Raw genomic sequence first — 57,671 nt, forward strand, 5'->3', positions numbered from 1 at the left:
ATGCATTTGGCTGGCTGTTCACGTTACTCATAAATGGGAAGGGCCTTTCAGGACAGGAATGCGCACGAAGGCTCCAGGTTATCAGAGTCGATTTCATCCAGGACCAATCAAGGAAAATGGTGCCCACTGGCCGCATTCCACTAAAGCCAGGACCACTCAAACGATGACCTGGAGATCGTCATCAGCGCCGGTGCAACACACGGCTGTCACCGGCCGGGTTCCAAAATGAACCAGTGCGGTTCCAGTCAAGTGACAGGTCCACTCTCATGCGTAAAGCCAGGAATTTCGGGCAGATCGCCTTGACTTTTGGCTTGGAATCGGTTGACATCAAAGGCCGTGCAGCGGGCCGTAGCGTTGAATTCCAGGGCTGGATGCCGTTCTGTCAGAAAGGCAACAAAGTGAAAGTCTGCTTTTTCATTTGGGCCTTGGTCGCTCATGGCGCGGAACGCGTCTCCTCCATCCTGGCCAATGAGTGGGCGGCGAAGGAAGGCTGGGAGACGACCTTCCTGACCATGGACAAACCCGATTCAAAACCCTTCTACCCTTTGGCGGAATCCATTGAAGTCCGGCCTTTGAACTTGTTGAAACCGAGTCAGTCCCCATTGTCTGCCCTTGCCAACAACCTCGAGCGCATCCGAACCCTTCGCCGAGAGATCCAAAGGATTCGGCCAGACGTCCTGATCTCCTTCATCGACAAGGAGAACGCACTGATGGTCATGGCCTCACGAGGCCTTGGCATTCCCGTGATCATCTCAGAGCGCACCGATCCATCTCGAAGATCCCTGGGCCGGTTCTGGGAAGGCATCCGCAACCTGACCTATCCCCGCGCGGACGTGATCGTGTTCCAGTCACAGGCCGTCCTGGATTGGTTCCCTCCCAAGGTTCGCGCTCGGGGCGTGGTCATCCCGAACCCTGTGCCCCTGCCACCCCTTCCACCGGTGGCACCTCCCACGGCAGGCCAGAACCTGCGCATGGTTGCCTTGGGCCGACTGTCTCCCGTCAAGGGTTTCGATGTCCTGGTGGCTGCCTTCGCCGCGGCATCCGCCAGGGCCCCGCAGTGGGAATTGGAGGTCTGGGGCGAAGGTTCAGAGCGGAAGGCCTTGGAGCAGATGGTCCGAGATCTGGACATGGAGCAGCGCATTCATTTCAAGGGCCTGACGGATCGCCCTTTCGATGTCTTGTGCGCCGCCGACCTCTTTGTCATGTCCTCGCATGCCGAGGGCTTTCCCAATGCCTTGGTTGAGGCCATGGCCTGTGGCTGCCCTGTCATCAGCACTCGGTTCGGTGGGGCTGTGAACGAAATCATCCAGGACGGAGTGAACGGGCGGCTGGTCCCCCCCGCCAACCCAGAGGCACTGGCCGAGGCCATGGTGCAGTTGATGAACGATCCGGAGGATCGGGCCCGCCTCGGCAAACGGGCCCTGGAAGTGGTGGAGAGGTTTTCCACGGAACGGGTGGTTGGCATGTGGGAAGATGCCATCAACCGCGCCATCGCCTCCCAACGCCCCCGATAAGTCCGGAGGGATCCCTTGTCCAATCTCATCTATGCCCTGTGGCGTGCGCCTGAAGATGCCCTGGACGGGGCGATGCTGGGCCTGGTGGCAGATCGGATCGCCCCCTCGAGCTCGTCGCTGCGCCCGCACCATTTGGTGATCACTCCTGAAGAAGCCCTTTGTCTGACGGGACCCCTCGGTGCATCAGCGGTTGAGGGCATGTCGGCCCACCTGGGGGCGTTCCAAGGGGCTTGGCCCGATTGGCATGTGCCAGGATCAGCCGTCCCCGAGGGCACCTTCGCACTCATCCGTTCAAACAAGGCTACGACTGAGCTTTGTTCGGATTTCGCCGGTTCGCGCACGCTCTGGTACGTCCAGACCCAAAAGGGGTTTTTCGCAGCCACGTCCCAGCGGGCTCTCATTTGCCTGTTGGAAGGCTTTGACGTCAACCGGGCTGCCGCTGCCTGGTTCCTCTCCTCAGGCTCTCTGGGCCCCACCGACGGCTGGGATGAACGCATCCAGCGATTGCCTCAAGGTTCGCGCCTGGTGCTGGACAAGCGACATTGGAGCCTGCAACTCCAGACATCACCCATCGCGTTCCATCCGAAGCCCAGAAAGGCGAATGAGTGTCGGCGTGACTTAGAGGAAATCCTGCTGGAAGCCATTCAGGGATTCGATTTCACCTCCGGCCATTGGGCTTTCCCGTTGTCCGGCGGCTACGATTGCAGATTCATCCTCTCGGCCCTCTACGCGAAGGGGCTGAGGCCCCGGACCATGACCTGGGGACTGGCCGCGTCACTCACCCAGCCTGGCAACGATGCCTTCATCGCGAAACAGCTGGCCAGCCACTTTGGCCTGCCGCATGAATACCTGCTGACCGAGCTTTCCGAAGAGCCGCCGACACACGTGGTAGATGCGTTCTTGGCGGCGAGCGGGGGAACGACGGACCAACTCTTCCCGTATTTGGATGGCCTCAGACTCTGGTCCTCATTCGCCGAGCAGGGCATCGGTGGTGTCATCCGAGGCGATGAAGGGTTCGGTTGGATTCCAGTCTCTTCCGCGCCTCAGGCCAGGTCCTCGGTCGGATTGCTGGTGCTGACGGATTTCATGGACGAGGCCACGGCCGAGCGCCTTTCCGGAGGAAGGCAGCACATCCCCGAACCGCTGAAACAGCGAGAGGACGAGACCCTCGCCACCTACCGGGATCGCCTCTACCATGCCTTCCGCATTCCCATCGGCTTGGCGGCTTTGAATGACGTCAAGGCCCCCTTTGTCGAGATCGCCAGTCCCCTGCTCTCCAGACAGGTGCTGGCCTTTGTCCGCGAGATGCCCGATCCGATGCGGACCGACAAAGGGCTGTTCAAGGACATCGCCAAATCAGCCAGTCCGCCGATTCCCTACGCCACCATGGGGGCCGACGACGATCGAAACGGCTTTCTGGATTCTCCAGTGTACTCCCGCTGGCTGGAAGAGGAGCTCGGGTCGGAAACAGCCCAAAGCATCCTTCCCGATGCATTTCGGGAAACCCTTCTGGCCGGGGTGCGCAAAGCACCTTCACCCATGGCACCGAACCGCTCCCTGCGAGCAGCTCTCAAGCGCATCATCCCAACCTCATGGGTTCGGATGGTTCGCGCGCAGATGGGCCCGGTCCTGCCGGGAACCCGACTTCTGGCACTCCGAGCATCACTCATCTGCCGAATGGTCCGGCTGCTCGAAGAGGATTCGATGGCGTTGGGAAAGGCCAGAAAAGGGCTGTAATCAGTCCTCTGCACACCAGCGGGCGTACCACGCCTTGAACATCAGCAGCTTCCAGAGCAGGACACCGTGGGAGCGCAACGACTGCTGGTGCTCTGTCCAGACGCGCGTGATGGCCTCGCTCGACAAAAGCTCCTGCAGTTCGGGATGGCGCGCATCGAGCAGGGCTTTCCCCCATGCCTTCAGGGGGCCCCTCAACCAATCCGCGATGGGGACGCTGAAGCCATGCTTCGGCCGATCAATGATCTCTTTCGGAACATGGCGTTCGAGCACCTGCCTCAACACCCACTTGCCCCGCCCGTCCCGGATCTTCATCCGCGCAGGCAACCGCCAGGCCAGGGCCACCACATCCGAATCCAGGAAGGGAACCCGTCCTTCCAGGCTCACCGACATGGTCGCCCGGTCGACCTTGGTCAAATATTCATCGGGCAGCACCATCATGGAATCGAGATACATGAAGGCATCCACCACATCATGCGGTTCCCTCAAAGCCAGCGGCTCCGTCAGCAGGTAGGGTGGAATGCGGGAAGAGTTCAAGAGTGATTCTGCCGCCCGGGACTGCCCAGCCACACGTTCGCGGTAGTACGTCACCGCATCCTTGAATCGGTAGAGGTGGGAACGGTACTTCAGGGCGTCACTCATGAACGCCGCCGACTTCCCGGGGAGAAGTCCGGCGGCGGAAGACAGGGTTGAGGTTCCCACCCCCATGGCCCATCGCACCCCCGCAGAATGGGAAAGGGCCCTGGACAGGCGCCCGCCGCAAGCGGAAAGGTGGTGGCTGTAGCCGCCAAACACCTCATCGCCACCATCCCCCGAGAGGCTGACGGTCACCTTCCGGCGAGCCAGCTGGGACACCAGACAGGTTGGGATCATGGCAGGGTCTGCGAACGGCTCGTCATAGAGATCCGGCAGGTCTGGGATGAGCCCCAGGAAATCTTTTGCGCTGACCATCCATTCCGAGTGATCGGTCCCGAGATGCTTGGCCACCGCCTGTGCGTGATGGGCCTCATTGAATGAATCCTCACGGAATCCAATGCAGAAGGTCTGCACCGGCCGGGAGCTCTGGGCCTGCATGAGGGCGACGATCAGCGAGGAGTCAACCCCTCCGGAGAGGAAGGCGCCCAGGGGCACATCTGCCACCATCTGCCGCCCCACGCTCTGAAACAGCGAGGCCTCGACCGCCTGGATCGCCTCCTGGTCCGTCCCTCCGAAGGGATTGGCGAGTCCCTCCTCAGCCACCTCGCGCAGGGTCCAGAAGGGGCGAGGCTGCATCTCCCCGCCAGGGCTCGTGAGGGTGAGGAGGTGCCCAGGGGCCAGCTTCCGTACACCGGCGTAGATGCTGTAGGGGCTGGGCACAAAGCCATGGCGGAAATACAGGGACAGAGCATCGGGATCGATCCGGGACGTGAAGGCCGGATGGGCGCGCAAGGCTTTCAGTTCTGAACCCCAAAGGAGGGTTCCGTTCAGCACGCCCACATAGAGGGGTTTGATGCCAAGGGGGTCCCGAGCCAGATGCAGGGTGCGTTCCTGCGTGTCCCACAGGGCGATCGCGAACATCCCATTCAATTGCCGGACCGCCGCCTCCACACCCCATTGCTCGATGGCGGCGAGGATCACTTCCGTATCCGAGTGCCCCCGGAAGGTCGCTCCGAGCCCTTCCAGAGTCTGGCGCAGTTCCTTGAAATTATAGATTTCGCCGTTGAAGGTGATGATGAACCGCCCGCTGGCGGAAGCCTTTGGCTGGTGCCCCTCCTCCGTCAGATCGAGGATGGAGAGGCGGCGGAACCCAAGGCCCAAACCGACCGGCGGATCGGTCCAGATGCCACCGTCGTCCGGACCGCGGAGAAGCAGACGATCCGTCATTCCCTGAACCTGTCCGTGCAGTGCATCGGCCTCCAGCGGGGCCCCGTGCCAGCATCCGGCGAATCCACACATGGTTATCTCCGGCCAATCAGTCGCGCAACCCAGACAGACACCTTCGCCCTCAGCGTAAGCAGGGCTTCGCCGTGATAGGTATGGATGGGCTCGCCACCGAACGATTCCTTGAATTGGTTGATGCCCAGCAGATCGGCGTTCTCTTTCCCTTCGTACCAACCGCCCCAATCGTACCAGGCCTTCCCTTCGGCCTTGAACCGCAGGATGTCCCGCCAATGCAACCATCGATTGGCCCGGCCAACCAAGGAGCGGAATCCATTGTCACTGCTGCCTCTGAAATTGGAGGCCGAAAAGAGCAGCCGCACGCGGTCACCGTGCGTGTAATAGGCGTGGTAAACCAGAGGTTCACCCTCGGGGGTCGTGGCCCTGGAAAGATCCAGCCTCCCCGCCCGGTGCATGAGGCGCAAATGGCCGACATCAAGCCCGGCCAACCCTTTCTGGGCCGCGAAGTCCTGATAGAACGTCACGAAAGCATCGAAAAAGGCTGCCTCTCCTTTCCAGATCTCCAGAAGGCAGCCATCCTTCTCCTCGGCGCGGCGAATTTTATAACGGTTATCCTTCTGAAGGCGCGCCGCCAGTGCATCTTCGTCGAGGGCAAGGTCGGTCACCAGGGAGAAGAAATCGGAAACCCCCTCCCCTTTCGGTGTGAGCGATTGACGGAACCGGATGATGTCCGGCTTGGATCCAGCCGGAAGTTGTTCGTCGAACCAGAGCTCGGCAATTTTCAGGCCGTGGGATTTCCAGAGAAGCATTCGATCCTTTCATCAGAAGCCCACGGGTAGGAATGGGATCAATCCGGCATTGCCATCCATGGCTCTCTGATTCCAATGGACCACATTCAGGGCACAGGCCTCAAGGGGAAAAGCATGAAAATTACCAAAGCAATACATCTATCTGAATCGTTTTAATACCCATAACAATCCCGCACCCCAGGGTGTGCCTACCGATCATCTCGAAAGACGGCCTGCCAGCAAAAGGATATGGATGAACGGGACCCCCACCAAGGCGATGCGCACCAAAGCAGGCATTCAGGTCCCCGCAAGGGTCTCTGAATGCCTGCTTCCCATCATCCCCAGGTCTTCCTTCCTGACCTGGGGCCCCTCCCTTTGTTTGCCCGGCGGAAGACGATTCCGTTCTGAATCACTGCCCGTTGCTGTTCACGGTGTTGGGGGCATAGGTCCCCGACGAGGCATCGTGGTAGATGCCCGTTCCCGCGTTACCGGTCACCGTGTTGTCCGTGACCACCGCCCCACTGCACCCCGTCAACAGCATCCCATCGCCCTTGTTGTTCATCACCCGGTTCCCGGTGATGGTCAGCTTCGTGGCCTGGCCATAGGTCTTGATCCCATTGTCCAGGTTGTCGTGGATGTAGTTGTTCCGGATGATGTTTGAATCGCAGCAGGAGAAGGCGATGCCGCCATCCTTGTAACTGGAGCCTCCGTTGCCGAAGACCTCGTTGTTCTCGATGATCGTGTTCGTCGCGAAGGTGTAGCTCATGTCGGCCTCTGAGGCGCCCTGCTGAATGCCGCCGCCCGCGTTGCCCGAGAAGATGCACTCGCTGATGTGGATGTTGTTGCAGGTCTGCCCGCCGTTCGGCTCCACGTCGATGCCGCACTCAGGGGCCGTGCCCTGGGTGTTCTTGAAGACCGAATTCTTCACCACCAGCCCATTGACGCTGGTGACGGACAATCCCTGGCGGCGGTTGTGGTCCGCGGTCACGTTGCAGAGGGTCACATTCGAGCAGAGGTCGGTGATGTAGAAGCCATCTCCCCAGCACTCTTTCGCGGTCACGCCCTGGATCACCACCTGATCCGAATTGTTGATGGAGAGGCCCATGCCCCATTCGCCACTGGTGCCCGAGTGGGCGCTGCGATCCCCCAGGAGGGTTCCGCCCACGACGTTGACCTTGCTGGCAAAACTGATGGCCACGATGGCGTAGGTTCCCGCCGAGTTCGGAATGGCTTTGAGGACAGCGCCTGCGGAAAGGCTCAGGGTCATGTTGCTCCCCAGGCGGATGCCCGAACTGTTCTGCTTCACCGCATTGATCATGTAGGTGCCATCGGGAATCAGCACCGTGCCGCCTGTTCCGCTCACCGCATTCACCGCCTTCTGGATGGCGGCCGTGTCATCGGTCGTGCCATCACCCTTGGCGCCATAGGCCGAATCCCGGACATTCACCACCGTGGAAGCGGTGGGCGCAGGAGCGCAGCCACTTTGGATCAGGATGGCGGACGTTGCCGATTTGCTGGTGTCGCCCACACTCATGGCCGTCACTGTGTCGCTGCCGCTGGCGGGTGCCGTGTAGAGGCCGCTGCTGTCGATGCTGCCGTGCTGGGCGGACCAGACCACGCTGCTGCTGAAGGCGCCGGTCCCCGTCACCGTGGCGGTGAACTGCTTCTGGGTTCCGCCGCTCATCGACCAGGAAGCGGGGCTGATGGCCACGGCCGTGACCGTGGGCACCACAGGATCGGAACCGATCACCGTGACAGTGGCCGTGGCGGACTTGGTGGGATCCTGCACACTCTTGACCGTCACCACATCGGTGCCGCTGGTGGCAGGAGCGCTGTAGAGGCCCGTTGCCGTGATCGTTCCCCGCTGGGCCGACCAGGTCACCGCCGAGTCATAGGATCCTGTGCCGGACACCGTGGTGGCGAACTGCTTTTGACTTCCTGCATTCAAAGACCAGGTGCTGGGGCTCACCACCACTGAAGTGATCGGGGTGGTCGGGGTCACGATGACTTGAGCACTGTCGGATTTGGTCGGATCCGACACGCTGGTGGCGGCCAACACGAAGTTTCCAACGTTCTTGGGGGCCGTGTAGGTGACCGAGTTCCCGCTGCCAGTGATGGTGCCCACCGTGGCGTTGCCGTTGGGGATGCTGTTCACCGTCCAGTTGACATCAGTATTGGTTGCTCCCGAAACCTGAGCCTTCAGAGGGACACTGCTGCCTGGGCTGACGCTGCTCGGAGCTGCCACCAGGGTCACGCTGACGGGACTGGACTGAGCAGATTGAGCATTTGCGGCACCACTCCCCCCGCACCCAAACTGGATCAATAGGCCGGCCAGAACAGTTGCCTGGATTGCGACAAGGCACCTTTCCATGTGCATAAGACCCCCGGTTCAGCCTGTTAAAGCAATGGGGGTGCCATGGAAAGTAGATTATTTTACATCCAGTTACTCCATATATTTCTTCTGTTAATAATCAAGCTTCGGAGGTCGCTCCCCCGGGAGGAGGCCGAAAGTCTGAATCCTGGATCCAGATTCTAGAATTTGGACGCGTCGGAACCGTAAGCCTTGAGCTTCTGGTAGAGGGTGCTTCGGGGGATGTCCAGCCGCTGTGCCGCCCGCCCAACATGCCCATCCTCCTCGCCAAGAACCTTGAGGACGTACTGCCGTTCGAGCTCCCGCAGGGTCAGATGGGTGGACGTCTCTGGCTGCCGACCGCCGGGGCTGACGGCGAAATCCAGATCCTCGGCCTCGATCACTGAGGACTTCACGCCCATCAGGGCCCGCTCCAGGACGTTCCGCAGTTCGCGGATGTTCCCCGGCCAGACATGCCTTTGCAGCTTCGCCAGCGCGCCTTCGGAGAGGCGCATGGCCGCCCGCCCGCAGTCGCTGGTCAGGCGGTTGAGGAGGATCTGTGCGAAAACGGGGATGTCCTCCGCCCGTTCGCGCAGGGGCGGCACCGCAATCTGGATGGCGCTGATGCGATAGAAGAGGTCGGACCGGAACTGCTGCTCCTGCACCAGCTGATCCAGCTTCTGGTGGGTGGCGGCGATCAGGCGGAAATCCACCTTCCGATCCTGGACTTCACCCAGGCGCCTGAAGCGTTTCTCCTCCAGGGCCTTGAGGATTTTCGGCTGGATCTGCAAATCCATGTCGCCAATCTCATCCAGGAACACCGTGCCGCGGTGGGCGGCCTCCAGCAGACCCACCTTGACCGCCGTCGCCCCGGTAAAGGCGCCCTTCTCGTGACCGAACAGTTCGGTATCCAGCAACTCCTTGCTGAAGCCGCCACAGTTGAGCTCCAGGAGGGGCTCAGCAGAGCGGGAGCTGTTCCGGTGGATCCAGCGCGCCAACTCGCTCTTCCCGGTTCCCGTCTCTCCCTGAATGAGGATGGGGCTTTCGGTGGCAGCGGCGAGTTGCGATTGTTCCTGCAGCCGCCTGATGGCGGGGCTCTGGCCGATGAAGGGGTCCACCGCCCGCTGCGGCTGGTCCACCGACTTGCGGGCCAACTGCTTTCGCCGGTTCTGCTGGTTCTCGAGCACCCGGTCCAGCACCACCAGGAGGGCTGGCAGATCCAGTGGCTTTACCAGAAACTGCTCAGCCCCAAGCTGAATGGCCTGCACGGCCAAGTCGATGCGCGCGTGGGCCGTGAGCAGGATGATGGGCACGCCATCGTCAATGGCCTTCAGCTTGGGAAGCAGTTCCAAGGCGTTCCCGTCTGGAAGCGAATAGTCCAGGGTGACGGCGTCGTAGACATCCGCGCGGTAGCGGATCTCCGCCTCGGCGCAGGTCTCGGCCTCATCCACGCTATAGCCATGGAGCTCGAGGTAATCCTTCAGGGCGAAGAGAATGATCTCGTCGTCATCCACCACCAGAATCTTCGCTTTCGCCATGGGTGCCTCAGGCCTGGGCGGTTGGTTGTGCGGGAGGGACTTGGGCTGAGGGCAGCATGAAGCTGATCCTCATGGTGCCGCCCTGGGGCCCGGGCCCGGCGGTGAGCGTGCCGCCGTGGGATTCAAACACCCTGCGGGCGCCCGGAAGGGTGAGGCGGCCCAGTCCCGAGGTGCGGAAGTAGAAGGGCTCGAAGAGGCGGGCCGGATCGACATTCTTGAACTTCAGGCTGGAGCAATCCACATGGCCGCACACCACTGTCCGTTCCCCGAACAGCCCTTTCCCCACGTGCAAGACCACGTGCCCACCCACCTCCTCCTGGTGCAGCACCAGATCCACCAACCGCGTGAACGAGGACTGCAAGCAGTGCTCGTCCATGTTGATGGCCGGAAGGGGCCCATCCACCTTGAGCTGGAGTTGCACCCGGGCTTTCTCCGCCTCGGCCTTGTGGCAGTCGATGGCCTCGCGCAGGATGGGCCCCAGTTCGCGGACCGACCAGGAGAACCGTCCAGGGTCGCCATAGTCACGCAGCTCCTCGTTGAAGGCGTTCATGCGGTCGAGGCTTCGCCGGATGTTGGCTCCGTATTTCCGGACATCCTCCAAATCCGCGAAGCGTGCCTCAAAGGCATCCAGGTTCGCCGAAATCCCGAAAATGAAACTGCCCAACTCGTGGACCAAGCCAGGCACAAAGGAGGTGGCCGAGGGGGCGCGGGGCGTGGCCCTGGTTTCCATCCGGTGATGGTCCGTGGTCAGGAAAGCTTCGATCTGGTCAGCGGCCACCCTCAGGCCTTCCTTCTGCGGATCGCTCAACACCACAGGGGTGTGTGATAGGGCGCAGAGTGTTCCGATGTTCCGCTGGTAGAGGTCCATCATGGGCAGAGCCTCGAGGATCAGCAGCTCCTGCTCCTTCAGCAGGCGGTCCCGCGAGGCCTCCGTAGAACCCTGGGCCAAGGCCCATTCCAGCGCAGCCATCTGCTCTTCGGTCAGGCCACTGCCATCCCGATACCAGACGCCCGAATCGTCCTGGAGAATCAGCGCCATGGCAGTCCCTGTGAAGGCGGCGCACAGCAGGATCCAATCCCGGAGGCGGATCTCAGGGTGCGACTCGGTGAATCCGTGCCGAGGCGAGATCTCGGATTTGGATGCATCTGGCAGTGGACCGTTGGAATTCATGGAGACGCCCCGTCGAGACTGCTTCAATCGTCAGATTGGCAGCCCTTGATGAGGTTGGGAATAATCTGCATAGATTCACCCCAAGAAAAGTTTCAGTCAGGGGCGCTTCCCATTCCCCGAAACCGTATTGGCCTTGTTCACGGCCTCGGCGGCCGCCACCGCATGCCGGATGCCTGGGCCGCCATTCCCCACCACGGTGTTGCCGCTGATATCCACGCTGGGATCCTTGTCCACCAGCCAGATGCCGACCGCGTCATTCGACTCCACCCTGTTGCCGGTGACCGTCGAGCGGGGGCACTGAGACACATAAATACCGCCCCCCGTCCAGGTGGCATGTCCTTCGACCATCTTCGTATGGGTGACCGCATTGCCCGTCACCACTGTTCCGGCCGAAAACGCCATCAGCATGATGCCCTGGCCCAGGTTCCGCGAGATCACGTTGTTCGTGATGCTGGTGTTGCCAATGCTGTGGCTCACCTTGACCGCAGCACGGTATCCCCCGCCGATAGGTTTCAAGCCGTTGCCTGAAACCACATTCCGGTCGAACACGGTATCCAGGATGCGAGGCGCGGTGAATTGCACACCAGACCCACACTGGAAGCCACCGCCGGCATTGTTCGTCAAGGTGCAGCCGGTGATCAGCACGCGTCTGACGGTCTGCCCATCGTTGGGCTCGATATCGATTCCACATTCCGGTTCGGTTCCAGTGGTGTTCTTGAAGGTGGAGTTCTTCACCACCAGACCATCCACACTGGTGACGGACAGGCCCTGGCGGCGGTTGTGATCGGCTGTCACGTTGCAGAGGGTCACGTTCGAACTGAGATCCGTGATGTAGAAGCCGTCCCCCCAGCACTCTTTGGCCGTGACCCCCTGAACCACGACCTGATCGGAATGGTCGATGGATATGCCCATGCCCCATTCACCACTGGTTCCGATATGCGAGCCCCGTTCACCCACCAGCGTGCCCCCCACAACATTCACATGATTCACATGACTGATGGCCAGGATGGCGTAGTTTTCAGAGGCGTTGGGCATCGCCTTCAGAACCGCACCATTGGCCAATCGGAGTGTCATGGAGCTCTTGAGCCGGATGCCCGCGCTTCCCTGCGCCACCGCGTTCACCAGGTAGGTGCCCTCGGGAATCAGCACGGTTCCTCCCGTTCCGCCCACCGCGTCCACGGCCCGCTGGATGGCGTGGGTGTCATCGATGACGCCATTCCCTTTGGCACCATAGGGCACATCCCGAACGTTCACCACCAGCTTCGATCTGGGATTCGGCGCACATTCTAGGGGTGCAGGGGTCGGGATTTCCTGCGGCTGGTCAGCTTCTGGATTGCGGTCGCCGAGAGGGTTACCAGCGGGCCCGGAGGCCAGCGCCAGCCTCCGGGAAGCGAGGAAGCCATGGGCGGTCCCGGTCGAGAAGACGCAACCTCGATCAAGAGCCAAAGCCAGACAGGCGGTGCCCAGGGCCAAGCCTCCAAGCAGCCAACTCCGTATGCCCCCCACGCGCATGCGCCACCCCCCAGTGTGATTCGAGGGAATCCTCCCATGAAGATCCCGAATCGCGGATCGACGCGACCAGCACACCCGCATGCGCCAGAAGAATCCCGGCCTTGGAACCGGCGCCCTGGACACGATTTCGTGCGGCATCAGCTTTCACATGAAGCCATTGGAATTCCACCTGAAATGATCACACGAACCAAGCGTCACCATTGTAAAAATAATTTCTCTGGCAGCAGGTAACTGAAAATTTATAAGATGATCCATTGATCCCCGTGAACCCCTCGTGCGGGAATTCATCTCAAGCCGATTTCAATCGAACGGCCTTAGTTTCAGTTACCAGTGGAGGAATGTCATGCGGATTGCAGTCGTCGGCCTGGGATATGTCGGGTTGCCACTTGCCCTGGAGCTCGCGAAGAAGTTTCCCGGGACCGTGGGATTCGACATCCATGAAGCCAAGATCGCGGAACTGAAAAAGGGCGTCGACCGCACCCGGGAAGTTTCGCCCGACGCCCTGCGCACCACCACCCTGACCATGACCAGCGATCCTGAGGGCATGCGTGGAGCGGACTTCTTCATCGTCGCAGTGCCGACGCCCATCGACGGCTGGAAGCGCCCGGACCTGACACCCGTGGTCAAGGCCAGCGAAACCGTGGGCAAGGTCATCGGCAAGGGCAGCATCATCGTCTACGAAAGCACGGTCTTCCCCGGCGTCACCGAGGACATCTGCGGGCCCATCCTGGAAAAGCAGTCCGGCCTGAAATGTGGCGTGGACTTCAAGCTCGGCTACTCGCCTGAGCGCATCAACCCCGGCGACAAGGTCCACACCGTGGATCGCATCGTGAAGGTGGTCTCGGGGCAGGACGAGGAAAGCCTCCGCACCATCGCTGGCGTCTACAGCGCCGTCATTTCGGCGGGCGTGCATGAGGCCTCCTCCATCAAGGTGGCCGAGACCGCCAAGGTGATCGAGAACACCCAGCGCGACATCAACATCGCCCTCATGAACGAGCTCGCCATCATCTGCGAGAAGGTGGGCATCCGCACCTCCGAGGTGCTGGCTGCGGCCCGCACCAAGTGGAACTTCCTGCCCTTCAGCCCGGGTCTGGTGGGTGGCCACTGCATCGGCGTCGATCCCTACTACCTCACCACCAAGGCCGAGGAGTTGGGCTACCACCCCCGCGTGATCCTGGCGGGCCGCCAGATCAATGACGACATGGGTGCCTACGTGGCCCGGAAGCTGGTGAAGCTGATGATCCAGCAGCAGATTCCTGTGAAGAAGGCCCGGGTGGGCATCCTGGGCCTCACCTTCAAGGAGAACGTCCACGACATCCGCAACAGCAAGGTGCCTGACATCGTCGCCGAGCTTCAGCAGTTTGACATCAGGCCCATGGTCTGCGATCCCATGGCGGATCCGGCGGAGACCCTGCATGAATACGGCCTGCAGCTCTGCAAGCTGGAGGAGATCCGCGATCTCGACGCCCTGGTGCTGGCCGTTAACCACAAGGTCCTCCTGGACATGGGCCTGGACGGCATCCGGGCCTGCATGAAGGAGTCGGCGGTGTTCATCGATGTGAAATCGGTCTTCGCCCCGGGAGACTTCCCGCAGGGCATCGCCTACTGGAGCCTGTGATTCATGCGATTCGACGAAGTCCTCGCTGAACTGAAGGCCGCTCCCAAAACCTGGCTGGTGACCGGCGTGGCCGGCTTCATCGGCTCGAACCTGCTGGAAGCCCTGCTGAAGGCAGGCCAGACGGTGGTGGGCCTCGACAACTTCGCCACGGGCTCGCAGGCCAACCTTGATGACGTGAAGGGTGTCGTCGGGCCGGAGGCCTGGGCCCGGTTCAGCTTCATCCACGGCGACATCCGCAACCTGGCGGATTGCCAGCGCGCCTGCGAGAACGTCGACTATGTCCTCCACGAGGCGGCTCTGGGTTCGGTGCCCCGCTCCATTGAGGATCCCATCGCCACGAACCAGGCCAACATCGATGGGTTCCTGAACATGCTGGTGGCGAGCCGGGATCAGAAGGTGAAGCGCTTCGTCTACGCCGCCTCCAGCTCCACCTACGGCGACCACCCCGACCTGCCCAAGCGCGAGGACAAGATCGGACAGCCGCTGTCGCCCTATGCCGTGACCAAGCTGGTGAACGAGCTGTACGCCAAGGTCTTCGGCAACACCTATGGCCTGCAGACCATCGGCCTGCGGTACTTCAATGTCTTCGGTCGGCGCCAAAGTCCCAACGGACCCTATGCCGCCGTCATCCCCCTCTGGATCGCGGGTCTGATGCGCAAGAAGGCCGTGGCCATCAATGGCGACGGGGAGACCAGCCGAGATTTCTGCTACGTCGAGAATGTGGTTCAGGCAAACCTGCTGGCGGCCACGGCCACCAATCCTGACGCCAGCAGCCAGGTCTACAACGTCGCCTTCGGGGGCCGCACCACCCTGAACCAGCTGCACGAGAAGTTGCGTACACGTCTCGCCCGCCACGATGCGGCCATCGCCGCTCTGGAACCCGACTACCGCCCCTTCCGCGGCGGCGACGTCCGCCACTCCCAGGCCGACATCTCCAAGGCGGCTGGCCTGCTGGGCTACGCGCCGCAATTCGATGTGGATCGCGGTCTGGACGAGGCCCTTGCCTGGTACCGGGCGAACCTCGGATGAGGGTGGCGGTCTTCGGGAGCTATGCCCCGTCCCTGTGGCTGTTCCGCGCTCCCATGATGCGGGCCATGGTGGCTGCGGGCCACGAGGTCATCGGCCTTGCCCCCGATGGCGACCAGGTGCTGATCGATCACCTGGCCTCCATCGGCGTGGCCTATCGGCACGTCCCCCTGGGGCGCACCGGGCTCAATCCCCTGGAGGACCTCCGCTCCATCCTGGCCATTCGCGCCGCGCTCAAGGAGCTGAAGCCCGATGTCCTGCTGAGCTACACCATCAAGCCCGTGATCTACGGCTCCTACGCCGCGTCCCTGGTTGGCGTTCCCCATTGCCACGCCATGGTGACAGGGCTGGGCTCCAGCCTCATGGGAGAGGGTTTCAAGCGGAAGTGCATGGCCTTCCTTTCCAAATGGCTCTACCGCAAAGGACTGGCCCGAGTCGAAGGGGTCTTCTTCCAGAACCCTGACAACCAGGCCTTCTTTGAAGCGAACCGCCTGCTCCCGGCCACCTGCCGGATTACCCAGATCAATGGCTCCGGCGTGGATCTGGCGCAGTTTCCCCTGACGCCCCAACCCGCGGTACCGCTCACCTTTCTGCTGGTCGGCCGCATGACCCGCGAAAAGGGCATCGTGGAATTCGTCGAGGCGGCGCGGCGCATCAAGGCCAAGCACCCGGCGACCCGGTTCCACCTGCTGGGTGGCTACGACACCAATCCCAGCGCCATTTCAGAGGCTCAGATCCAGGCCTGGGTGAACGAAGGGGTGGTCCAGTATTTGGGCACGGTGAAGGATGTGCGCCCCATGCTAGCCGAAGCGCAAGTCATGGTGCTGCCCAGCTATGGCGAAGGGACGCCACGTTCCGTGCTTGAGGCCATGGCCATGGGCCGGGCGGCGGTGACCACCCTGGCCCCCGGCTGCAAGGAGACCGTCATCGATGGCCAAACGGGATTTCTGGTGCCCCCGAAAAACATCGAAGCCTTGACGGAGGCCATGGAGCGCTTCATCGCTGATCCTGGGCTCGCCACCCGCATGGGGATTGCCGCCCGGGCCTACGCCGAAGACAAGTACGACGTGGACAAGGTCAACGCCGTGATCATGAAGGCCATGGGCCTTTGATGGGCGGCCTGGGAAGCGCGGGCCCCCTCGCCCTCCGCCTTCCAAGGCTTTCCCGGCCCGGCCGGCATCGTTCCGAATGCGATGGATGCCGGTTCCTGGGTATCTTGAATCCCTGCCTGGAGTGCTCATGCGCATCGGCTTCATAGGACTCGGCACCATGGGCCAGCCCATGGCCCGCAACCTCCTGGGCCTTGGGCATGCATTGACTGTCTACAACCGCACACCAGGCCGTGCCAAGGCCCTGCTCACATTGGGGGCCAAGGAGGCAACCAGCATTTCGGATGCGGTCAAGGAAGCCGAGGTGGCCATTACCATGGTGTCTGACGATCAGGCTGTGTCGGAACTGGTGTATGGCCCCGGCGGCCTGCTCCAGTGCCTCGCCCCCAAGGCCATCCACCTTTGCATGAGCACCATCAGTGTCGAAACCTCTGCGGCACTTGCCTCAGCCCACGCCAAGGCGAACCAGGGCTATGTGGCCGCACCGGTATTCGGCCGGGCCGACAGCGTCGAATCCCGCCGCATCTGGATCGTGGCCGGCGGGCCCGAGCCCCAAGTCAACCGCTGCCTCCCCATCTTCGTGGCCCTGGGCCGCGACCATACCCGTGTGGGTTCCAAGGCCTCCCTGGCCCACGCCCTCAAGCAGGGCGGCATGACCCTCAGCCGGGCCATGGAAGAGGCCGTGGCCCAGATCCTCGGCTTCGCGGAGAAGGCCGGCATGGATCACTCGAACTACCTGCGCCTGCTGAACACGGCGATCTTCAAATCCCATCTGGTGGACGCCAATGGCGCCGTCAGCATCCGCCCCTCCTTCGACCCGAGGGACCAGTCCCTGGATCTGGCCGCCAACGAGATGCTGTTCCACGCGGCACGACGGGTGGGCGTGCCGGTTCCCGCCTCGGATTTGCTCAACGTGCGCCTCCAGGCCGCCGGCGCCCGGGGCTGGGGCGAGCAGGACCTCGCTGCCCTGTCAGAAGATCCGGATCCCACCGAGGCCCCGGCATCGACCGCGCCGGAATCGCCCACTTCGGCCCCTCCGGTTCCGGAACCTTCGCATGCGGAAGAAGCCGACGTCGAAACACCTCCACCGTCCCCTGACCCCCCTCCACCACCGCCAGTGGAAACCCCCATCGCCGTTGAAAAGCCAGCCACACCGGAACCGCCAGCCCCTGTTGTAGTCCCGGTTGTGCCCCCGGTGAAGGCCCAGCCAGTCCCCGCGGTGAAAGCTCCTTCTTCATCAGCAACTGCCAAGAAAACCCCGAACGTGCCTGCACCCACCCGCGGCGTGCCTCCCGTGCGAATCCCCACGCCGGTCTTCAAGCCGATTCCCCCGCCCGGGCCGCCATCGGTGCCTGTGCAGATTCTCAGCAACCTTTCACCCTCCGCCCAATCGGCGCCCACCTTGGTGCTGAAGGTGATTCCCGCACCCCTTCCTCCCCTCGCAGGCGCCGCACCTTCCCGGTCAACCAGCGCCAAACCCCCACGCCGGAACCCGGAACGGCGGAAGGGCAACGATCCGAAGCGCTCCCAATCCCGGCGCCAGGAAGAGCGCAGGGCCATTCCCCCTTCGGCGGAAACGCCAAGCCAGGCTCCCGCCCCGGAACCAGCCCAGACTCCCAAACCAGCTCCATCACCCACTCCGGCAACGCCTGTCAGCGCACCCAGACGGCTCTCCTCCGACACGTTCACCGCCGTGGAAGGTGGCTCCGAAGTGCTGATGGACCTGGAACAGACCAGTCATTTTGAAGTGATCATGGGCCAGGTCTGGGCCTGGTCCCAGGGCAAGCGCTACCACACACCCTGGCGAACCTTGGCCGAAGTGGAAGGGGCCTTCAAGCACGTCCTCTTCCTGCCCATCAAGCGCCACCTTCTCCTGCGCCCTGAGGCCGTCCAGAACCTGAAGCCGACCTTCGGCGGTGGGGCCAAGGCGGACATGGGTGGCAACCAGGAGATCGATGTGGGCCGTGCCGCCGCCCAGCGGCTCAAAGAGCTGCTCGGGCTCTGAGGATCTCCGGCTGGACTTGGAACTGAACCTTGTGAACTTGCACGAGCCCCCTGCCAGGGGCTGGCTTGGAAAATCAATTGCCTCTAAGATCGACATGCAGATGTTTCATGGTGGGGCGGATGCAGAGCGCCCGGTTCCTCACCCCCCCCTCTGAACCCTTTCCCCGGTAGCGCTTCCATGGCCCTGACTCCCGTCCCCACGCTCAACCGCTGCGCGCCCTTCTCGCCTTGGCCCCACTACGCTGCCGACGAGGTGGAAGCCGTGGCCCGCGTCATGGCAAGCGGCAAGGTGAACTACTGGACCGGAACCGAGGCCCGGGAGTTCGAGACCGAATACGCCGCCGCCTCTGCCTGCGACAAGGCCATTGCCCTCTGCAACGGCACCGCGGCCCTGGAGCTGGCCATCCAGGCCCTGGACATCCCGCCCGGTTCGGAAATCATCACCACGCCCCGCACCTTCATTGCCAGCGCCAGCTGCGCGGTGATGCGCGGCTGCACCCCCGTGCTGGCCGACGTGGATCCGGTCAGCCAGAACATCACGGCGGAAACCATCCAGAAGGTGATCACCAGCAAGACGAAGGCCATCATTCCCGTCCATCTCGGTGGTTGGCCCTGCGACATGGACCCCATCATGGACCTGGCCTCGCAGCACGGCCTGAAGGTCATCGAGGACTGCGCCCAGGCGAATGGCGCCACCTACAAGGGGCGCCCCGTGGGCAGCCTGGGCCACGTGGCCGCCTTCTCCTTCTGCCAGGACAAGATCATCACCACCGGCGGTGAAGGTGGTCTGGTCACCACCAACGATCCCGAGGTCTGGCGCCGCGCCTGGAGCTTCAAGGATCACGGCAAGAGCTGGGCGGCGGTCTACGAAACCCAGCACGCGCCCGGCTTCCGGTGGCTGCATGAATCCTTCGGCACCAACTGGCGCATGACCGAGATCCAGGCCGTCATCGGGCGCCTGCAATTGAAGAAACTGCCGGAGTGGACGCGGATCCGCCAGGCGAACATGGCCCGGCTCAACGCCGCCTTCCAGGCCTTCAGCTGCATCCGCACCACGCCGACGCCCGCCCACATCGGTCACGCCGCCTACAAGGCCTACGTGTTCGTGCGTCCGGAGCACCTGCGCGATGGCTGGAACCGCGACCGCATCATGGAGGAGATCAACGCCCGTGGCATCCCCTGCTTCAGCGGCAGCTGCAGCGAGATCTACCTGGAGAAGGCCTTCACCCAGAGCGGCCTCGGCCCCAAGGAACGCTTCCCCGTGGCCCGGGAACTGGGAGAGACCAGCCTGATGTTCCTCGTTCATCCAACTCTCACGCGGCAGAACCTGGACGACACCATCGCCGTCGCCTCCGATGTCTTCAGCCAAGCCTCCCGCTGAGCCCATGACGGCCCGCCGCCCCCTTTACCAGTTCACGAAACGAGCCCTGGATCTGCTCTACGCCCTCCTGCTGCTCCCGCTGCTCGGGCCCGTGATGCTGATCGTCTGGGTGCTCGTCCGCTGGAAAATGGGCAGTCCGGCGGTTTTCAAACAGGTGCGTCCCGGCCTGGATGCCCGCCCCTTCGTCATCCACAAGTTCCGCAGCATGATCGACGCCTATGACGCTGAAGGGAACCCCCTGCCCGACAAGGAACGCCTCACCACCTTCGGGCGCCTGCTGCGCCGCTCCAGCCTGGATGAGCTTCCCCAATTGCTGAACGTGTTGAAAGGCGACATGAGCTTTGTGGGCCCCCGCCCGCTGCTCATGGAATATGTGCCCCGCTACTCGCCCGAGCAGCGCCGTCGCCTCGATGTCCGGCCAGGCATCACCGGCCTGGCCCAGATCGCCGGGCGGAACACCGTGGCCTGGGATGAGCGGTTGGCCCTCGACGTGAAATACGTGGACGAGGCTTCCGTCTGGCTCGACCATCTGATCCTCCTCCGCACAGTCAAAAAGGTGCTCCGCTCCGAAGGGGTTCCCACCTCAGGGCTGGATCCGAACGAAAAATTCCAGGGCACTGCCAAGCCTGACAGCGGTTCCATGGAACCTTCAGCGCAGCCGAACAAGGATTCCGCAAACCTCTGAAGCTCGACCGAGCTCCCTCTGAATCATTCCTGCAGGGCCAGCATGGCCCTGGGTTGAAAAATCAAAGGCGAGATGGCTATTTTTAAGAAATCCAACAGTAGACTATGGCTTCGATGCGCCCTCCCGAAAAAGGCCCCCTCCCCCCACTCAAGACAGCCATGCCACAGGCCTCGGGCCTGCCGATGCGCAGGCCTGTCCTGAACTCGGCGCAGGCTCAGTCAGGTGTGGGCGAATCCCAGGTCGAAGCCACCGAATGGTGTGCATTGGTGGTGGAAGACGAGCCCCTGACCCGAACCACCATCCGCGCCACGCTGTTGAAGGAGGGCTTCAAGGTTCTCGAAGCGGAAAGCGGCGAGGAGGCCCTGGGCCTCTTCGACTCGGCCACGCCCCATGTGGTGATCCTGGATATCGGCCTGCCTGGACTCAATGGTTTCGAGGTATGCCAGAAGATCCGCGCGAAGCGGGAAGATACGGGCATCCTCATGCTCACGGCGCGGACTGATCCCGAAGACAAGATCACAGGCCTCACCCTCGGCGCCGATGACTACCTGGTCAAACCCTTCAACCCCGGTGAGCTGATCGCCCGCATCCGAGCTGTGCTCCGGCGCTCTGCCCTGATGAATCATGCGGAAGAGCCCCTGGTCTTCGGCAACCTCTGTCTGGATTTCCAGGCCCAGCAGGCCCTGAAGAACGGCGTCGACGTGAACCTGTCTCCGCGGGAATTCATGCTCCTGGCCATCCTCCCGCGCCACCCAGGCCAGGTCATGACCCGGGATCAGCTTGGCAAGGAAGTCTGGGGCGCGAACCACCGCGGCAACGCACGCGCCCTGGATGTCTTCGTGTGCAAGCTCCGCGAAAAGATCGAAGACGATCCCACCACCCCGCAGATCATCCGCACCGTCCGCGGCGCGGGCTACATCTGCGGCTGATGAATAGCCCTGCACCGGCCTTGGCCGTGGTTCTGCATCTCGGCCCGGAGTAGCTTCCGCCGCCGGATTGCGGTTCCATGAAAGGCATGCCCCGCAAACTTGCTCGTCATCTCACCTGGCTCGAGGCCTTCGTGGCCGCCGTGGAAACGGGCTCGCTGGAGGCCGCTGCCCAGCATCTGGGGGTGGCGCGCTCCGTGGTGAGTGAGCACCTGCGCGCTCTGGAGGAAACCCTGGCCGAAGGGGAAGCGCTGGTGGAGCGTGGCCCTGGACGCCGCCTGCGCCTCACGCCCCGGGGGGAACGCTTGTTCGCCGGAGCCCAGGCCTCCTTCCACCAGCTGGATCTCAAGCGCCTGCGTGATCTGGCCGCGCCGGAGCCCGGCCTGCGTCTGGGGCTGAGCCCGACCCTCTCCGACGCCTTGATGGAACCCTTGGCCAAAGCTGCCGCCACTGAGGACCTCAAGCTGGAGGCGGCCTTCGGCGGGGCCCATGAACTGGTGCGCCAGATCCAGACCCGTGAGCTGGACCTGGCCCTCGGCTTCACGCCTCTGCCGCCTCATCGCGGTGTGGAATACCGGGTGCTGGCCCGGCTTCCCTTTGTGGTGCTGGCGGCACCGGCCTGTGGGCTGCCGAAGGCCGCGCCCTTCCTGCGGGTGAAGGATCTCGCAGATCGGCCCTTCGTGGACTGGCTCCGGGATGATCCCTACGGCGGCGCCAACTCCGCCCGGTTCCTGGCGGCGGGCATTCAGGTGCGGGAATCCGCGCGGGTGGAGAGCTTCCTCCAGCTCTATCCGGCCCTGCGGGCCTTCGGCGCCTGCGCCATCGCCCCGGATCTGCGGGCCCTGGCTCCCTTCCCTGCGGATGTGGTGACATGGCCCTTGAAGGAGCGAAAAGCTCAGGTCGTAGAAGTGGTCGCCCTCTGGCCCTCGGGTGGCGCCTCCCCCGCAGCGGAGACCTGCCTGAAGGCCCTGGCGGCCCATTTGCGCAAACGACGATAATTCGACGATTCATTCATAATTTTTTGGATTTCCGCCTATCTGTTCGGACACTAGGCTGGGGACATCCCGGAGTTCCCTTTGTCCCTCACAGCTGTCGCCACCCCTACCCCGACCCAGCGCGCCATCCAGCGCCTGCCCGCGCACCTGCGCCGCTTTGTGGTGGATCAGATCCACGAGGCCTACACCCCGCGCGATCACGCCGTGTGGCGCCACATCCTCCGGCAGCTCACCGAGCGGTTGAAGGACACGGCCCATGCGAGCTACTTGTCCGGCCTTGCGGCGACAGGCATCGGCCTCGACCGCATTCCCAGTCTGGATGAGATGAACGAGAAGCTCGAAACCCTTGGCTGGTGCGCGGTGGGCGTGCGGGGTTTCATCCCCCCGGCGGTGTTCACCGAGCTGCAGTCGCTGGGCGTGCTGGCGGTGGCCGCCGACATCCGCAGCCACGAGCACCTCGAATACACCCCAGCGCCGGACATCGTCCACGAAAGCGCGGGCCATGCCCCCATCCTGGCCGACCACCGCTATGCGGAATACCTGAAGCGCTGCGGCGAGGTCGGGTTCCGCGCCATCGCCTCCGTGGAAGATCAGGCCGTCTACGAGGCCATCCGCAACCTCAGCGTGGTGAAGGAGGATCCCGCAGCCACCGAAGAGGAGCTGCGACTCGCCCAGGAGCGACTGTCAGCCGCCAGCGCCAGCCGCCGCTACGTCAGTGAAAGCACCAAGGCCAGCCGCCTCTACTGGTGGACTGCGGAGTACGGCCTGGTGGGCGCGCTGTCCGACCCGAAGCTCTACGGCGCAGGCCTGCTGAGTAGCCTCGGTGAAGCCGCGCACTGCCTCACAGATGCGGTGCGGAAGGTGCCCTTGAGCCTCGTCTGCGCGGATACGGAATACGACATCACCCGCATGCAACCGCAGCTCTTCGTGGCCCGCGATTTCGACCACCTTTTCGAGGTGCTGGAAGCCTTCGAGGCCACGCTGGGCTGGCGCCGCGGCGGCGACCATGGCCTGGAAGAAGCCCTTCGGGCCCGCACCGTGAACCACCTGGTGCTGGATGGCGGCCTTGAGCTCACGGGCAAGGTCGTGGCGCGCATCCCTTCCCGCAGCGAACTGGCGCCCGGCCTGCGCACAGCCCTGGCGCGGGTGGAAGGCCCCATCCAGATCTCCCGTCAAGGCCAGGCCCTTGATCGCCCCTGGCCCGGCGAGGCCCTGGTGGCCTTCGGCAGCGGCGCTCTCCCTCATCGCGGCGCCTTCAGCCTGGATCTGCCCTCGGGCCTCTTCCTCACGGGCTTCCGCGTGGGCGAGCACGAAGTGATCAACCTGCGAGGCCACCAGGACGGGCGGCCCCTGGACCTGCCCAGTTGGGCGCTGCTGTTCCTCAGCGGCGCCCTGCCTTCCGTGGCCGGCGGACCGGCCGATCCGGGTTCCTGGGATCAGTGGTTCGGCGATCATTCAGCCCTGGCCGAAGGGGAAGCCGAGGCCCAGGCGCGGGACCGCAAGGCTGCGGCCCTGCCAATGGAGCTGGCCGACCTCTATGTCGAGACAGATCGCCTTCGCCGGGGCGGATCGATGGACCTGGAACGTTTGAACGCCTTGCGGGAGCGGGCCATGAAGTACCCTGGCGAGTGGCTGCTTCAGGCGGAGCTTGCGGCATTGGAGGCCCTGTCATGAGCTGGATCGAGATCGACGGCACCCTGGTCCGCACCTTCAAGACACCGGACTTCCTGACCGCCTACAACCTTGTCAGCGCTCTGGTGGGACCGGCCGAAGACCTGAACCACCATCCAGACATCGCCTTCGGCTGGGGCTATGTGCGAATCACCTTGACCACCCACGACGCGGGCGGCATCACAGAGCTGGACCACCGCTTGGCCCAGGCCATTGATCTCACCGTTAAGCCTTTTAAATTATAGAGCTTAAGCGATATCGACCTGTCCAGACACGGGAAGGTCAGCTATGCTGGAGTGTTCAATCCGAGGAGCCCCTTGTCGAAGCCGTCGACCATCCCCCGTCGTTTCCGTCACGCCCTGCTCGGGACTCCCCTTGTCCTCGGCCTTGGGCTGCTCAGCCTGGCCATTGGATGCAGGTCTGATCAGGTGGCCCACTACCGTGTGCCCAAAGAGGCAGAGTCCTCCCACCCTGATCATCCGGGCCATGCGGAGGAGGCCATGCCCATGCCCGGCAGCATGCCTGCCAGGCAGGAGCCCGCGGCCAACGTGCCACCGCCCCCAACGCCCAGGGGTTCGCTGAAGTGGTCGCTGCCCAAGGGCTGGAGCGAGCTGCCCGGCGGCGGCATGCGCTTCGCCACCTTCAAGGCTCCCGTTCAAGGGAAGGTGGAAGCCACGGTGGTGGTGCTGCCTGGCCCCGCGGGAGGGGAACTGGCCAACGTGAACCGCTGGCGCGGCCAGATCGGCCTGCCTGCCATGGACGAAGCCTCCCTGGCCAAGGCGCGCACCACGGTCAAGTCGAAGGCCGGCGTTGTGAGCGTCTATGACTTCACCAGCGAGGGTCAGACCAGGAGCCGCATGGTGACGGGCACCATCGCCACACCGGATGGCAACACTTGGTTCCTGAAGCTGAATGGCGATGCCGATCCCGTGGCCAAGGCCAAGCCCGATTTCATGACCATCCTGGGGAGCCTCCACCTTGATTAAGACACTCCTCTCCCGCTTCTGGTCCTTCCTCAAGTCCTTTCAGCTGACCATCGTACTGCTGGGCCTGCTCATGTGCCTGGTGGTCTTGTGCACCCTGGCCCAGGTGGAGATGGGCACCCAGGGCGCCGTGAACGCCTACATGCGCACCTTCATCGTCTGGAACCAGCCCCTCCTGCTTCGCCTGCCCTTCCCCGGCGGCGCTCTGGTGGGCCTTCTGCTCACCTTCAATCTCATCGCCAAGACGCTGGACATCAAGCTCACCTGGCAGAAGTCAGGCATGTGGCTGGTCCACGCGGGGCTGGTGGTGCTCTTCGCGGGCGAATTCGTGGCCGGCATGATGCAGGTGGACACCAACATGTCCATCGAGGTGGGCCAGACCGTCAACTACGTGCAGAGCTACAAAGAGATGGAACTGGCCGTCATCGATGTCACCGACCCCCTTTGGGATGAAGTGTACTCCGTGCCGGACTCCCTCCTGTCCAAGGGCGGTGATATCGCCGTTCCTGGCACACCCATCACCCTCAAGGTGAAGCGATTCTTCCGCAATGCCCAGCTCAGCAACCTTGCACCTGGCGCACCTCCCTCCATGGCCACCATGGGTGTGGGGCCCGGCGTGTCCGTGGTGGAAGCGCCCGTGGTGTCCGTCGACAACGAGATGAACCAGACCTCGGCCTTTGTCGAACCCGTGGCCGGTGGCCGCAGCTACGGCATCTGGCTGGCCTCCGTGGCCATTGGTGCCCCCCAGTCCTTCACCCATGAAGGACACACCTACACGCTCACCATGCGCCTGCGCCGCCAGTACCTGCCCTACGCATTCACGCTCAAGCAGTTCCGCCACGACGTCTATCCCGGCACCGACATCCCCAAGAATTTCTCCAGCCTGGTTCAGGTGGTGAACCCTTCGCAGAAGGAATCCCGCGAGGTGCTCATCTACATGAACCAGCCGCTGCGGTACGAGGGCAAGACTTTCTACCAGGCGAGTTTTGGCAAGAACGATACGCTGTCCGTCCTTTCCGTGGTTGAAAATCCCGGCTGGCTTCTCCCCTATGTGTCGTGCGTGCTGGTCTCTCTGGGCCTGCTCGTGCACTTCGCCATCGTCCTGCGCCGCTCCTTGAAGCGCCGCCAGGACAAGAAGGAGGGCTGATCATGACCTTCGTGCAGAAATACCTCGCCTGGGGCGCGGGTGCGCTGGCGCTCGTCATCGCCCTCATCTTCGCCCTGCCTGCGGGCAAGGCCCGCGGCTTCGATGTCAGCGGCTTCGGCACCCTGCCCATCCTGGAAGGCGGCCGCGTCAAGCCGCTCGATTCACTGGCCCGCAATTCCCTGCTGGTGATCCACAGCCGCCAGGGCTTCCGGCATGACAACCGCATGGTGGGCCCCGATGAGTGGATTCTCGACGTGCTGTTCCGGCCCCAGGTGGCCGATCAGCAGGCCATCTTCGTCATCGACGATCCCGATGTCATCGGCCTCATCGGCGCCAAGCAGACCAAGAACCGCAACTACTTCAGCTTCGCGGATCTCTCCTCCCACCTGGAGGAAATCCAGAAGCAGGCCTCCAACGCCCAGCCCATCGCGGCCCAGAAGCGCACCCGTTTCCAAAGCGCCATCGTCAACCTGTTCGACCGCGTCTACCTCTACTACAAGCTGCGGAACACGCTGCAGCTGGCGGGCTCCCCTGGCCTTGGATGGGAACTGCAGTCGCTGGGCTCGCCCGATGCCACCCTGCGCCATCAGGACCTCATGCAGCTGGCCCAGTTCCGCATGCTGCCACCCCCTGCTGGCGCTGGTCCCGAAGGCTGGCAGAACGTGGGCCAGGCCCTCAGCGCCAGCCAGGCGGGCGCTCCGTTGCACCCTGGCCTGATCCCCCTGGCCAAACTCAATGCCGCCTATGTGGCCAATGACACGGCCACCTTCAACCAGACCCTCAACGACATGAACGCCGTGGTATCCCAGCTGACACCCGGCGCTCTGGCCCATGCCTCCAACGAAGTCGTCTTCAACCGTGCCCAGCCCTTCTTCGTGGGCCTGTCCATCTACTTCGTGGCCTTCCTCACGCTCTGCATTTCCTGGATCTACAAGCCCGAGCTTCTGCGGCCCACGGCTTACGCCCTGCTCTTCTCCGGCGCCATCGTCCACACCCTGGGTCTGGCCGCCCGCATCATCCTCCAGGGGCGCCCACCAGTCACCAACCTCTACTCCTCCGCCATCTTCGTGGGCTGGGGTGCGGTGATCCTGGGCCTCATCATCGAGCGGATGTACCGCAAAGGCTTCGGCACCGCCGTGGCCTCCGCCGCGGGTTTCGCCTCCCTCATCGTGGCCCAGAACCTGGGCACCGAAGGCGACACCATGGAGATGATGCGCGCCGTGCTGGATTCCAATTTCTGGCTGGCCACCCACGTGGTGACCATCACCATTGGCTATGCCGGCACCTTCCTCGCTGGCACCCTCGCCATCGCCTACGCCCTGCGCAAGCACATCGCTGCCAAGCCCGACGTCGAGGCGGACAAGGCCCTGGTCGACATGGCCTACGGCATCATCTGCTTCTCCCTCTTCTTCAGCTTCGTGGGCACCGTGCTGGGCGGCATCTGGGCCGATCAGTCCTGGGGCCGCTTCTGGGGCTGGGATCCCAAGGAGAACGGCGCCCTGCTCATCGTGCTGTGGAACGCCATCATCCTCCACGCCCGCCTGGGCGGCTATGTGCGCGATCGTGGCCTCATGGTGATGGCCATCTTCGGCAACATCATCACCGCCCTATCCTGGTTCGGGGTGAACATGCTGGGCGTCGGCTTGCACTCCTACGGCTTCATGGACAAGGCCTTCATGGCCCTTACCGTGTTCTGCGTCAGCCAGCTGCTCCTCATGGTCATCTGCTATGCCCCTCCGCGCTTCTGGACGCAACCGCCGCCTTCCAAGGCGTAGCCTTTCTTTGCGCAAAGAACGGCCCCCGGATCCGGGGACCGTTTTCATGTCATGAAGGAACGCGTCACTTCACCTTGCGCGTGTCCGCTTCCAGATAGATCTTGAAGGCCTCCGGCGTCTGGGGCGGCGCGATTTCGAAGCGCACCGTCACCACGGATGCCGACTTCGAAACGTAGCTCAGGCGAAACCTCGGACCGGGAGCCGCTTCACTGGTGAACGTCACACCCGTGGGCCCCGAAGTTACCAGGTAGTGGATGACATGATCCTCGTTGTCCACGTACAGGGCCTTCAGCTGGCCGCCTTCGGAGAATACCGTCATGAGATCTTCATGATGCGAGGCGGGGCGGCCGTTCGTGGCCGCGGTGTCAGCGTAGCTTCGGCGGGTGCAGACACGGCCCTCCAGGTCGAACCGGAAGATGGCGGCGCCCGAAGATGGGCCAGTGAGGCCGGCGCTCTCCCCCTTCCACTCGCCTTCCAGAAAGCGCAAACCAGCGAAGGTGTCGGTAGTGGGACGTGGCGCTGGAACCTGGGCGCCCAGCATCCCAAGAACGGTCAGAGTCAGGACGACCCGCCGCATGGCGACTCCTCAGGCCAGCGTCGAGGGCTGGCACCACGTTTTGGCCAGCATCTCAAACCGGTCTCCGCGCTGTTCAAAATTATCGAACTGATCAAAGCTGGCACAGGCTGGACTGAGCAGCACCTGGTCACCGGGCTGCGCCGAGCTGAAGGCGGCGCGAACCGCGTCATCAAAGCCGGGCACCACCTCATGAGGCAGATCCGCCAGGTCCCTTTTGAGTTGAGGAATGGCCTCTCCCAGGAAAATCAGGCGACGCAGTTTGCCGACAAGGGCCTCGCGCAGGGGTTGGTAACTGGCTCCCTTGTCGGTGCCACCCAGCAGCAGCACCAGGGGCCCTGGAAGGGCACGGATGGCCGTCAGCGTGGCATCCACGTTGGTGCCTTTGGAATCGTTGTAGGCCTTCACGCCGTCCTTCTCGCCGCAAAAGGCGATGCGATGGGCGAGGCCCGGATAGCTCTTCAATCCCTCACGCAGACTTGCGTGCGATGCGCCCATGTGGCTCGCCAACAGGCATGCGACCAGGGCGTTTTCCACGTTGTGATCGCCGGGAATGAGCAGCTCCGTCCTGGAAATCAGCGGCTCGCCATGCAGGTGGAGGAGGCCCGAAGCATCGCACCACGCCTCGCATTCCGACCAGCCGAAACGAGCTGTCCTCGCGGATCCCGGGGCATCTTCCCACCATTCCGGATGCGCCGCTGGAACCACCCGGAGGTCCGCGGCGTCCTGCCCTTCGAAGATGCGCAACTTGGTTTGGCGATACACCTCCATGGTGCCGTGGCGGGCGAGGTGATCCGGCGTGAGGTTGAGAAAGGCTGCGCCTTCCGCGTGAAAGGCTCGCGTGGATTCCAGCTGGTAGCTGCTCAGCTCCACCACGAACACCGTGGCTGGCGCGGCCGCTTCCACCGCCTCGATCATCGGCGTGCCCAGGTTGCCGCACGCGACAGACGGGATGCCCGAGGCATTGAGCAGGTGTGCCACCAGATCCGTGGTGGTGCTCTTCCCATTGGTACCCGTCACGGCGAGCACGCGGCTGCCGTCAGCACGTTCCCGCAGCACCCGATGGGCCAGTTCCACTTCGCCAATCACGGGAATGCCTTGCTCGATGGCTGCAGCCACGAAAGGCACCCGGCGGGAAATGCCAGGGCTGAGGATCATCTCCTCGCAGTCTTCCAATAGTACGAAGGGATGATCTCCCCATACACCTGGGATGCCTGCGAGGGTCAGTTCAGCCTCCAGGACAGGCCCGGGATCCGGGCGCTTATCCGTGATCAGCACCGCCTGTCCACGCTTCGCCAGATGGCGCGCCGCCGCCAATCCAGACCGTCCCGCTCCCATGACCACGGTGCGCATGCCGCCTCCTCCTTTCAGACTAGAAGCCTGTAGATGGATGTGAAAGCCCCACCTGCGTGCAGATGCGACAGGCATTTCCCTCAGCGCCCACGCTACAATGACAGCGTGCCCCATGGATTGAGTGCGGAGTGAACATGCCCAAGGGCATTCTGGAAAGCATGTTGAGTGGCGAAGGCATCATCGTGCCGCACGTGCAGCCCATGTACCGGCTCAGCGACAACCGACTCATGGCCCGCGAGTACCTCGCCCGGCACATCGATGCCGATGGCCGTGCTCATGCGGTAGGCCCGCTGCTGCAGGATCCGGCGCTCAGTCCCACGGACCGGCTCCTTCTGGATTTGAAATTCCTAGAATCCACCTTTCAAACCCTGACGCGCACCGGCGACGCCAGCTACCTGCACTTCGTGAATCTAGAACCGGTGAGCCTCGAAGCACCGGGCTTCTGGGAGAGCCTGCCCCGTTGGCTGGAAGCCCTGCCCTTCGCAGCTGAGCGAGTGGTCATGGAATTCACGGAATCGCAAGGCGTCCACGATCTTGAGGCGCTGCAGGGCTACGCGAACCGTCTGCGAGATCTGGGCCTTCAGGTGGCGGTGGATGATCTAGGCGCGGGCGTGGCCAGCCTCACGCACATGGCGCGGCTCGCTCCGGATTTCATCAAGGCCGACCGCAGCCTGGTGGAACAGGTGCACCGCCGCCCCTATCAGGCCGCACTTCTGAACGCCCTCTCGCACTTCGCCGAGCGAATGTGCATCGGCTTCATCGCCGAAGGCATCGAAACCCTGGAAGAACTCCAAGCCATTCTCGACGCGGACGTGCCCTGGGGTCAGGGCTACGTCCTGGGTCAGCCCTGGCCCACGCAGCCCCGGCCTCTCGTGGGTTCTATCGCAGCTTCAGAGAGCTGAGCGCCAGGATGGAGCACACGATGGCCGTGATCCACATGCGGATGACGACCTTGGTTTCCTGCAGGCCGCCCAGCTCCAGGTGATGGTGGAAGGGGGCCATGCGGAAGATGCGCTTGCCGCCGCGCAGCTTGAAGCTGCCCACCTGCAAAATGACGCTCACGGCCTCCAGCACGAAGAGCCCCCCCGCGATGACCAGCAGCAGCTCCTGCTTGATCACCACCGCCACCGTACCCAGCGCGCCACCCAGGGCCAGTGAACCCGTGTCGCCCATGAACACTTCCGCCGGATGGGCGTTGTACCACAGGAAGCCCAGGCAGGCCCCGGCCATGGCCCCCATGAACACGGACAGTTCGGCACCGCCAGGCACATGCGGCACCACCAGGTATGCCGCAATTTTCGCGTGGCCCACGATGTAGGCCAGGATGGCGAAGGTGAGCGACACGATGAGCGTGCCGCCAATGGCAAGGCCATCCAGGCCATCCGTGAGATTCACGGCATTGCTGGTGCCCACCATCACCAGCCAGATCCAGGGGATGAGGAAGATGCCCACGTTGGGCCGGAAGTTCTTGAAAAAGGGCACCGAGAGCTGGCTCGTGGCCGAACCCCGGAGACCGAAATGCAGGATGAGCCAGGCCACCAGCAGCGAGATGCCCGTGAGCAGCGCCATCTTCTGCCAGCTGGTGAGGCCCAGGTTCTGCTTCTTGAGCAGCTTCTGCGCATCGTCAAAGGCGCCGACCGTGCCGAATCCCACCAGCGCCAAGAGCGCCACCCAAATGGCGCCACTCTTCAGATCACACCACAGCAGCGTCGAAACCGTGATCACCAGCAGCACCAGGATGCCGCCCATGGTGGGCGTGCCCGCCTTCTTCTGGTGGTTCTCCGGGCCCACGTCCCGGATGTGCTGGCCCATTTTCAGGGCCGTCAGGGTGCGGATCACCCAGGGTCCCAGCAGCAGGCTGAGCACCATGGCCGTGGCCGCGGCCATGGCCGTGCGGAAGGTCACGTAGCGGAAGACGGAAAAGCCCGGGACGAGGTCGCGGTAGGGAAAGAGAAGCCAAGGCAGCATGAGTCGTCCAGGTGCGGTGTGCGGTGAGTCAGCGGGCGAGAAGCCATTCCACGGCGCGTTCGGCGCGCCAGAATCGGCTTCCCTTCACCAGGATACGGGCTCCGGGCGGAATTGCGGAGAGCCCAGCTGCATCGTCGCGCAGGGACTCGAAATCCGGAAAGGCCTGGGCCCGCTGGCCGAAGCCCTCCGCCAGCTCTTCAGCGAATTCTCCATAGACCCAGAGCCTCGATAAGCCGAGGACCTTGAGGGCCGCACCTGTCTCCCGGTGGAGGCGCGCGGCTTCGCTCCCCAGTTCCCGCATGGAGCCCAGCACGGCCACCGCCTCGCCGCCGGGCAGCTGCAGCAGGGCCCGGGCGCAGGCCAGAATCGAATCCACGCTGGCGTTGTAGGTTTCATCCAGGAGGCAGCCGCCCTTGGAAAGGTTGTGGAGGCGGCCTCGGCCCGGCTCTGGCGTCACGGTGCCCAGGCCCCGTGCCACCCGCTCTGCGTCAAAGCCCAACGCGATGGCCAGGGCAGCAGCCAGGGCCGCGTTGCGAATCTGATGTTCCCCGGGGAGCTGGAGGCGGATGGGCAGCGGGCCCGAAGGGGTTCGCAGGTGGAAGGCCCCGCCTGCCGCTCCCAGGGATTCGACCGCCTCCCAGCCAAAGGCCTGGCCCTCTCCCACGGGAAGGGCTCGCGCATGCTGGGCCCAGGGCTGTTCGGCGATCCAGCGGCACCAGGCATCCGTGGCCAGGTGGGCCCAGAGGCCACCCCGATTCAGGCCCGCCACCAGCTCACCCTTGGCCGCGGCGACACCCTCCTGCCCGTTGGCGAAGTTCTCGATGTGCGCCGTGCCCACCAAGGTGATCAAGCCCGCATCCAGCGGCGCGATTTCCGTGAGCCGTCGAATCTCCCCTGGCGTGCTCATGCCCATTTCCAGCACCGCGGCGCCAAGGCCCTCGGGCAGGGTGGCCAGGGCCTCGGGCAGGCCCAGCGTGTTGTTGCGGTTGCCCGGTGTTTGCCAGCCGCCCACGGCCGCGGCCAGCAACTCCTTGGTGCTGGTCTTCCCGACACTCCCCGTGACGCCGAACACCACCTTGGGCCGCACCGCCTCCAGGCGCGCCTGGCCCCAATGCTGCAGCGCGACCAGCGTGTCCGGCACCACCAGCTGCGGACATTCCAACGGCAGGGGATGGTCCACCAGCAGCGCGGCGGCGCCCTTCTCCACGGCCTGGGCGGCGAACTCATGGCCATCCCGCTCGGCCCGGAGGGCCACGAAACAGGCACCGGGAACGAGGGTCCGCGTGTCCAGCGAGAGCGCGCTGGGCATCACGGAACCCTCACCCAGGATCTCCCCCCCCAGATGGGAGGCGATCTGGAACAGAGACCACTGGCTCATGCCGACCCCTTTGCAGATGCCCGCCGCAACCGATCCCGGACCGCCATCCAGGCTTCGCCATCCGGGGGCTGCTCCACCAAGATACGGTCGAAGCCTTCGTCGTCCAGGTCGTGCAGCAACGCATACAGGCGTGTCCCCACCGCTTCGGCATCTAGGGGCAGGCTGATCCCCCGCACCCCTTCAGGCAGCAGGGGCAGCGCGCCGAAAGCCACGTAGGCTCTGCGACCTTCGGATACGAGGCAGCCCGTTCCTGGTTCCACCAGCTCCAGCCGCGCGCGGGGTGCGTAGTGGCGTTCCGCCATGCCCGGCGCCGCCTGCGCTTCCCCGGCCCTCACGGCGCCTTCCCAGATCTCCACCGGGCCGATGATGGCCTCGATGTCCGCTGGGGCGATGGGCCCCGGCCGCAGGATACGCGGGCGTTCTCTGCTCAGATCGAGGATGGTCGATTCCAGCCCCGCTTCGGTGGGGCCGCCGTCGAGGATCAGATCCACCACCTCGCCCAGGCTTGAAGCGACGTGTTCGGGGCGGGTGGGCGACAGGTGCTGGCTGCGGTTGGCGCTGGGCGCGGCCAGGGGACGGCCCACGGCGCGGATGAGGGCCAGGGCCAGGCGGTGGGATGGGCAGCGCAGCGCCACGCTGGGGCCCTGCGCCCGCACGATGGCCGGCACTAGCGCCGAGGCAGGCAGCACCAGGGTGAGCGGCCCGGGCCAGAAGCGCTCGGCCAACCGCTGGGCGACCTCGGGCCAGTGCGAAACGAGCACCTTCGCCGAGGCGATGCCCTCCACATGGAGGATCACCGGATTGGTGGCTGGGCGCCCCTTGGCCGCGTAGATCTTGGCCACAGCGTCGGCGTTCAGCCCGTCGGCCCCAAGCCCGTACACGGTCTCGGTGGGAAAGGCCACCAGCCCACCCGATGAGAGGATGGCTGCGGCTTCCCGCAGCACCGGCGAATCGGCCCCGGAGGCCCGGAGGATGCGGGTCACTGCGAGCTTCCCAGGGCGGCTTCCACCGCGGCGCGATCGCTGTAGGGATGCTTCACGCCGTGGATTTCCTGGTAGGGTTCATGCCCCTTCCCCGCCAGCAGCAGCAGGTCGCCGGGGCGGCAGTCCGCCAGGGCCTGGGCCACGGTGGCCCGCCGATCGGCGTGGCGGTGGTAGCGGGAAGCGTCGTTGCGGAGGGCCTCGGGAATGCCCGGCGCGGCGTCATCCAGGATGCGTTCAGGGTCTTCGCTGCGGGGATTGTCGCTGGTGTGCCAAAGCACGTCCGCCCCCGCGGCGACCGCGGCCGCCATGAGGGGGCGCTTGGCGCGGTCCCGGTCGCCACCGCAGCCGAAGAGCACGTGCAGACGCGCGCCCGGGGGCAGCAGTCGCCGCCCCTCGGCCAGCAGCTTTTCCAGGGCATCCGGCGTGTGGGCGTAATCCACCATGACTCCGAAAGGCTGGCCACAATCCACGCGCTCGAGGCGGCCTGGGGCGCCCGTCAGGTGGGCAACTGCAGGCAACAACTGGTTCAGGTCGAAACCCGCCTCCGCGCAGGCCGCGAGGGCAGCCAGCAGGTTGTAGGCATTGAAGCGGCCCAGCAGCGGGCTCTCCACCCGGAAATCGCCCTGCAGCCCCTGCAGGCGGAAGCAGGTGCCCGTGGGGCCCAGTTCCAATTCCGTGGCACGGTAATCCGCCTCGTGATCGATGGCGTAGCTCCAGCAGCGTCCGCCTTCCAGCAGACGGCGGCCATAGGCGTCATCGGCGTTCACCAGAAAGCGGCCGCATTGGTTCCTCAAGCTCGCCTTGGCCTGGAAATAGGCCTCCAGAGTGCCGTGGTAGTCCAGATGATCCTGGGTGAGGTTGGTGAACACCCCCACTTTGAACAGGGCGCCGTGGACTCGACCAAGACACAGCGCATGGCTGCTCACCTCCACCGCCGAGGCCGCATCGCCTGCTTCCACGCTGCGCCGCAGCCAGCGGTAGAAGGCCGGGCTTTCCGGCGTGGTGCGGACGGCCTCCTCTTCCTGATCGCCCGCGGCGTTGAGCACCGTGCCCACCAGCCCGCAGCCGATGCCTGCGCCCCGCAGGAGCTGGCGGATGAGGGTAGTGGTGGTGGTCTTGCCATTGGTGCCCGTCACGCCGATGAGCGCCAAATGCTCATCGGGCGTGCCGTGCAGCCGACGGGCCATCTCTGCCATGCGCAATCGGGGGTCGGCCAGGAAGGTGCAGGCGGCCACGGTATCGGGCACCTCCACAGGAGCTTCGCTCAGCACCGCGCTGGCGCCCAAGGCCAGCGCCTGGGGCACGAAGGCCGCACCATCCGCCTTTTCGCCCTTGAGGGCCAGGAAGGCCCAGCCCTGCCGGATGTCGCGGCTGTCGCTGCTGAGATCCACCACCTCCACATCCGGCCCGGACTGCCGCGTGGCGATGCCATCGATGAGGGTGTCGAGGTTCATGGGTTGCCCGCCTTGATCTTCACCACGGTGCCCGGCTCCAGCGGAGCGCCCGGATCGGGGCTCTGACTGAGAACGCGGGTGGCCGTGCTGCCCGGAGCCGCTTCGATCCGCGGTGTGCCGCCCACCAGCACCACGCGGTGGATGGCCGCCTTGAGGCTGAGACCCTTGAGATCAGGCACCCGGCCGCGTTCCACGTGCACGGTGGCCTCATCGGTTTCACTCACGGGCCAGTCCCGCAGGGAGAGCTTCAGATCGGCCTCGCGATCAGGATCCGGCGAGGTCTCGCGGAAGCGCAGGATGTTGTCGCCGATGCGCTTGAAGAGAGGGGCCGCCACATCACCACCCGTGGTGTCACCGGCAGGATCGTCCAGCATGACCATCACGCCGTACTGGGGCTTGTCCGCGGGAAAGAACCCCATGAAGGACGCGAAGTGACGCCGGGGATCGTACTTGCCATCGATGAGCTTGCGGCTGGTGCCGGTTTTGCCGAAGGCCACCACGCCGTTATCCAACTGAGCCCGCTTGCCCGTGCCGCGGGTGAGGACGCCTTTCAGGGCCTCCTTCATGAGGTTCGCGGTCTCCTCACTCAGCACCTGGCCCCGCACCGTGGGTTTGAATTCCTTCAGCAGCAGACCCTTGTCGTTGTAGATGCGCTGCACCAGGATGGGCTGCATGAGCTTGCCGCCGTTGGCCAGGGCGCAGCCCGCCATGAGGATCTGCAAAGGGGTGGTGTTCAGTCCGTAGCCGTAGGAGAAGGTGTACTGGGTGGGCACGCTCCAGCGGTCCGGCGCGATCATGCGGCCGGCGCTTTCCCCAGGGAAGTTCAGGCCGGTCGCATCGCCGAAGCCGAACTTGCGCAAGTACGAGTAGTGGACGGCCGGATCAAGACGGATGCCCATCTTGGCCGCGCCCACGTTGGAGCTCTGCCAGAGCACCTCTTCAAAGGACAGGACGCCATGGTGGTGCGTGTCCGTGATGGGCGGCGCCTTCGTGCTGTACTGCCAGCGTCCGCCCATGCAGTCGATGCCTTCGCCCAGGTGCACCTTGCGCTCTTCCAGCGCGATGGCCGCGGTGAAGATCTTCATGGTGGAGCCGGGTTCGTACACATCCTCGATGGGATGCACCTTGCGGGCGGCCTTCTGCCGTTCCAACTCGCGGCGCAGTTCGTCCCGCTCGGCGGCGCTCAGTTCGGATTCGCCGCGGTTGCGGAATTTCTTCGGCAGGATGTGGTTGGGATCGAAGGTGGGCGTACCTGCGATGGCCAGGATCTCCCCGGTCTGGGGATCCACCACCACCGCGTAGGCCGTGGCGGGCCGCGACACCCGCACGCCCTCTTCCAGCGCGTTCTCCACGATGTGCTGGATGGAAGCATCCAGGCTCAATTGCAGCGAGGCGCCATTCACGGGGATCTGGCTGTAGTTCTCCTGAAGAATGAGCAGCTTCCCGTGGGCATCACGGGGCGCGATGAGCTCGCCCTTCACGCCGGAGAGCTGCTTGTCGTAGGTCTGCTCGATGCCCAGCTGGCCGATGCCGTCGATGTTGGTGAAGCCCAGGATCTGCGCCGCCAGGCTGCCACGCGGGTAGAAGCGCTGGCTCTCGGGCTGGAACTCGATGCCATCCAGATCAAGGGCGCGGATGGCGGCTACTTTCACCGGCGGCAAGTGCCGCTCCAGGTAGACGAACGTTTTCTTGCGCAGGAGCTTCTCCAGCACCTGGGCCTTGGTTTGCTCCAGGATGGGCGCCAGCTTGGTGGCCATCTCAGAAGCGGCCTTTCGATCCGGATTGCCCCAGTGGCGCTCCTCGCCCTTGCCCGCCTTGAAATCCGGGTAGAACACGCGGGGATCGACGAAGAGGCTTTCCACCTTGATGGAGATGGCCAAGGGCTCACCGCGCCGGTCCCGCAGCTCCCCGCGGATGGGCGGCACGGGCACGATGGTGGTGTGCTGCTGGTCCGCCTTGGCCTGGTAGCGCTTGTGCTCCACACCCTGCAGCCAGATGAGCCTCAGCAGAATGAGCAGGGCCCAGAGCGCCATGCCGCCCATGATCCACGGCATCCGCCGGGGCAGCAGGTCCTGGGGGTCCTGCCGCCCCAGCAGGCGCCGGGAGGCATGGGATTCAGTGGCGAAGCGGAGGGACACAGGCGGGAACCAGAGAAACGTGGGAACGTGGGGCCATCAGGGCCCGTCACTAGCCTACAGCCCCTCAGAAGAGACCGGGCGGAGCTTGGCCAGGCGCTGATCCTCGGGCGTGAAGGCCCGCTGGATCATGTGCCCCTGCTTGCGGGGCTGCAGTCCCGCCTGCTGGGCGTAAACCTGCACCTCTTCGTCGCGCTGGTAGCGGCTCCGCTCGAGCATCAACTTGCGCTGCAGCTCCTCTTCCTTGTGGATGCGCTCCTTGATCTCTCCCATGGCGTAGCTGAGGCGGGTGCTCTGGATCTTCAGGTAGGCCAAGGTGCCCAGGGGCATGGCCAGGGCCAGCACCAGCAGGAGCGTGCGCAGGATGCCCTCGCTCTCCACCGTGCGGGTGGGTGCGGCAGAGCTGGACAGGTTGCCGACGTTCATGGGGACCTCGTTCAAGCGATCCGCTCCGCCACGCGCAGGCGGGCGGACCGGGAGGGGGGATTCGCGGCGGCTTCGGCCTCGCTGGGCGCGATGCCACCGGCATGGATGAGTTTCAGAACCTTGGGAAGTTCGATGGGAGCGGTGCGTCCCGGGCCGTCATAGATGCCCGCCAGGCGGCGGAGGGTCTGCTTGACGATGCGGTCCTCCAGGCTGTGGAAGCTGATGACCGCCAGGCGCCCCCCCACCCGCAGGTGGGAAACCGCCGCCTCAAGAGATGCGGCCAGACGATCCAGCTCGCCGTTCACGGCGATGCGGATGCCCTGGAAGGTGCGGGTGGCCGGATCACTGTGGCCTTTGCGCTTGGCGGGCTCGCGGGGGATGACGGTGTAGACGGCCTTGGCCAGATCGTGGGTGGTTTCCAGGCGCCCCTCATGCAGCGCCCGCAGGATGGCGCGGGCGATGGGACGGCTGGCCCGCTCCTCGCCGTACTGGTAGATGGCATCCGCCAGGCTTTCGTCCGTCTGCTCGGCGATCCAGGCCCGGGCGGAAAGACCATGCTCCTGGTCCATGCGCATGTCCAAGGGCCCCTCATCCCGGAAACTGAAGCCCCGTTCGGGGCTTCGGAGCTGAAGGGTGGACACGCCCAAGTCGGCCAGGATGGCGTCGAAGCCATCGGGGGCTTGCGCGGCCTTCCAGGCCTGGAAGTGGCTGTCTTCCCAGAGATCTTCGTAGGCACTGGCCAGCAGGCTGAGCCGACCATCGGAACCCAGCCGCTTGGTGGCCAGGGCACGGGCCTCGGGGTCGCGGTCCACTCCCAGGTAGCGGGAGGCTGCATCGGCCTTGGCCAACAGCGCCTCGGCGTGGCCGCCCAATCCCAGGGTGAGGTCGAGGATCCGCGCAGCAGGGGGCAGCACCAGGTGGTCGAGCACCTCCTGAAGCAGCACAGGGACATGAATGGGGGTCGTCATCATCAGATCCCCAGGTCCGCGAGCTGCGCCAGATCCTCGGCGTTGAGGGGCTCGGCCGCCAGGCGGCGCTCGAAGCCGGCCTTGTTCCACAGGGCCAGATGATCCATCTGCCCCAGCACCGCGACTTCGCCCATGAGCTGGGCGGCCTCGCGAAGGATGGGCGGAATGACGAAGCGGCCCTGGGCGTCGGGCTCTACCTCGCTGCCGAAGTAGGCGGTGGTCTCCAGGAACTTGCGCTTGGCGGGGCTGGTGGAAGGCAGGGCGGCGAGGCGGGCTTCGATGGCCTCCCAGACCGGCAGGGGATAGAGGCGGGCCGAACGGCCATCCAGCGAGGTCAGGTAGTGCCGCAGGGACCCGGCGCCTTCGCGCAAAGCTCCGCTCCCTTCGCCCTGGGCGAAGGCCTCCAACTCGGCCTTGAAAGAAGAGGGCAACTTGAGGCGGCCCTTCTCATCCACTGTGGCCGGTGAGTTTCCGCGAAGTCGCAGCACCGGTAACGCCTTTCAACCATCTGCCCAATCGAGAGCTTTGAACCGGAGTGAGACCACTTTGATCCACTTCAGACCATTTTTCTCCACTGAGAACCACTTCAAAGTCTATAAACACCAAGAAAGTCAACAAGTGGAAATAAAAACGAAAGAGCCCTTGCACCCCCTCTGGTCAAAAGGGGATGCAAGGGCCCGTTAATGCTGGCTCTATCAGGAATACGGGGCGGAATCAGGGCGAAAATAGGGCGAGTGCGGCCCGATTTCGCCCAACCAGAGGCGCGGCTTGCGGTTCTAGGTGGAGGCCTTGGAACCCGCCCGGACCTGCGGCCGATGACCGCAGCGGTCACCCTGGTTTCCCGCCGCTTGCAGCGGATCTATCCCAACACCGGAAGGCGAAGCCTCAGGCTTTGCTCAAGCGTCGTGCTCGTCAGGGGTCGCCCATGGCTCCAGCGAATAGATGGAGCGGCTGGCCGTATCGTCCTTGATCTGGATCCTGGCCTTGTTGGCCACCAGCCAGGGCGCGGTGGCGTCCTTGCTGGGCGGGTTCTTCCGGCGGCATTCCTCAGGGGGAACAGAACTGTTCACCTTCCGGCGGTTCCATGCATGGCCGCCATAGCGCCCCACGCCGAGCAGGGAGGGCGTGTAGGTGGGCACCATCCACTTGAGCAGACGGACGATCTCGGGCTGACGCTGCCGGAAGGGCAGTGTGATGGCCTTCCGGAAAGCCTCCATGCCTTCCTGCAGCTTGTCGGGTGGAATGCCGTGCGGGTTGGTCTCGAAAACCTTGGCGTGCAGGGTCGTGCTGGACCGCTCCGAATCCAGAAAGAGCTCCTCGTGAAGCTTCTCTCCGGGCCGGAGCCCTGTGTAGCGAATCTCGATGTCCCGGCCGGGCGTGAGGCCAGATAGCTTGACCATGTCCGCGGCCAGATCCGCGATCTTCACGGGTTCACCCATGTCGAGGACATAGACCTTGCCCGTGCCGCCCAGCAGACCCGCCTGGAGGACCAGCTGGCTGGCTTCGGGGATGGTCATGAAATAGCGGGTCATCTCCGGGTGGGTGACGGTGATGGGGCCGCCGCGCTCGATCTGCTCCACGAAGATGGGCACCACGCTGCCCCGGCTGCCCAGCACGTTGCCGAAGCGCACGCTGACAAAGCTCTTGCCGGGCTGGGCCTTCTTGGAGGCCTCCAACACAATGCATTCCGCGATGCGCTTGGAGGCGCCCAGCACATTGGTGGGGTTCACAGCCTTGTCCGTGGAGATGCTGACCAGGCTCCGCACACCGGATTCCAGGGCCGCCTCCACCACGTTCTTGGTGCCAAAAATGTTGTTGAGCACCGCCTCGGCCGGATGGGTTTCGAGGAAAGGCACATGTTTGTGGGCGGCGGCGTGGAGCACGATGTCCGGCCGGTAGATCTGGAAGAGCTCCCGCAGGCCCGAGCGCTTCCGGATGTCCATGAGTTCGAGGGAATAGGGCTGGGTCGGGAAGAGCCGCTGGATTTCCTGCTGGATCATCCACAGGCTGTTTTCGCCCCGGCCCAGCAGGACCAGGTGCTTGGGTTTGAAGTTGCAAATCTGCCGGGCCAGTTCGCTGCCAATGGAGCCGCCTGCCCCGGTGATGAGCACCACCGAGCCTTCCACCGCCTGAAGCATGGCCGAGTGGTTGAGGCGCACCGGGTCGCGGCGGAGCACATCCTCGATGGAGACATCGCGGATGACCGGCTTCCAGACTTGGGTTCCCAGCAGGTTGTAGAGGCCCGGCACCGTCTTGATCTGGACCCGCAGGCCCTGGAGCGCCGCGTTCAACTTGCGAACCACCAGGCCCGAGGCGCTGGGAATGGCCAGCACCGCATGGGTCACGTTGTGCTTACGCACGATGGCTTCCAGGCGGTCACTTCCCCCCAGAACCCGGACACCATGGGCCCGGTCGCCATGGATGGTCGCATCGTCATCCACGAACCCGATGACGTCGTAGCCCAACTCGGGATGGCGCTCCAGTTCCTGCAGCACCAGCGCACCGGCCTTCCCTGCGCCCACGATGAGGGTCCGGTTCCTGCGCTGCTCCGCGGGTGCCGGGATGGCGGCCGGTTGGGCATGGGTCTCCCGCCACCAACGGCAGCCGATGCGGAGGGCGCCCCAGAAAACCCCCGTCAGGATGGCCGCCCCGAAGGCGATGTTCGGCATCAGCGGATAGAGGCTGAGGGGCCCGGCCATCACCTTCATCACCAGGGAGACGGCGGCAAGAGCCAGGGTCGCCGCCGCCAGGCGCAGCGCGTCGCGCATGTCGGTCAGTCTGTAGACATGGCGGGTCAACTGGAACAGTCCGCCCACGGCCAGGGCCGTCAGGGCCCACAGGATCATCCGCTTGAGGGACCAGTTGGAACCGGCCACCAGGGATTCCATGATCACCCAGGCCATGGCAGCCAAGAATCCATCCATTACCTGCTTTCCAGCCTGGCGCAGGATGGGACTCACAAACATGGGGGCGACCTGATTCACTGCGGGTTTTGACGGGACTTCCATTGCCTGTTTCCTAAGGATAGAGGCCCTGACCATCACGAGCCGGAATCTATGCGTTGGCTGCCCATGAAGTGGAAAAAGCCATGCCGAGCAGCAGCCGCTATCACTCTGACACAAGTCGCGAAGTTCTGGCCCCGAAAGCACCTGGAACCAGGAGAAAAGACGCAGATCCCCACCCATGAAGCGGTCCCTCCCCAGAGAGAGATGAGGGGGCCTGATATGAAGGCAGAGTCCGGCCAGGACTGGCTTTATTAATTAATTACAAGCTGATCCTTAAACTTCAGCCCCCCGGCCAACTTGGCGATGAGGGTGGTAATGGCTCGGGGAGCCCGAGCTTTGAAAAGGAGTTGGCGCAATGGCCTACATGCATTGGCGGGCGGAACTGGAAGTCGGCCACGGACAGATTGATCGCGAGCACCAATCCCTGGTGGAAGTGCTCAACCGCCTGCATGCCGCCATGAAGCAAGGCAAGGGCAGAGAAGAGATTGAGAAGGTGCTGGTGTTCCTCAAGGACTACACCGTGGGCCACTTCAGAGCCGAGGAGGCCCTGATGATGACCCACGCCTACCCCGAGGCGGCGGCACACATCGCCATTCATGCCGACCTGATCAGACAGGTGAAGGACCTCATCGCCGATCACCAATCCGGGAAGGCCCTGCTCACCGCCTCCGTGCTGGAATTCCTGGAGGATTGGCTGGTCAAACACATCATGGGCGAAGATAAGGCCTTCGGCGCCTTCTTGAAGAGCAAGGGCATCACGGCCTGACCGCAGCCGTGCACACCAGCCGGTCTACTGGCAGAGCCGCCCGCCCAGGGCTTTGCCCCCCAGCAGGTGGAAATGCAAGTGGAAGACCGTCTGGCCTGAGTCGGGGCCGCAATTGTTGAGCAGGCGCCAGCCTCCGGTCATGACGCCGAGATCCCTGGCCAGCTGAGCCGCCACCTGGGGAATGCGCGCCGCCGCGGCGGCCGTTTCGGTCGTCAGATCCCCCAACCCCTCGCAATGGGCCTTGGGAATGATCAGCACATGGACCGGCGCCTGCGGGAAGATGTCCTTGAAGGCGAGCAGGGTATCGTCTTCATACACCAGGGCCGCGGGAATCTCCTTCCGCGCGATCTTGCAGAACAGGCACTCGCTCGCAGGGGCATTCATCAGGACCTCCGATGTTCCACATCATCTTGCACCAGCCTGAGATTCCGCAAAACACCGGCAGCATCGGCCGCCTCTGTGTGAACAACGGCGCCAAGCTGCACCTGGTCCACCCCCTGGGTTTCGAGACCACGGACTACTACCTGCGGCGTGCGGGCCTCGACTACTGGGAGAAGCTCGACCCCACCCACTACACCGACTGGAACGATTTCCTCGCCCGCAATCCCGCCCAGCGGCTGTGGTTCTTCACCACCAAGGGCGCCCGGCGCCACACGCAGGTGCCCTGGGCCTACGGCGATGGCCTGGTCTTCGGCAAGGAGACCATGGGCCTGCCTGAAGACATCCTGGCCGCCCACGCAGACAACCTGGTGCGCATCCCCATGCTGGGCGATCACCACCGCAGCCTCAATCAAGCCCAGGCCGCAGCCATTGGCCTTTATGAGGCCCTGAGGCAGACTGAGAACTGGTAACCCGGAGTTTCCCATGAGCCCAGCGCCCATCCGCGTCGTCATCGCCAAGCCCGGCCTGGACGGCCACGACCGCGGCGCCAAGGTGGTGGCCCGGGCCCTGCGGGACGCCGGCATGGAAGTGATCTACACCGGCCTGCGTCAGACGCCCGCCCAGATCGTGGCGGCGGTGGTGCAGGAGGATGCCCGGGTGCTCGGCCTCAGCATCCTCAGCGGCGCCCACAACCAGATCTTCCCGGAAGTGCTGCGCCTCCTCAAGGCGCAGGGCGCGGACGATGTGCTGGTCTTCGCCGGTGGCATCATCCCCAATGACGACGTGCCCGGCCTCAAGGCCCAGGGCATCCGTGAGATCTTCCAGCCCGGCACCAACACCGATGACATCGTGGCCTTCATCCGCAAGGAAGTCGAAGCCTGATGGCCAAGCTTAGCCCCCATTTTGAATGCACCGCCTGCGGCGCCCGCCATCCCAAGGCCATGGGCAAGTGCACCGCCTGCGGCGCGTGGGAGACCGTGCAGGAAGTCCGCGGCGCCCTGAAGCGGGATCTGCAACGGGCCGGTTCCGCCTACGCGCAGAGCCACTACGCAGGACCTGTGGCCCTGCCCGATGTGGATGTGCGCGATACGGAACGCACCGCCACCGGCCTGCTGGAACTGGATCGTGTGCTGGGCGGCGGCGTGGTGCCCGGCATGGTGGCCCTGCTGGGCGGCGAGCCGGGCATCGGCAAGTCCACCCTGCTGCTGCAGTGGGCCGCCACCACTTCAGGCACCGTGCTCTACGCCAGCGGCGAGGAGAGTGAGCGGCAGATCAAGCTGCGCGCCCAGCGCCTGGGCGCCGAGAACCCGGGCATCCACCTCCTGGCGGAGACGGATGTTCGCCGCATCCTCGAAGAGGCCGAGCGCATGAAGCCCAGCCTGCTGCTGGTGGACAGCATCCAGACCCTCTTCGATCCCGAATTCGAAAGCAGCGCCGGCAGTGTGAGCCAGGTGCGTGGCTGCGCGGCCCTGCTCACCCGCTGGGCCAAGGCCACAGGCACCCCCCTGGTGCTGGTGGGCCACGTCACCAAGGACGGCAGCCTCGCCGGTCCCAAGGTGCTGGAACACCTGGTGGACACGGTGCTCGCCTTCGAGGGCGACCGGCACCACCACCACCGCCTGCTGCGGGCCCTGAAGAACCGCTTCGGCGCTGCGTTTGAATTGGGCGTGTTCGCCATGACCGAAAAGGGCCTGGTGCCCGCCGAGGGCAATCCCTTCTTCCTGGATGCCGAGCCAAGGCCCGGCTGCGCAGCCACCGTGGTGCTCAGCGGCACCCGACCCATGGTGGTGGAGATCCAGGCCCTGGTGGCGGCCGCTGGCCTCGGCATCCCCCGCCGTACGGCCCTGGGCATTGATGGACAACGGCTGTCCATGCTCTGTGCCGTGGCCGAGCGCCGTGGCGGTGTGCAGCTCCATGACCGCGACGTCTACGTGAACGTAGCTGGTGGACTCGAAATCGAAGATCCCGCCGCCGATCTGGCCGTCATCGCCGCGCTCTGCAGCAGCGCCGGGGGCCGTCTGCTGGCGGACAAATGCCTCTTCATGGGCGAAGTCGGTCTGACCGGTGAAGTGCGCCCCGTGGCCCAGCTGCCCCTGCGCCTGCAGGAGGGTGCGCGCCTGGGCTTCGCCGCCGCCGCCGTGCCCCGCCTGGGCCTGGAGGGCAAGAGCCCCCTCGAACTTTATGCCGAAACCAGCGTCGAGCGGCTGCGGAGCAAGGCCTGGCTCAAGGGTGTGGTGGAAGAGTAGGTCGAGGATTCCCGGATGCGCCGGAACCCAATCAGCCCTACCCTCGACAGATGACCTGGAAGCCCAGCCCCCGGGCGGAGGCGGATCACCTCCACCTGCCCCTCGATCCCATGCAGGGCTACCTCCTGTCCCGGCTCGACGGTACGCTGGATGTGCCAATGCTCGCCGCGCTCATGAACCTGGAGGAACGGCACGTGGCGGGCATGCTGGATCAACTGGTGCACCTCGGCGCCGTGGTCCCGGAAAACGCCCCGGCCATGGAAACCGAGCGGGTGGCACCAGGGGTCACCCCTGCTCCGCGTGAGGGGCCGCCAGCTCCGCGTGAAATGCTGCCAGCGCCCGTCTGCGATGGATCCATTGAAGGCGATGACCGCCTTGAAAGCGATGATTCCATCGAGGAAGACACTCCCCAGACTCCCGCCAAGGTGGCCTCGTACCGCCAGCTCTTCGAGCAGCACCTGCACCCGCGCCCCCTAGACCAGCGGGTGGCCCAGGCCCAGGTGGCTGTGGAGCCCGATCTCAGCGCCTGGTGCTTTGATCCCACCGCGGAAGTCATCCGCGCCCTCCTGGAAAACCCAAGGACAGCCTGCCTCCATGCCCGTCTGGTGGCCAGCCATCACCGCACCACCGCCGGGCTCGAAGCCGTCTGCGGTCGGACGGCCTTCACCAACGATGCGGGGGTGCGCCGCGCCCTTCTGCAGAACCCCCTGCTTCCAGCGGGCATCTTCCGTCGCCTCTGGTCCAACAAGCGGCTCCTGGAACAGTTCCTGGTGGCCACCTCCCATGATTTCCCTGATCAGACCCGCGCCATGGCCCGCGACCTGCTGCGCGCCACCTTCAACCAGCGGGCGGGCGAAGAGCGGGCCGAGCTGATCCTCAGCACCGAAGGGCGCTGCCTGGCGAGCCTGGTGGGCTGCACCATCGACAGCCACGCCACGGCGATCCTCTGCCGCCGCACCTACACGTCGACCTTGCTCATCCAGAACATCGCCCGCTGGAGCGCCGCGCCGCCGCAGCTCATCGCCCACCTGCGCCGCCAGGATCTGGTGAAGCGGAATCCCTCCCTGCGTCAGATGCTGGAGCGGCATCCCAACGCGACGTAACCAATTGAAAATCCTGGGTCCACAGATTTCACAGATTTAAAACCCAGGTGGGCAGCTGGAGTCCTGAGCCCTTAGGCGTAGACGCGCTGCAGGCCTGGGTCCTGGGTCAATTCCTCGATGAGGTCGCGGACGCTCACCAGCTCGCGCAGCTTGGCGCCGTTGCTGCCGGTGAAGAAGAGGCCGTTTTCCTGGTCGCCCTGCATGGCGTCGGCCAGGCGGTCGGCGATGCAGTAGCCCACGGCCATGGCACCCTTGCCGTGGCCACAGGGCGAGAGGCAGTTGCTCACGCAGCGGATCTGGGGCGCGGTGCCGGCCTCGATGCGGCGCTGCAGCGAGGTGCGCACGCCGCGGGCGGGCAGGCCCACGGGGGATTTCATCAGGCCGATGTCCTCGGCCTTGGCGCGGAGGATGACTTCCTTGAAGAGGGGCGAGGCGTCGCACTCGAAGGTGCCGATGAAGCGCGTACCCATCTGCACACCGTTGGCGCCCAGGGCCAGGAAGCGCTGGATGTCCGCGTGATCCCAGACGCCACCGGCCACCAGCACAGGGAAGTCGCCCCATTTGTCCCGCTCGGCGATGACTTCGGGAAGGATGTTCTCGAGGGTGTGGGCCGGATCGTCACAGCCTTCGTGGCTGAAGCCCTGGTGGCCGCCGCTCTCGGGGCCTTCCAGCACCACTGCATCGGGCAGACGATTGTACTTCCGCTGCCACTGTTTGCAGATGACCTGGAGGGCCCGGCCCGAGGACACGATGGGCACCAGGGCCACATCGGCATCGCCCACATAGCCCGGCAGCGCCAGGGGCAGGCCCGCGCCGGAGACGATCATCTGCGCGCCGCCCGCCACCGAGGCGCGCACAGCGGATTCGTAGCCTTCGATGGCACAGAGGATGTTGACACCCACGGCGCCGCGTCCCGCGGACCTCTCCCGGGCCGCACGGACGATCCATTCCAGGGCCTTGGGCGGATTCAGCCCGTCGGTGCCATCGGGGCGGCCCAGGCGCATCTTGGGATTGGCAGAGCCGTGGTAGCCCGTGCCGATGGCCGACACCAGGCCCACGCAGCCCTCGTGGGCCACGGCGCCCGCGAGGCCCTCCCAGGAAATGCCCACGCCCATGCCGCCCTGCTGGATGGGATAGGCCAGATCGAGGTTGCGGATGCGCATCCGAGGCAGGCTGCAGGCGCCCTTGCGCACCAGGGACTGGGCCATAGAGTCCAGGCCGGCCATGAGCCGCGAACGGAAGGCCGCCAAAGGGGACGAATCCAACAGCGAAGGCGTGCGCGGCTGCAGGCCGAAGGCGCCGTCAGCCATGGCCTGCTTGGCCTCGGCTTCGGTATCGGCCACGGCCATCACCGGCAGCCCCAGGGATCGGAGCGCGGACACCAGACCGGCCCGGGCCAGCAGGGCGGAAGCGCCACCGGCCTTGGCCTGGGCAGCTTCCTCGGGATTCTGCACCGCCACAATGCGGGGCATGTTCACGTGGCGAAGCATGGCCAGAGAGGGCGGCAATTCGGCGGTGTGCAGCAGGAAGGCCACACCCGCTTCGCGAGCCGCAGCCATGACCGCATCCGCGCTGTCTCTCAGGCCTCGTAGATCAAGGCCGATCTTGGCGCCATCCCGCATGGAGGCCTTGAGTTCCTCCAGCCGCGCCCGCAGCTTGTTGGCATCAGGGAACGCATCGGTGCGGGGCAGCGCCCAGCCCCCCGCACGCAGGAAGGCGGCCTGGAAATCGAGCGAACCCGGCGCCTGCCAACCCTGCATGGTTGGCGAGGTGGCAGTGTTAAGGAAGGGCTCGGCCATTCGGGGCTCCGGAGTGTGGAGAGTTCGCGCCACACAGGACATCATTGTGGGGCCAAAAGGGCGTGACGGGGTTTAAGCATTTGACCCAGGGTCAAGACGCTCTCGCCCCGTCACGGATATTCCTCAGGCCTTGACGGCAGGGGCAGGCGATTCCACGGGATCAAGGAAGGGCATCATGCGGCGAAGTTTGCGGCCTACCACTTCCAGGGGATGGTCATAGTCTGCCGCCCGCTGGGCCTCGAACCACTGGCGGCCGGTCTTGTTCTCTTCGATCCACGCCGTGGCGTAGCGGCCGTCCTGGATCTCCTTGAGGATCTCCTTCATCTCGGCCTTGGTCTGGTCAGTCACCAGGCGGGGCCCGCCGGTGTAGTCGCCGTATTCGGCCGTGTCGCTGATGCTGTAGCGCATGTAGCTGAGGCCGCCCCGCTGCATGAGGTCCACGATGAGCTTCAGCTCGTGGAGGCACTCAAAGTAGGCGATTTCCGGCTGGTAGCCCGCTTCCACCAAGGTTTCGAAGCCGGCCTTCACCAGGGCGCTGGCGCCCCCGCAGAGAACAGCCTTCTCACCGAAGAGGTCGGTTTCGGTTTCCTCTGTAAAGGTTGTCTCCAGAACGCCTGCCCGAGTGAGGCCTAGGGCGGCTGCATAGGAGAGCGCCACGGCCAGGGCCTGGCCGCTGGCGTCCTGGTGGATGGCCACCAGGGCGGGCGTGCCGCCGCCTTCCACGAAGACCTCGCGAACGCGGTGGCCGGGGCTCTTGGGGGCCACAAGGCTCACATCCACGCCCGCCGGGGGCTCGATGCAGCCGTAGCGGATGTTGAAGCCATGGGCGAACATCAGCGTCTTGCCGGGGGTGAGGTTCGGGGCGATGGACTCGGCGTAGAGGGCACCCTGCCCCGTGTCGGGCGTGAGCACCATGATGACGTCCGCCCAGGCCGCGGCCTCGGCGGGGCTGGTGACCGTGAGACCCTGGGCCTCGGCCTTGGCCCGGGAGGCCGAACCGGCGTGCAGGCCCACACGGACGTGGACGCCGCTGTCCTTGAGGTTGAGGGCGTGGGCGTGGCCCTGGGACCCGTAGCCGATGATGGCGACCTTCTTGGCGCGGATCAGGCCGAGGTCGGCTTCGTAGTGGATGGTGGCCATGGTGGCTCCTTGTTGAGGGGTTTCGGTGGTTGAGAGATTTGAAAAACGGATCACCACCAAGACACGAAGACACCAAGAAAAGCCAAAACGGCTTCTTTCGCCGTTCTTGGTGACTTGGTGACTTGGTGGTGAATGTTCTTGTTCATGGAGGTGCCGCCTCTCGGTTTGGACTTAGACAGACATGGCTTCGTGGCTGGTGCCTGTGCGCAGAGGTAGGGCCGGGCGGACGGGGGCCGCAGGGCGCGCGCCACGGGCCATGGCCACGGCGCCGGTGCGGCCCATCTCGAGGATCCCGTAGGGCCGCATGGCGTCCACCAGGGCGTCGATCTTGGCGAGGCTGCCGGTGCACTCGATGACCAGGCTGTCCTCGGCGATGTCGACCACCGCGGCCCGGAAGACCTGGGCCAGCTGCAGCACCTCGGAGCGGACCTCCAGGGCCGTCGACACGCGCAGCAGCACCAGGTCGCGCACCACCACGGGACCGTCCGCCAGGGGCTCCACCGCCAGCACGTTCACGAGCTTGCGGAGGTGTTCCACGGCCTGGCGGACCCGCGCGGCATCCGAGTCCACCACGATGGTCATGCGCGAAAGACCGGGGCGCTCCGTGGGGCCCACGGTGAGGGAGTGGATGTTGAAGCCGCGCCGCCGGATCAGCGAGGCCACCCGGGTGAGGACGCCAGGTTCGTCATCGGTGTAGACCACCAGGACTTGATGGGGATGGATCTGGGACATGCGGCCTCCTTTCAGTGGGGATCCGAGCCGGTTTCGGCCAGAGCGCTGGGCCGCCGGATCATCTCGTGGAGTGCCGCACCCGCCGGCACCATGGGATAGACGCTGTCCTCCTGCTCGACCTTGAACTCGATCAGGGCGGTGCCATCGACCGCGCGGGCCTGCGCGACGGCCGCGGCCAGCTCGCCCCGAGAGGCGACCCGCTGACCGTGGACGCCGAAGGCCTCCGCCAGCTTCACGAAGTCCGGCGACAGGATGGGCGTGGCGGCGTAGCGGCCCTCGTAGAACATGGCCTGCCACTGGCGCACCATGCCCAGGTACCCATTGTTGATGATGGCGATGTTCACCTTCACGTGCTCCTGCACGGCGGTCATCAGCTCGGCGAAGGTCATCTGGAAACCGCCGTCGCCCGCTACGACCCAGACTTCGGCCTCGGGCCGGGCCACCTTGGCGCCGATGGCCGCGGGCAATGCAAAGCCCATGGTGCCCGCCCCGCCGCTGGTGACGAGGCTGCGCTCGCCGTCGTGCTTGTAGTACTGGGCCTCCCACATCTGGTGCTGGCCCACGTCCGTCACCACGATGGCCTCGCCCTTGGTGAGGCGCCAGAGGTCGTGCATGACATGCGCTGCATAGAGGTGGCCGTCATCCGGCAGGTTCTTGATGTCCCGCACGGCGGAATCGCCGCGCCACTCGCGGATGGTGTCCAGCCAGCCCGACCGATCCGCCACGGGCAGCTGGGGTAGCAGGGCCCGCAGGACGTCACCCAAGTCGGCGGCGATGGCCACGTCCACTGGCACGTTCTTGTTCAGCTCGCTGGCGTCGATGTCGATGTGGATCTTTTTCGCATGGGGCGCGTATTCCTTGAGCTTGCCCGTCACCCGATCATCGAAGCGCATGCCGAAGGCCAGCAACAGGTCCGCCTCCTGGATGGCGCGGTTCACCCAGGCCTCGCCGTGCATGCCCATCATGCCGAGGCTGAGGGGGTGCGTGGCGGGCACGGCGCCCAGGCCCAGCAGGGTAAGCGCGAAGGGGATGTCGGCCCGCTCAGCCAGGGCGAGCACTTCGGCCCGGGCGCCCGAGAGCTGGATGCCATGGCCCGCGAGGATGATGGGCCGCTTCGCATTTCGGATGAGTTCGAGGGCCTCGGCCAGGGCCTCCTGATCCAGGGGCGCGGGCAGGTGCCTTAGGTGGCGCTGGGGCACCGCGCCCTCCCAGTCCAGCGCGGCTCGGGACTGCTGGGCATCCTTGGTGATGTCCACCAGCACGGGGCCGGGGCGGCCGCTGCGGGCCACGGCGAAGGCCTCGCGGATGGCGGGGACGATGTCCTCGGCGCGGGTCACCAAGTAGTTGTGCTTGGTGACGGGGATGGTGATGCCGGTGATGTCAACTTCCTGGAAGGCGTCGGTGCCGAGGAGCGCGGAACCCACCTGCCCCGTGATGGCCACGAGCGGTGTGGAGTCCAGCATGGCGGTGGCGAGGCCCGTCACCAGGTTCGTGGCGCCGGGGCCGGAGGTCGCCACCACCACGCCCACCCGGCCGCTGGCGCGGGCGTAGCCATCGGCCATGTGGCAGGCACTCTGCTCGTGGCGCACGAGCACGTGACGGATGGGGTAGCTCACCATGGCGTCGTAGGCGGGCAGGATGGCGCCGCCGGGATAGCCGAAGACCGTGTCCACGCCTTCGCGCAGCAGGCTCTCCCAGATGAGCTGGGCGCCGGTGAATGTCGTTGCATCTGACATGGCGACCTCCCTCAGCCCGCGACCGTGATGGCGCCTTCGGAGGCGCTGGCCACGGTGGCGGCGTACTTGGCGAACACGCCCCGGCGGTAGCGCGGCGTCGGTGCCTTCCATTCGGCGCGGCGCTGGGCCAGCTCCTCGTCGGAGACCTTCAGATCGAGACGGCGGGTGGGGATGTCAAAGATGACGGTATCCCCCTCGCGCACCAGCGCGATGGGACCACCCACAGCGGCTTCCGGGGCCACATGGCCCGCCATCAACCCGCGCGTGGCACCGGAGAAGCGACCATCCGTGAGCAGGGCCACGGTCTCGCCCAGCCCGGCGCCCATGAGCGCCGCCGTGACGCCCAGCATCTCGCGCATGCCCGGGCCCCCGCGGGGCCCCTCGTAGCGGATCACCAGCACGTCGCCATGATCGATGCGACCTTCCTGCACGGCGGCGAAGGCCTCATCCTCGGTCTCAAAGACGCGCGCGGGGCCCGTGTGATGCAGGCGTTCGTGCCCCGCCACCTTGATGACGCAGCCCTCAGGTGCGAGGCTGCCCTTCAGGATCACGAGACCGCCGCTGGGCTTGATGGGGCTGGCGAAGGGGCGCACCACCTGCTGGCCCGGCGTCTCCTGGGCCGAGGCCAGCTCTTCGGCCACGGTGCGCCCCGTGACGGTGCGGGCGCTGCCATGAAGTTTGCCGCCCTCCAGCAGGCGCTGGGCCACCAGCCGGATGCCGCCCGCGGCATGCAGGTCCGGCGCCGTGAAGCGGCCCCCGGGCTTGAGGTCCGCCAGCAGGGGCGTGCGGGCGCTGACCTGATCGAAGTCGTCGATGGTCAGGGGCACATCCGCCTCGCGGGCCAGGGCCAGGTAGTGCAGCACGGCGTTGGTGGAGCCGCCCGAGGCGGCCACGGAGGCGATGGCGTTCTCGAAGGCCGCGCGGGTGAGGATGGCGCTGGGGCGGAGGTCGTTCCGGACCAGGTCCATGACCAGGCGACCGCAGGTCTCCGCCGCCTCACCCTTGAGCGGATCCTCGGCCGGAATGCCGTTGAGGCCCATGGGGCTGAGGCCTAGGAGCTCGAGGCTGGCGGCCATGGTGTTGGCGGTGAACTGGCCGCCGCAGGCCCCCGCGCCGGGACAGGCGGCATCCTCGACCTTCTTCAGGCCCGCGTCATCCAGCTTGCCGGAGCTGTGGGCGCCGACGGCCTCGAAGACATCCTGCACGGTGAGATCCTTGCCGTCGCATGCGCCGGGAGCTGTGGAGCCGCCGTAGAGGATGAGACCGGGGATGTCGAGACGGGCCAGGGCCATGGCCACGCCGGGATTGGTCTTGTCGCAGCCCGACAGGCACACGAGGCCATCAAAGGCGTTGCCCCGGGCCACCAGCTCGATGGAATCGGCGATGACTTCGCGGCTCACCAGGGAGGCCTTCATGCCCTCGGTACCCATGGTGATGCCGTCGCTGATCGAGACGGTGTTGAACTCCATGGGCGTGCCGCCCGCGGCGCGGACACCCGCCTTCACCCGCTCCGCCAGCTCGCGCAGGTGGTAGTTGCAAGGGCCGATTTCGATCCAGGTGTTCGCGATGCCGATGATGGGCTTGGCGAGATCCTCGTCCGTGAAGCCGATGGCCTTCAGCATGGCGCGGGCGGGGGCGCGATGGGCGCCCTGGGTGATCACGCGGCTGCGCCAGTTGAGCGGCCGGCTGAGGGGCTGATCGTGGGGTTGTCCTGCGTCCGTCATGGTCTTCCTTATTGGGGAAGGCCGCCGACCTCGTGATGGCAGGACCGAATCGAAAAGGCCCCGCATCGAGGAGGTGCGGGGCCGGTTTCGGTGTCAGTTCCGAACTAGGGGGCCCCCACCTCGCCGCTAATAATCAGCACGGCGGGAATGGTCACCAGGCTTACCACCAGGCGTACAGACACGGGCGAAATCGCCGCGGCTGCCAGGTGGTTGGGGTGATGGGGGTTCATAGCGCTCGAGTGTCCGTGGTTGCATGGGGGCTGTCAAGGCAGGAGTCGGATCGTCATTCCGAATCGCGTCCCAACTCATGGTTGGGACACGGCAGCGCCGAGGCGCTGAAGGATGCAGGCACCCAGGCCGCGGGTTCCCTGGGGGTGGCGGGCGCCCTTGAGATCACCCGTGCCATGGCCCTCCTGAAGGGTCTGGTGGACGGCGGTTTCAATCTCCTGGGCCTCGCTGGAAAGGTTCAGCGCATGGCGCAACAGCATGGCGGCCGAGAGGATGGTACCGATGGGATTGGCGCGATCCTGGCCCGCGATGTCGGGAGCGGAGCCGTGGATGGGTTCATAGACGCCCACGCTCCCTCCCAGACTCGCCGAAGGCAGCAGCCCCAGGGAGCCCGCCAGCACGGCGGCTTCGTCGCTCAGGATGTCGCCGAAGAGGTTCTCCGTGAGCACCACGTCGAATTCCCGGGGCTTCGTGATGAGCGCCATGGCGAAGCTGTCCACGTAGGCGTGCTGGACCTTCACCTCGGGATAGAGCGGCGCCATGTCATCGACCACCTGCCGCCAGAGACGCGAGGTCTCCAGCACGTTGGCTTTGTCCACGGAGACCAGGTGGTTTCGGCGGCCCAGGGCCAGCTCGAAAGCCACCTTGGCCACCCGCTCGATCTCGGGGCGCGTGTAGGGCAGCGTGTTCACCGCAGTCTGGTCAGAGTAGGAACGCGGTTCGCCGAAGTAGAGTCCACCGGAGAGTTCACGCACGAACATCACGTCCGTGCCGCGCACCACCTCAGGCTTCAGGGGCGAAGCATCCTCCAGGGCCGGATGCACGGTCACCGGACGCAGGTTCGCGTAGAGCCCCAGGGCTTTGCGCAGCCTCAAAAGGCCCGATTCCGGGCGCTGGTGGCGGGGATGTTTGTCCCAGGCGGGACCACCCACGGCGCCCAACAACACGGCATCGCTGGCGCGGCACAGCTCCAGGGTGGCCTCGGGCAGCGGATCACCCGTGGCATCCACCGCGGCGCCACCGATGAGAGCTTCCTGGAAGTGGAAGCGGTGACCAAAGCGCTCGGCCACGGCCTTCAAGCAGGCCACGGCTTCGGCCGTAACCTCAGGGCCCACGCCGTCGCCCGGCAGAACGCAGATGCGCGCTTCCACGATCACACCCCCCAGCCGTACTGATCCGGGTTCGCATCGGTTCCCTCGACGGGGAGGATGGCGGGTTTCGGCGCAGCCTTGGCGGGTTCCGCCGTCTCGATTTTAGGTTCGGGCATTCTGTCCTCCATTTACGACCTCGCCTCAGCAGGCACGGGAGTGGCGAGGGCCCGGCGAGAGAAAAGCACCTTGTTGGTGGCGTTGAGGTAGGCGCGCACGCTGGCCTCCACGATGTCCGTGCTGGCGCCTTTGCCACCGTGGGCCACGCCATCGAATTCCACCTGGATGAACACCTCGCCCACGGCATCGGCGCCGCCAGTGATGGCGTGGATGCGGAAATCGAGCAGGCGGCCCTTCAGGCCCGTGAGCTTGTCCACCGCGGCGAACACGGCGTTCACGGGGCCATCCCCCATGGCGGTTTCCGTGTGCTCGCCTTCCTCGCTGGCCAGGGTGACCAGGGCCGTGGCCCACATGGAGGTGCCGGCGGTGGCTTGAAGGGCTCGCAGCTTAAACGTCTCGGGGATGTGCGTGAGGCCATCGCGGACGATGGCCAACAGATCCTCGTCGAAGATCTCCTTCTTCTGGTCGCTGAGCTTGGTGAAGAGCTTGTACGCCTTGTCCAGCTCGGCCCGCTCCAGCGGGTAGCCCAGTTCCTCGAACCGCTTGGCCAGGGCGTGGCGGCCCGAATGCTTGCCCAGCACCAGGTGCGTCTGTCGGACGCCCACGGATTCCGGCGTCATGATCTCGTAGGTGGAGCGATGGCTCAGCATGCCGTGCTGGTGGATGCCACTTTCATGGGCGAAAGCGTTGCGCCCCACGATGGCCTTGTTGGGCTGAACTTCAATGCCCGTGATGTTGGCCAGGGTCTGACTGGTGCGGTAGATGGCTTCCTGGTTCACGCCGGTGGTGTAGGGCATGGCGTCGCGGCGCACGGAGAGCGCCATCACCACCTCTTCGAGCGCAGCATTGCCCGCACGCTCGCCAATGCCGTTCATGGTGCATTCCACCTGCCGCGCCCCGGCGGACACCGCCGCCAGGGAATTGGCCACTGCCAATCCCAGGTCGTTGTGGCAGTGCACGCTGATGGTGACGTCCTCGATGCCCGGCACCCGCTCCCGCAGGTAGGTGATGAGCTTCGAGTACTCGTCGGGAACGGTGTAGCCCACGGTGTCCGGCACGTTCAACACGGTGGCGCCAGCCTCGATGGCGACGGTGAACACCTGCACCAGGTAGTCCCAATCGCTGCGGGTGGCATCCTCCGCAGAGAACTCCACCTCCTGGCAGTGCGACTTGGCCCGGCTGACGCCCTCACGGACCATCTGGAGGGCCTCTTCCCGGGTCTTCTGAAGCTTGTAGGCGAGATGGATGTCGGAGGTCGCCAGGAAGGTGTGGATGCGGGGCCGGGCCGCCTCGCGGAGGGCCTCCCAGGCGCGGTCGATGTCCTTGGGGATGGTCCGGCACAGGGCCGCAATGATGGGCTTGCGGCACTCCCGGGCGATGGCCTGCACCGCCGCGAAGTCATCGTCCGAGGCCACGGGGAAGCCAGCTTCGATCACATCGACACCCAGAGCTTCCAGCTGCAGGGCCATCTGCAGCTTCTCGTCCAGGTTCATGCTGCAGCCGGGTGACTGCTCGCCGTCGCGAAGCGTGGTGTCGAAGATGGTGATCCGCTGGTTGCCCATGGTTCGGGGTACTCCTTCGTCCGGGCTGGCCGGAGGGATCACCTGAAGATGGCGCCAATCGAGTCATAAATACATTTAATTTTTTTTATCATTCCATAAGATATGCTTCTAACCCTACACTTCACCACGGAGCAGCCATGGACCTGGGACAGCTGGAGACTTTCCTGGTGGTGGCGCGGGAGAAGAGCTTCTCGCGCGCCGCGGAACGCCTGTACCGCACCCAGCCAGCCATCAGCCTGGCCATCAAGCGCCTGGAGGACGAGCTGGGCGAGACGCTGCTGGATCGCACCACCAAGGGCGGCACGCTGACCGACGCAGGCGCCACGCTGCTGCCCATGGCCCAGCGCATGCTCGACCTGCGCAAGCAGGTGCTCGATACCTTCGGTTCGCTGAAGGGCCTGCAGCAGGGCCGCCTCAACATCGGGGCCAACGAAAGCGTGTCGGAATTCCTGCTGCCCAGCGTCCTGCTGGCCTACCAGCAGGCCCACTCATCCATTCGCATTCAGGCCTACCGCCAAAGCTCCGAGCGCATCCCCACCGAGGTACTGGAGCGCCGTCTCGACATCGGCTTCGTCTCCTACGACCCCCTGCATCCTGAACTCCAAAGCGAAGTCATCCTGCGCGACCACATGGTGCTGGTGGTGCCGCCGGACCACCGCTTGGCCCGCAAGAAGGAAGTGAGCCTGGAGGTTCTGGGCAAGGAAACCTTCGTGGCGCACAACGCCATCACGCCCACCCGCAACGCCATCATCGATCTCTTCGCCAAGTGCGACACGCCCCTGCGCATCACCATGGAACTGGGCTCTCTGGCCACCATTCAGGACTTCGTGGCCCTGGGCGCCGGCCTCGCCATCCTGCCCCGCATGACCGTGCAAGGGGGCGTCCGCCAAGGCAAGTTGGTGGAGGTGGCCGTGAAGGAACTGCAGGTGGAAAAGCT

General features: G+C 64.9%; 49 protein-coding genes (1 of these 49 running past the window's edge). 22 read left to right on the forward strand and 27 right to left on the reverse strand.

All coding sequences use genetic code 11. The annotated features are described in order from the left end of the window. Window positions 1-245 precede the first annotated feature (245 nt). Window positions 246-437 (reverse strand): hypothetical protein, encoded by a 192-nt coding sequence (locus Q9293_RS10620; RefSeq protein ID WP_306252458.1) that lies wholly within the window; start codon window positions 435-437, stop codon window positions 246-248. On the opposite strand from Q9293_RS10620, the gene Q9293_RS10625 reads away from it, so the two are divergent. Together Q9293_RS10625 and Q9293_RS10630 are read left to right on the forward strand one after the other, a co-directional pair. Then, entirely contained in the window at window positions 372-1,514 is a 1,143-nt protein-coding gene (locus tag Q9293_RS10625) for a glycosyltransferase family 4 protein (protein WP_306246247.1), read from the forward strand. The two genes, Q9293_RS10620 and Q9293_RS10625, sit on opposite strands and share 66 nt — an antisense overlap. 15 nt (window positions 1,515-1,529) lie before the next feature. Then, window positions 1,530-3,251, forward strand: a complete 1,722-nt coding sequence (locus Q9293_RS10630) for a hypothetical protein (RefSeq protein ID WP_306246250.1) — start codon at window positions 1,530-1,532, stop codon at window positions 3,249-3,251. On the opposite strand, the gene asnB is transcribed toward Q9293_RS10630, so the two are convergent. The 6 genes from asnB to Q9293_RS10660 all read right to left on the reverse strand — a co-directional run bounded on the left by asnB (window position 3,252) and on the right by Q9293_RS10660 (window position 12,227). Next, on the reverse strand, window positions 3,252-5,183 hold the full coding sequence (asnB, locus tag Q9293_RS10635) for an asparagine synthase (glutamine-hydrolyzing) (RefSeq protein ID WP_306246252.1): 1,932 nt from the start codon (window positions 5,181-5,183) through the stop codon (window positions 3,252-3,254). 2 nt (window positions 5,184-5,185) lie between these two features. Further along, a complete protein-coding gene (locus tag Q9293_RS10640) occupies window positions 5,186-5,935 on the reverse strand; it encodes a hypothetical protein (RefSeq protein WP_306246254.1) in 750 nt (249 codons plus the stop codon). A gap of 388 nt (window positions 5,936-6,323) precedes the next feature. After that, entirely contained in the window at window positions 6,324-8,069 is a 1,746-nt protein-coding gene (locus Q9293_RS10645; protein WP_306246256.1) for a right-handed parallel beta-helix repeat-containing protein, read from the reverse strand. A gap of 377 nt (window positions 8,070-8,446) precedes the next feature. Beyond that, window positions 8,447-9,802 carry a sigma-54 dependent transcriptional regulator gene (locus tag Q9293_RS10650; protein ID WP_306246258.1) on the reverse strand — a complete coding sequence of 452 codons (1,356 nt, stop codon included), beginning with the start codon at window positions 9,800-9,802 and terminating at the stop codon, window positions 8,447-8,449. A gap of 7 nt (window positions 9,803-9,809) precedes the next feature. After that, entirely contained in the window at window positions 9,810-10,841 is a 1,032-nt protein-coding gene (locus tag Q9293_RS10655; protein WP_306246259.1) for a sensor histidine kinase KdpD, read from the reverse strand. Window positions 10,842-11,069: 228 nt separating this feature from the next. After that, window positions 11,070-12,227, reverse strand: a complete 1,158-nt coding sequence (locus Q9293_RS10660) for a right-handed parallel beta-helix repeat-containing protein (RefSeq protein WP_306246261.1) — start codon at window positions 12,225-12,227, stop codon at window positions 11,070-11,072. Between the two features lie 601 nt (window positions 12,228-12,828). Between Q9293_RS10660 and Q9293_RS10665 the strand changes: the two genes are divergently transcribed. The 13 genes from Q9293_RS10665 to Q9293_RS10725 all read left to right on the forward strand — a co-directional run bounded on the left by Q9293_RS10665 (window position 12,829) and on the right by Q9293_RS10725 (window position 27,805). Beyond that, on the forward strand, window positions 12,829-14,103 hold the full coding sequence (locus tag Q9293_RS10665; protein WP_306246263.1) for a nucleotide sugar dehydrogenase: 1,275 nt from the start codon (window positions 12,829-12,831) through the stop codon (window positions 14,101-14,103). A gap of 3 nt (window positions 14,104-14,106) precedes the next feature. Continuing rightward, window positions 14,107-15,132, forward strand: coding sequence for an NAD-dependent epimerase/dehydratase family protein (locus Q9293_RS10670; RefSeq protein ID WP_306246265.1), 1,026 nt, complete (start codon window positions 14,107-14,109; stop codon window positions 15,130-15,132). 2 nt (window positions 15,133-15,134) lie between these two features. Then, a complete protein-coding gene (locus Q9293_RS10675; RefSeq protein WP_306246267.1) occupies window positions 15,135-16,241 on the forward strand; it encodes a glycosyltransferase family 4 protein in 1,107 nt (368 codons plus the stop codon). A gap of 127 nt (window positions 16,242-16,368) precedes the next feature. Next, on the forward strand, window positions 16,369-18,243 hold the full coding sequence (locus Q9293_RS10680) for an NAD(P)-binding domain-containing protein (protein ID WP_306246269.1): 1,875 nt from the start codon (window positions 16,369-16,371) through the stop codon (window positions 18,241-18,243). A gap of 177 nt (window positions 18,244-18,420) precedes the next feature. Beyond that, complete coding sequence (locus Q9293_RS10685; protein ID WP_306246271.1) at window positions 18,421-19,623, forward strand: DegT/DnrJ/EryC1/StrS aminotransferase family protein; 1,203 nt, start codon at window positions 18,421-18,423, stop codon at window positions 19,621-19,623. Window positions 19,624-19,627: 4 nt separating this feature from the next. Then, window positions 19,628-20,308 carry a sugar transferase gene (locus Q9293_RS10690; RefSeq protein ID WP_306246273.1) on the forward strand — a complete coding sequence of 227 codons (681 nt, stop codon included), beginning with the start codon at window positions 19,628-19,630 and terminating at the stop codon, window positions 20,306-20,308. Between the two features lie 158 nt (window positions 20,309-20,466). Continuing rightward, on the forward strand, window positions 20,467-21,237 hold the full coding sequence (locus Q9293_RS10695; protein ID WP_306246275.1) for a response regulator transcription factor: 771 nt from the start codon (window positions 20,467-20,469) through the stop codon (window positions 21,235-21,237). Between the two features lie 86 nt (window positions 21,238-21,323). Next, window positions 21,324-22,232: a LysR family transcriptional regulator gene (locus Q9293_RS10700; protein ID WP_306246277.1), complete on the forward strand. Its 909-nt coding sequence runs from the start codon at window positions 21,324-21,326 to the stop codon at window positions 22,230-22,232. Window positions 22,233-22,310: 78 nt separating this feature from the next. Then, window positions 22,311-23,903, forward strand: coding sequence for an aromatic amino acid hydroxylase (locus Q9293_RS10705; protein WP_306246279.1), 1,593 nt, complete (start codon window positions 22,311-22,313; stop codon window positions 23,901-23,903). Next, entirely contained in the window at window positions 23,900-24,145 is a 246-nt protein-coding gene (locus tag Q9293_RS10710) for a 4a-hydroxytetrahydrobiopterin dehydratase (RefSeq protein WP_306246281.1), read from the forward strand. Before Q9293_RS10705 ends, Q9293_RS10710 begins: the two co-directional genes overlap by 4 nt. Window positions 24,146-24,217: 72 nt before the next feature. Beyond that, window positions 24,218-24,886, forward strand: a complete 669-nt coding sequence (locus Q9293_RS10715) for a hypothetical protein (RefSeq protein WP_306246284.1) — start codon at window positions 24,218-24,220, stop codon at window positions 24,884-24,886. Then, window positions 24,879-26,030 (forward strand): cytochrome c biogenesis protein ResB, encoded by a 1,152-nt coding sequence (locus tag Q9293_RS10720; RefSeq protein WP_306246286.1) that lies wholly within the window; start codon window positions 24,879-24,881, stop codon window positions 26,028-26,030. The genes Q9293_RS10715 and Q9293_RS10720 overlap by 8 nt, the downstream gene beginning before the upstream one ends. A 2-nt stretch (window positions 26,031-26,032) precedes the next feature. After that, a complete protein-coding gene (locus tag Q9293_RS10725; RefSeq protein ID WP_306246288.1) occupies window positions 26,033-27,805 on the forward strand; it encodes a cytochrome c biogenesis protein in 1,773 nt (590 codons plus the stop codon). Window positions 27,806-27,869: 64 nt separating this feature from the next. On the opposite strand, the gene Q9293_RS10730 is transcribed toward Q9293_RS10725, so the two are convergent. Together Q9293_RS10730 and murD are read right to left on the reverse strand one after the other, a co-directional pair. Next, complete coding sequence (locus Q9293_RS10730) at window positions 27,870-28,382, reverse strand: hypothetical protein (protein ID WP_306246290.1); 513 nt, start codon at window positions 28,380-28,382, stop codon at window positions 27,870-27,872. A 9-nt stretch (window positions 28,383-28,391) separates the two neighbouring features. Then, window positions 28,392-29,732 carry a UDP-N-acetylmuramoyl-L-alanine--D-glutamate ligase gene (gene murD, locus Q9293_RS10735; RefSeq protein WP_306246292.1) on the reverse strand — a complete coding sequence of 447 codons (1,341 nt, stop codon included), beginning with the start codon at window positions 29,730-29,732 and terminating at the stop codon, window positions 28,392-28,394. A 134-nt stretch (window positions 29,733-29,866) separates the two neighbouring features. Between murD and Q9293_RS10740 the strand changes: the two genes are divergently transcribed. Continuing rightward, on the forward strand, window positions 29,867-30,634 hold the full coding sequence (locus tag Q9293_RS10740; protein ID WP_306246295.1) for an EAL domain-containing protein: 768 nt from the start codon (window positions 29,867-29,869) through the stop codon (window positions 30,632-30,634). Here the strand turns inward: Q9293_RS10740 and mraY are convergent. The 9 genes from mraY to Q9293_RS10785 all read right to left on the reverse strand — a co-directional run bounded on the left by mraY (window position 30,612) and on the right by Q9293_RS10785 (window position 42,010). Next, the gene (mraY, locus tag Q9293_RS10745) at window positions 30,612-31,700 is read right to left on the reverse strand and encodes a phospho-N-acetylmuramoyl-pentapeptide-transferase (RefSeq protein ID WP_306246297.1); all 1,089 of its coding nucleotides are present in this window, start codon (window positions 31,698-31,700) and stop codon (window positions 30,612-30,614) included. The two genes, Q9293_RS10740 and mraY, sit on opposite strands and share 23 nt — an antisense overlap. 28 nt (window positions 31,701-31,728) lie before the next feature. Then, complete coding sequence (murF, locus tag Q9293_RS10750; protein WP_306246299.1) at window positions 31,729-33,078, reverse strand: UDP-N-acetylmuramoyl-tripeptide--D-alanyl-D-alanine ligase; 1,350 nt, start codon at window positions 33,076-33,078, stop codon at window positions 31,729-31,731. Further along, the gene (locus tag Q9293_RS10755; protein ID WP_306246301.1) at window positions 33,075-34,061 is read right to left on the reverse strand and encodes an L-threonylcarbamoyladenylate synthase; all 987 of its coding nucleotides are present in this window, start codon (window positions 34,059-34,061) and stop codon (window positions 33,075-33,077) included. The genes murF and Q9293_RS10755 overlap by 4 nt, the downstream gene beginning before the upstream one ends. After that, complete coding sequence (locus Q9293_RS10760; protein WP_306246303.1) at window positions 34,058-35,515, reverse strand: UDP-N-acetylmuramoyl-L-alanyl-D-glutamate--2,6-diaminopimelate ligase; 1,458 nt, start codon at window positions 35,513-35,515, stop codon at window positions 34,058-34,060. The genes Q9293_RS10755 and Q9293_RS10760 overlap by 4 nt, the downstream gene beginning before the upstream one ends. Continuing rightward, window positions 35,512-37,653 carry a penicillin-binding transpeptidase domain-containing protein gene (locus Q9293_RS10765; RefSeq protein WP_306246304.1) on the reverse strand — a complete coding sequence of 714 codons (2,142 nt, stop codon included), beginning with the start codon at window positions 37,651-37,653 and terminating at the stop codon, window positions 35,512-35,514. The genes Q9293_RS10760 and Q9293_RS10765 overlap by 4 nt, the downstream gene beginning before the upstream one ends. A gap of 54 nt (window positions 37,654-37,707) precedes the next feature. Next, window positions 37,708-38,076 (reverse strand): hypothetical protein, encoded by a 369-nt coding sequence (locus Q9293_RS10770; RefSeq protein WP_306246306.1) that lies wholly within the window; start codon window positions 38,074-38,076, stop codon window positions 37,708-37,710. 11 nt (window positions 38,077-38,087) lie between these two features. Beyond that, window positions 38,088-39,047, reverse strand: coding sequence for a 16S rRNA (cytosine(1402)-N(4))-methyltransferase RsmH (gene rsmH, locus Q9293_RS10775; protein WP_306246308.1), 960 nt, complete (start codon window positions 39,045-39,047; stop codon window positions 38,088-38,090). Next, window positions 39,047-39,532: a division/cell wall cluster transcriptional repressor MraZ gene (locus tag Q9293_RS10780; RefSeq protein ID WP_306246310.1), complete on the reverse strand. Its 486-nt coding sequence runs from the start codon at window positions 39,530-39,532 to the stop codon at window positions 39,047-39,049. Before Q9293_RS10780 ends, rsmH begins: the two co-directional genes overlap by 1 nt. Window positions 39,533-39,940: 408 nt before the next feature. Continuing rightward, window positions 39,941-42,010 (reverse strand): nucleoside-diphosphate sugar epimerase/dehydratase, encoded by a 2,070-nt coding sequence (locus Q9293_RS10785; protein WP_306246312.1) that lies wholly within the window; start codon window positions 42,008-42,010, stop codon window positions 39,941-39,943. Between the two features lie 394 nt (window positions 42,011-42,404). Between Q9293_RS10785 and Q9293_RS10790 the strand changes: the two genes are divergently transcribed. Then, window positions 42,405-42,815 carry a bacteriohemerythrin gene (locus tag Q9293_RS10790; protein ID WP_306246314.1) on the forward strand — a complete coding sequence of 137 codons (411 nt, stop codon included), beginning with the start codon at window positions 42,405-42,407 and terminating at the stop codon, window positions 42,813-42,815. 24 nt (window positions 42,816-42,839) lie between these two features. On the opposite strand, the gene Q9293_RS10795 is transcribed toward Q9293_RS10790, so the two are convergent. After that, window positions 42,840-43,199, reverse strand: a complete 360-nt coding sequence (locus tag Q9293_RS10795; protein ID WP_306246316.1) for a histidine triad nucleotide-binding protein — start codon at window positions 43,197-43,199, stop codon at window positions 42,840-42,842. 11 nt (window positions 43,200-43,210) lie between these two features. Between Q9293_RS10795 and Q9293_RS10800 the strand changes: the two genes are divergently transcribed. Genes Q9293_RS10800 through Q9293_RS10815 form a run of 4 tightly spaced genes read left to right on the forward strand, consistent with a single transcriptional unit; the run spans window position 43,211 to window position 46,545 of the window. Then, window positions 43,211-43,666 carry a tRNA (cytidine(34)-2'-O)-methyltransferase gene (locus Q9293_RS10800; RefSeq protein ID WP_306246318.1) on the forward strand — a complete coding sequence of 152 codons (456 nt, stop codon included), beginning with the start codon at window positions 43,211-43,213 and terminating at the stop codon, window positions 43,664-43,666. Window positions 43,667-43,679: 13 nt separating this feature from the next. Next, a complete protein-coding gene (locus Q9293_RS10805) occupies window positions 43,680-44,078 on the forward strand; it encodes a cobalamin B12-binding domain-containing protein (protein WP_306246320.1) in 399 nt (132 codons plus the stop codon). Then, window positions 44,078-45,442, forward strand: coding sequence for a DNA repair protein RadA (radA, locus tag Q9293_RS10810; protein ID WP_306246322.1), 1,365 nt, complete (start codon window positions 44,078-44,080; stop codon window positions 45,440-45,442). Before Q9293_RS10805 ends, radA begins: the two co-directional genes overlap by 1 nt. 50 nt (window positions 45,443-45,492) lie before the next feature. After that, entirely contained in the window at window positions 45,493-46,545 is a 1,053-nt protein-coding gene (locus Q9293_RS10815) for a hypothetical protein (protein WP_306246324.1), read from the forward strand. 71 nt (window positions 46,546-46,616) lie between these two features. Here the strand turns inward: Q9293_RS10815 and Q9293_RS10820 are convergent, their stop codons facing one another. From Q9293_RS10820 to Q9293_RS10855, 8 genes are all read right to left on the reverse strand, one after another. Then, the gene (locus Q9293_RS10820) at window positions 46,617-48,344 is read right to left on the reverse strand and encodes a nitronate monooxygenase family protein (protein ID WP_306246326.1); all 1,728 of its coding nucleotides are present in this window, start codon (window positions 48,342-48,344) and stop codon (window positions 46,617-46,619) included. Between the two features lie 123 nt (window positions 48,345-48,467). Continuing rightward, window positions 48,468-49,484: a ketol-acid reductoisomerase gene (ilvC, locus tag Q9293_RS10825; protein WP_306246328.1), complete on the reverse strand. Its 1,017-nt coding sequence runs from the start codon at window positions 49,482-49,484 to the stop codon at window positions 48,468-48,470. 171 nt (window positions 49,485-49,655) lie between these two features. Next, window positions 49,656-50,216 (reverse strand): acetolactate synthase small subunit, encoded by a 561-nt coding sequence (gene ilvN, locus Q9293_RS10830; protein ID WP_306246330.1) that lies wholly within the window; start codon window positions 50,214-50,216, stop codon window positions 49,656-49,658. 11 nt (window positions 50,217-50,227) lie between these two features. Beyond that, window positions 50,228-51,952 (reverse strand): biosynthetic-type acetolactate synthase large subunit, encoded by a 1,725-nt coding sequence (gene ilvB / locus Q9293_RS10835; RefSeq protein WP_306246331.1) that lies wholly within the window; start codon window positions 51,950-51,952, stop codon window positions 50,228-50,230. Window positions 51,953-51,963: 11 nt separating this feature from the next. Further along, window positions 51,964-53,676: a dihydroxy-acid dehydratase gene (ilvD, locus tag Q9293_RS10840; protein ID WP_306246333.1), complete on the reverse strand. Its 1,713-nt coding sequence runs from the start codon at window positions 53,674-53,676 to the stop codon at window positions 51,964-51,966. A 104-nt stretch (window positions 53,677-53,780) separates the two neighbouring features. Beyond that, window positions 53,781-53,906, reverse strand: coding sequence for a hypothetical protein (locus Q9293_RS10845; protein ID WP_306246335.1), 126 nt, complete (start codon window positions 53,904-53,906; stop codon window positions 53,781-53,783). A 75-nt stretch (window positions 53,907-53,981) separates the two neighbouring features. Further along, entirely contained in the window at window positions 53,982-55,055 is a 1,074-nt protein-coding gene (gene leuB, locus Q9293_RS10850; protein WP_306246336.1) for a 3-isopropylmalate dehydrogenase, read from the reverse strand. 128 nt (window positions 55,056-55,183) lie between these two features. Then, window positions 55,184-56,734, reverse strand: coding sequence for a 2-isopropylmalate synthase (locus Q9293_RS10855; RefSeq protein ID WP_306246338.1), 1,551 nt, complete (start codon window positions 56,732-56,734; stop codon window positions 55,184-55,186). Between the two features lie 137 nt (window positions 56,735-56,871). Between Q9293_RS10855 and Q9293_RS10860 the strand changes: the two genes are divergently transcribed. Next, window positions 56,872-57,671, forward strand: the 5' portion of a protein-coding gene (locus tag Q9293_RS10860) for a LysR family transcriptional regulator (protein ID WP_306246340.1). 121 nt of this gene lie beyond the right edge of the window; 800 of the gene's 921 nt are visible here — the first part of the coding sequence; the start codon lies at window positions 56,872-56,874; its stop codon lies beyond the right edge, outside the window.

This window comes from Geothrix sp. PMB-07, from assembly GCF_030758935.1.
GTDB lineage: Bacteria > Acidobacteriota > Holophagae > Holophagales > Holophagaceae > Geothrix.

Bases quoted from the DNA above. Each gene is read 5' to 3' on its own strand.
- Q9293_RS10730 (WP_306246290.1), bottom strand. From the start codon at position 28,382: ATGCGGCGGGTCGTCCTGACTCTGACCGTTCTTGGGATGCTGGGCGCC.
- Q9293_RS10790 (WP_306246314.1), top strand. From the start codon at position 42,405: ATGGCCTACATGCATTGGCGGGCGGAACTGGAAGTCGGCCACGGACAG.
- Q9293_RS10800 (WP_306246318.1), top strand. From the start codon at position 43,211: ATGTTCCACATCATCTTGCACCAGCCTGAGATTCCGCAAAACACCGGC.
- Q9293_RS10695 (WP_306246275.1), top strand. From the start codon at position 20,467: ATGCCACAGGCCTCGGGCCTGCCGATGCGCAGGCCTGTCCTGAACTCG.
- radA (WP_306246322.1), top strand. From the start codon at position 44,078: ATGGCCAAGCTTAGCCCCCATTTTGAATGCACCGCCTGCGGCGCCCGC.
- Q9293_RS10845 (WP_306246335.1), bottom strand. From the start codon at position 53,906: ATGAACCCCCATCACCCCAACCACCTGGCAGCCGCGGCGATTTCGCCC.
- Q9293_RS10805 (WP_306246320.1), top strand. From the start codon at position 43,680: ATGAGCCCAGCGCCCATCCGCGTCGTCATCGCCAAGCCCGGCCTGGAC.
- murF (WP_306246299.1), bottom strand. From the start codon at position 33,078: ATGAGCCAGTGGTCTCTGTTCCAGATCGCCTCCCATCTGGGGGGGGAG.
- ilvB (WP_306246331.1), bottom strand. From the start codon at position 51,952: ATGTCAGATGCAACGACATTCACCGGCGCCCAGCTCATCTGGGAGAGC.
- Q9293_RS10815 (WP_306246324.1), top strand. From the start codon at position 45,493: ATGACCTGGAAGCCCAGCCCCCGGGCGGAGGCGGATCACCTCCACCTG.
- Q9293_RS10625 (WP_306246247.1), top strand. From the start codon at position 372: ATGCCGTTCTGTCAGAAAGGCAACAAAGTGAAAGTCTGCTTTTTCATT.
- Q9293_RS10855 (WP_306246338.1), bottom strand. From the start codon at position 56,734: ATGGGCAACCAGCGGATCACCATCTTCGACACCACGCTTCGCGACGGC.
- Q9293_RS10700 (WP_306246277.1), top strand. From the start codon at position 21,324: ATGCCCCGCAAACTTGCTCGTCATCTCACCTGGCTCGAGGCCTTCGTG.
- Q9293_RS10640 (WP_306246254.1), bottom strand. From the start codon at position 5,935: ATGCTTCTCTGGAAATCCCACGGCCTGAAAATTGCCGAGCTCTGGTTC.
- Q9293_RS10710 (WP_306246281.1), top strand. From the start codon at position 23,900: ATGAGCTGGATCGAGATCGACGGCACCCTGGTCCGCACCTTCAAGACA.
- Q9293_RS10670 (WP_306246265.1), top strand. From the start codon at position 14,107: ATGCGATTCGACGAAGTCCTCGCTGAACTGAAGGCCGCTCCCAAAACC.
- Q9293_RS10655 (WP_306246259.1), bottom strand. From the start codon at position 10,841: ATGGCGCTGATTCTCCAGGACGATTCGGGCGTCTGGTATCGGGATGGC.
- Q9293_RS10680 (WP_306246269.1), top strand. From the start codon at position 16,369: ATGCGCATCGGCTTCATAGGACTCGGCACCATGGGCCAGCCCATGGCC.
- asnB (WP_306246252.1), bottom strand. From the start codon at position 5,183: ATGTGTGGATTCGCCGGATGCTGGCACGGGGCCCCGCTGGAGGCCGAT.
- Q9293_RS10770 (WP_306246306.1), bottom strand. From the start codon at position 38,076: ATGAACGTCGGCAACCTGTCCAGCTCTGCCGCACCCACCCGCACGGTG.
- Q9293_RS10620 (WP_306252458.1), bottom strand. From the start codon at position 437: ATGAGCGACCAAGGCCCAAATGAAAAAGCAGACTTTCACTTTGTTGCC.
- Q9293_RS10785 (WP_306246312.1), bottom strand. From the start codon at position 42,010: ATGTTTGTGAGTCCCATCCTGCGCCAGGCTGGAAAGCAGGTAATGGAT.
- Q9293_RS10795 (WP_306246316.1), bottom strand. From the start codon at position 43,199: ATGAATGCCCCTGCGAGCGAGTGCCTGTTCTGCAAGATCGCGCGGAAG.
- mraY (WP_306246297.1), bottom strand. From the start codon at position 31,700: ATGCTGCCTTGGCTTCTCTTTCCCTACCGCGACCTCGTCCCGGGCTTT.
- Q9293_RS10820 (WP_306246326.1), bottom strand. From the start codon at position 48,344: ATGGCCGAGCCCTTCCTTAACACTGCCACCTCGCCAACCATGCAGGGT.
- Q9293_RS10760 (WP_306246303.1), bottom strand. From the start codon at position 35,515: ATGAACCTCGACACCCTCATCGATGGCATCGCCACGCGGCAGTCCGGG.
- Q9293_RS10685 (WP_306246271.1), top strand. From the start codon at position 18,421: ATGGCCCTGACTCCCGTCCCCACGCTCAACCGCTGCGCGCCCTTCTCG.
- ilvN (WP_306246330.1), bottom strand. From the start codon at position 50,216: ATGTCCCAGATCCATCCCCATCAAGTCCTGGTGGTCTACACCGATGAC.
- Q9293_RS10650 (WP_306246258.1), bottom strand. From the start codon at position 9,802: ATGGCGAAAGCGAAGATTCTGGTGGTGGATGACGACGAGATCATTCTC.
- rsmH (WP_306246308.1), bottom strand. From the start codon at position 39,047: ATGATGACGACCCCCATTCATGTCCCTGTGCTGCTTCAGGAGGTGCTC.
- Q9293_RS10725 (WP_306246288.1), top strand. From the start codon at position 26,033: ATGACCTTCGTGCAGAAATACCTCGCCTGGGGCGCGGGTGCGCTGGCG.
- Q9293_RS10690 (WP_306246273.1), top strand. From the start codon at position 19,628: ATGACGGCCCGCCGCCCCCTTTACCAGTTCACGAAACGAGCCCTGGAT.
- Q9293_RS10740 (WP_306246295.1), top strand. From the start codon at position 29,867: ATGCCCAAGGGCATTCTGGAAAGCATGTTGAGTGGCGAAGGCATCATC.
- ilvD (WP_306246333.1), bottom strand. From the start codon at position 53,676: ATGACGGACGCAGGACAACCCCACGATCAGCCCCTCAGCCGGCCGCTC.
- Q9293_RS10665 (WP_306246263.1), top strand. From the start codon at position 12,829: ATGCGGATTGCAGTCGTCGGCCTGGGATATGTCGGGTTGCCACTTGCC.
- murD (WP_306246292.1), bottom strand. From the start codon at position 29,732: ATGCGCACCGTGGTCATGGGAGCGGGACGGTCTGGATTGGCGGCGGCG.
- ilvC (WP_306246328.1), bottom strand. From the start codon at position 49,484: ATGGCCACCATCCACTACGAAGCCGACCTCGGCCTGATCCGCGCCAAG.